This window comes from Thermococcus sp. LS2, from assembly GCF_012027375.1.
GTDB lineage: Archaea > Methanobacteriota_B > Thermococci > Thermococcales > Thermococcaceae > Thermococcus_B.
Window position 1 is genome coordinate 112,522 of record NZ_SNUI01000005.1, and the last position, 57,184, is coordinate 169,705.

Here is a 57,184-nt window from a genome sequence, read left to right on the forward strand (position 1 = left end):
GCTGGAACCAGGTGCGGCAGAAAAAGGACTGTCCACTCTTCGAGGGCATAAAGGATGGAGCTTACTTCTACTTTGTCCACTCCTACTACGCAGATCCCCAAGACGAGAGCATAGTCGTAGGGGTTACTGACTATCAGTCGAAGGGCAACGAAGTGATTTTTACATCCGCAGTATGCAGGGACAACGTTTACGCGGTTCAGTTCCATCCAGAAAAGTCGAGCAGAAACGGGTTAAAGCTCTTAGCGAACTTCAGGAGGTTATGAAGATGAAAATTTATCCCGCTATCGATTTAATGAACGGAAAAGCCGTTCGCCTCTACAAAGGAAGAAAGGATAAAGTGAAAGTTTATGGTGAGCCGGTGGAGATAGCTAAGGGTTTCGCCGAATACGTTGACAAAATCCACATAGTGGACTTAGATGGAGCTTTTAGCGGAAAGCCTCAAAATTTTGATGTTGTTAAGCAAATAATAGAGGAGACAGGACTGAGGATTCAGCTTGGAGGTGGCTTCAGAGATTACGAGAGCATAGCAAAGGCTTATGAAATCGGCGTCGAAAACGTCATAATTAGCACGAAAGCCTTTGACTTGGAGTTTTTAGAAAAAGTAACACAAGATTTTGAAGGAATTACTGTTAGCTTAGATGCCAAGGGCGGAAAGATAGCAGTGAAAGGCTGGCTTGAGGAGAGCTCAATAAGTGTTGAGGAAGCCTACGAAATGCTTAGAAAATACGTTAAAAGGTTTATTTACACGGCAATCGAAAGAGATGGCACTTTGATGGGAATTGAAAAGATTAACCGCTTTTGGGATAGAGAAGAGTTCATCTATGCTGGCGGCGTCTCAAGCGTAAGCGATGTACTAAAGCTTAGAGAGATTGGATTTTCCGGCGCTATTGTGGGAAAAGCCCTCTATGAAGGTAAGGTTACTTTAGAAGAGCTGTTAAATGTCTTAGGTGATTGAGATGTTAGCTAAGAGAATTATCGCGGCTTTAGATATAAAGGAAGGCAGAGTGGTCAAAGGGATAAAGTTTCAAAACATTCGCGACGCTGGAGACCCAATAGAATTAGCGAAGCGCTATGAGGAAGAAGGAATAGACGAGATAGTTTTCTTAGATATTACCGCATCTTACGAAAAAAGAAAAATCCTCCTCGATTTGGTTAAGAGAATAGCTGAAGAAATCTACGTCCCATTTACAGTTGGTGGAGGAATTAGGAGCGTCGAAGAGATAAGAGAGATAATCAAAAGCGGTGCCGATAAGGTTTTCCTAAATACAGCGGCCGTTGACAATCCCAAGCTCGTAAGCGAAGCGGCAAAAGTTGTTGGGAGTGCGAATTTAGTCATAGCAATTGATGCAAAGTGGAACGGCGAATACTGGGAGGTTTATACTCACGGGGGAAGAAAAGCAAGGGGAATTGATGCTATAGAGTGGGCAAAGGAAGTTGAGCGCTTAGGTGCTGGAGAAATACTCTTGACGTCAATGGACACAGATGGAACTCAGCAAGGCTTTGATATTCCGCTGACTAAAGCGATTGTTGAAGCTGTGGATATTCCAGTTATAGCCTCTGGAGGTGCTGGAAGTCCAGAGCACTTTTATGAAGCGTTTAAAATAGGTGCTGAAGCAGCTTTGGCAGCTTCGATATTCCACTATGGAAAGTACACGGTTAGAGAGCTGAAAGAATACCTAGCTAAGAAAGGTGTTCCTATAAGACTGGAGTGATGAAAATGAAGGAGCTTATTGAAAAAGTCAACTGGGAGAAGAACAATGGAATTGTCCCAGTAATTGTCCAAGATACAAAAGGAGAGGTGCTGACCTTAGCTTACATGAACAAAGAAGCTTTAGTGAAGACGCTTGAAACGGGTTACGCCCACTACTATTCAAGGAGTCAAAAGAGAATTAGGATGAAGGGTGAGGTTAGTGGGAACGTTCAAAGAGTAAAGGAGATTAGGATAGACTGCGACAACGACGCTTTGCTTTTAATTGTTGAGCAAGTTGGTGTTGCGTGCCACACGGGGAACTACTCATGCTTTTACAGAAAGCTAGGAGAACCCGAGAAAGCCGTTGGCGGAATAGACTACTCGCTCACAATCCTGAGAGAGCTTGAAGAGTTGATAAAGCAGCGAAAGGAGAATCCAAAGGAAGGTTCCTATACGTCGAAGCTGTTCAAAGAGGGGAAGGAGAAAATCTACAAGAAGTTTGGAGAGGAGGCAATTGAGGTTTTAGTCGCTGAAGGAAGGGAGAGAATAATTTACGAGACTGCTGATTTGCTTTATCATTTGCTGGTTTTGCTTGCCTACAATGAAATAAGCTTAGGGGAAGTTATGGAAGAGTTGAGGAGGCGGAGGAAGTGAAAATTCAAGAATTAGTCAAAAGCTTTGAGCCTTACAGGGTTTTGGAGGGGGATTACAAAATTTGGCTCGACAAGAATGAGAGTCCCTTCGACTTGCCGGATGAGATTAAGAAGGAAATCTTCGAGGAGCTTAAGAGAATTCCCCTGAACAGGTACCCACACATAACAGCAGACTCATTAAGGGAGAGGTTAGCAGAGTTTTTGGGCTTTGAGAAGGAAAACATAATCGTTGGAAACGGAAGCGATGAGCTAATAAGCCTAATTTTAAAGCTCTTTGAAGGAGAACACATTGTCATAAGTTCCCCAACTTTTGCTATGTACTCCTTCTACGCTAAACTTGAAGGGGTCAAAGTTGTTGATGTTCCCTTGGATGAGAACTTTAAGCTGAGAAACATTGAGGACTACGCAGAGAATGCTAGGGCTATATTTATCTGCTCACCAAACAATCCTACGGGAAATATGCAAGAGAGGGAGAGGATAATAAGCGTTCTCGAGACTGGGGCACCTGTAATACTGGACGAGGCTTACGTTGAATTTGCAAAAAAGAGCAACCTTGATTTGGTAAACGAATACGAGAACTTAATCGTTTTAAGAACCTTTTCAAAGGCCTTTGGATTAGCTGGGGTTAGAGTGGGTTATGCTGTTGCCAATGAAAAGATCATCGACTATCTTTTAAGAATTAAAGCGCCTTTCAGCTTAAATGTCATTTCAATGAGGATAGCAGAGCTTATGCTTGACCACTATGATTTAGTTAAACAAAACATCAATTACATAATTAAAGAACGCGAGCGCATCTATAAAGAATTCAAAGATTACGCGTATCCAAGCGAGGCAAACTTTCTGCTTATGCGCTTAAATGCCTATGAGTTCCTTCTTGAGAGGGGCATCGTGGTGAGAAAGCTCGGCGGAAGGTTGGAAGGACACATAAGAGTTACCATCGGCAAGAAAGAGGAAAACGACGAGTTTATTAAAGCATTAAAGGAGTTTTTGGAAGAAGAATACTGATTGCCTGCATGAGCTATAATTTAGGGGGTTAACTAATGAAGGAGCTGAAATGGCTAATCTTTGATATTGACGGTGTTTTAATTGACGTGAGCGAGAGCTATGACTTGGCAACAAAGCTAACCGTTGAGTACTTCCTAAAAAAGCTCGGCAAAAGCATTGAAGTCGAATTAGATCTAATAAGGGATTTACGAAGGAAAGGAGCATTTGGAGATGACTTCAAAGTTAGCGAAGCTTTGATAATTGGAGCCTTGACTGGAGACTTAAGGAACTTTGTGCAAGACTTCCCAGCTGGAGAAGGAATAGGTTGGGTTAGGAAGCAGTTTGGAATAGTAATAGATCCTAAGAGCATTGAGAGGATTTTCAACACATTCTACCTAGGTGAGTACTATAAAGAGAGAGCTTTCGACTTTGAGGGTCTTTGGAAGAAGGAAAAGCCAATAGTGAAAAGAGAGCTTTTAGAAAAGGCCAATGAAAGATTCAAGCTTGGGGTTGTAACAGGGAGGAGTGCCTTGGAGCTTGAGTTAGCAGAGAAAATACTTGGTTTTCACTTCGAAAACGCTGTAACAAGAGAGCTTTACGTTAAGCCAGATCCAAAAGCTCTTTGGCATCTCACAAAAGGTGAGGAAGGAATTTACATTGGGGATACAATAAACGATGGTCTTTTGGTAGAGAATTACAAAAAAGCCTATGGGAAAGACTTTGGCTTCCTCATGGTGGGAGGAGATGTCAAAGATGTGAATGAAGCTATAGAAAAGCTTTTAGATGCTTTTTAGCTCCTCTAAAGCCGTTTTTAACACTTCTATCGCTTTCAAATATTCCTCTAAGTTTAAGCGTTCGTAAGGAGTATGGTCAAGCCTTGAATCGCCAGGGCCATAAGCAACGGCATCGACTCCAAACTTAGGAGCTAGGATGTTCATATCTGCTGTGCCCGATTTTTTCTTCAACCTTGGCTTTATTCCGTTCTTCCTTATAGCCCTAACAAAAGCCCTAACCAACGGACTCCTTGGCGAAACTTCGTAAGCAGGAACAAAATCTAAAATTTCTCCTTTAATTGCTGGTTCATAATTGAGAGGTGTTCTAATATTCACAATCATCTCCCCATAAAAATCAAACTCCCTCTCATAGGCTTCAAACCTCAAAATTCTCCCGCTTGGCTTATCAAAGCCTTCACCAAAATCCCTGCTTAACTCGAGCCATTTTTCAATTAAAAGCTCTGCAGCGCCCTTTGAGCTTAAACTTCCATGGAACTTCTCAACTTTTTCCACAAACTTCATCGTTAAGCTTCCCTTATAGCCAATTGTAACGCTATCAAAGCCGCTTGGCTCTCCAACGATTATAAAGTCTGGTCTTGGAACATCTAAGTTTTTAGCTCCAATGGAATATCTTTCTTCATCAACTAAGCCAGCGAAAATTAAATTTGCTTTACTTTCAAGGAAAGCGAAAAAGAAAGTCGCCAAAGGCCCTTTGGCATCAACGCTTCCCCTTCCCCATAAGTACTTGTCCTCGATTCTAACTGGGATGTAGCCTTTAACGGTATCTATATGCCCAGCTAAGAGTACTCTCTTCCCATCTCCTCTTTTCTCAGCTATCACATTCCCTACTCCATCAATGTAAGCCTCGACACCAAAGCTCTCAAAGCTCTCAAAGCTCTCAACCAAAAATTTTGCAACCTTCTCTTCTTCTCCGCTTGGGCTGTAAATGCTCACAAGCTCCTTCAGAAATTCAATTTTCTCTTCTTCACTGATTTTCATTTAGGACACCTTCAATGGTCTCTTTGACCCAAAGCATTTGTTCCTTTGTTATTATGAGCGGCGGTAGTAGTCTAATCACTCTATTTCCTGCGGTTCCAACTAAGAGACCCTTATCTTGCAGTGCTTGGACGTACTTTCCAGCGCTTTCTTTCAAGACGATTCCAATCATCAATCCCTTGCCTCTTGTCATCACGACCTTTTCTCCCTCGACGGTTATGGACTTCTCGGGGGCTTTTTCTATTAGCCTTTCCCTTCTCAAAATTCTAAGCGTTGTAGCTGCAGCTTTACAAGCGAGGGGATTTCCTCCAAAGGTTGAGCCGTGCTTGCCCCTCGGAACATCAAAGTTCGTTAATGTTAATCCGATTGGGACTCCATTGGCCAACCCTTTTCCCATCGTAACTATATCCGGCTCAACACCATAGTGCTCTATAGCCAAGAACTTTCCAGTTCTAAAGGCGCTTTGGACCTCATCCACTATGAGCAAAGCCCCAACATCCTCAGTTAAATCCCTCAATGTTTTCACGAACTCTTCTTTAGCTGGAACAATGCCACCTTCTCCTTGAATTGGCTCAAGTATTACAGCGGCAGTTTCTTTTGTTATAGCCTCTTTTGCCGCTTCAACATTGTTGAATGGGATATGCTTAAACCCAGGAACTAAAGGCTCAAACCCCTGCCTATACTTTGGCTTCCAAGTTGCACTTAGAGAGCCAAATGTTCTTCCGTGGAAAGCATTTGTCATAGCTATTATCTCTTTCCTTCCAGTATAAAGGCGGGCAAACTTTAAAGCCGCTTCAACAGCTTCAGTTCCAGAGTTTCCCATGAAGGCGTATTCAAAATTGACAAAGTGAGATAGCTCCTCGAAAAATTCTTCCTTTTCCTCATGCTCGAACATTGGTCCAGCGACTACCAGCTTTCTCATCTGTTCATTTATTGCCTCCGCAAGCTCTTCGTTTGCATGTCCTAAGATTGCAACGCCTATCCCAGCTATTGCATCGAGGTATTTGTTCCCTTTATCATCCCAGACGTAAACGCCCTTTCCTTTGACGAGCGTGAGCCTCTTTTTGTAAACGCTTACCTCTCTCATTCAATCACCGTCCTGCCGTTAAATCCTTGGATGATCACCTTTTTAACACCGCTTTCAACGGATTTTTTAGCCATAAGCAGCTTCCTCTTCATTCCTCCTTTTGCAAAGGGCAAGAACTCTTCCATTTCATTAACCTTAATTTTTTCAACTATTTCACCATCAACCAAAAAAGCTGTGTCCGTTAAAAAGACAAGCTCATCTGCTTTCAAACTTAGAGCTATTGCATGGGCTAGCTTATCCCCATCAATATTCAAAGGTTCATAGGCTTCGCTCATTGCTATTGGCGCTATAACAGGAACTCCTACCTTGCTGAGTTCCCTTAAGGCTTTAACGTTGATTTCCCTTATAATACCAGAGTAGTCATCCCTTATTGCAACTTTTTTTCCATTGATTATGGCTTTGATGAGCTTTTTCCTCTCAGCTTTTATGAGGCCTAAATCAAGCCCGCTCAATCCTATGGCGTTAATTCCTCTGCTCTGGAGGAGGGAAACTATCCTCTTGTTGGCCTTCATTATAGCCATTAAATAAATCTCAAGCACTTCTTTTGGAGTGTACCTAAACTCCACACCGGAGGGGCTTTTAAGTCTTTTAACCTCTATTCCTAACCTTTTGGAAAGCTCATCAACGTAATCTGAGCCACCGTGAGTTATTATATCCCCCTCTAAAATTCCATCAAACTCTTCCAGCCTATCTAAAACTGCTCCTCCAATTTTAACGACCCTCATCTCCCTCACCTTCAAATTGGATACACTGGCAAGTAGTTCAGTCCTAGAGTCTCATCTAAACCAAAAGCTATGTTCATGTTTTGCACCGCTTGTCCAGCGCCGCCTTTAATTAAATTGTCCAATGCGGAAAAGAGTATAACCCTTTGATTCTCCTCATCGTAGGCAAAGCCTATATCAACGAAGTTGCTTCCTATTACGTACTTTGGATCGGGAAGTTTTTGGATTCCACCTTTCTCTTTGACGATTCTTATGAATGGCTCTTTTAGGTAGCGGAAAAATCTCTTATAGAGCTCTTTCTCACTCGTTTCCATCTTGAAGTAAATTGTAGCCAAAAGCCCTCTCACCAAGTCAACAGAATGAACTGTGAACTGAGCCTTTACATTGGTCTCTTGAATTACCTCAGCTTCGTGCCTGTGGTGGAATGCTTTATAGACCCTAACCACATGGGACCTCTCGGGATGAATACTTGCCACGTTTTCTCTTCTTCCACCAGCACTTGAGCTAACCTTTAAATCCACTATTGCTTCGCTAACATCTCCTTTGAAGGGATACAAAGCTAAAATGACTGCTGTGGCATTACAACCGGGATTCGCTATTAGCTCGGCTTTTTTAATCTCCTCTCTGTGAATTTCTGGCAATCCATAGACGAACTCATCAATGAGCTCTGGCTTTACATGCTCTCCATAATATCTCTCGTAGAGGTCTAAGCTTACCCTGAAATCAGCGCTGAGGTCGATTATTTTTGCACTGCCAAGGAATTCGTCGATAATTTTCATTGACTCTCCATGAGGGACTGCTAAAAATATAACATCAGCGTCAAAGTCATAATCATTTGTAAAGCGCAAATTTAGCCCTCTCAAGTTTGGATGAACCTTGTGAACTTTTTTTCCAGCGTATCTTCTTGATGTTATTGCCGTTATCTCAACCTCGGGATGCATCGCTAAGAGTCTAACCAACTCTCCCCCAATATAACCGCTTGCACCAACAACAGCTGCTTTAATCATCTTTTAGCCACCTCAACTGCATACTCAACGATTTTCCTAGCTATATCAACTCCAGTAGCTTTAGCTGTGTTTTTGAACTCCATAGTTGGGTTAACCTCATTAACCAGCAGTCCTTCCTCACTCTCGAAGATATCTATAGCCAAAGCACCTTCCCCAAATGCTTCCCAAGCCTTAATGGAAATCTCCCTCACTTCTTCATCAGTACAAGGGACGGCCTTTCCGCCCCTAGCGGTATTTGTTATCCAATGCTCAGAATATCTGTAAATAGCAGTAACAAATTCTCCTCCAATAACATAGCTCCTAATGTCCCTTCCTGGCTTTTTGACAAATTCTTGGAAGTAGTAGATTTTGTAAAGTGGATTGCTCAGCCACTTTTTGTGCTCTATTATTCCTTCCAATGCATCATCATCGTTTATTTTCGTTATCAGCCTTCCCCAACTTCCAAAGACTGGTTTTGAAACTATAGGATAGCCAAGAGTTTCAGCGACTTTTTTGACGCTTTTCTCATCAAAGGCAACACTCCATCTCGGAATATTGACCTTTTTACTAAGCTTTAAGGTTGCTAGGAGTTTATCTCCCGCTTCAAGTATTATATGGAAGGGATTCACAGTTGGAATGCCTTCATTCTCGAAGAGCTTTGCTAAATATAGGGCCTTAAAGTGACTGACATTCCTTATTATCACAACATCTACGTCGTAGCTTTGGGGGAAAACAACGTCGCTATCGTGAAGCATAACCACTTCTCCGTAATCTTTCGCTCTCTCCTTGAGCATCATCTCTTCCTTGCGCATTATTGTGTAAGTTATGCCGATTTTCATTGCCTGGCCTCCAAAAAAGAAGGTTAAAGGGCTACTCGCCCCAGTCTTCTTCTACCTCTGGGATCTCTTCCAAGACTATTGGGTCTAAGCCAACCACCTCAAGCTCAGCTCCACAGACTGGGCACTCAATTATTTGGTGTAACTCTAACTCTCCGACCTCAATATCCGCTCCGCAAACTGGACACTCCACCATTTCGTTCACCTCCTTCCGCTTAACATTTGGAAAGCTTTAAATCTTTTTTGTAGCATTTATTTCTAAGTTTTTAGCTTTTGTTACAAATGAAACATTACTTTATGAAAAGCGTTGGGATAAAGTTGATCCTAATCTCATCAACCCAAACTTCATCCCACTCCAAGGGGTCAATTCGATATTCTATCTCCCTAATAATTCCTTCAACGACATCCTTCGTCATTGCAGTCCCTCCCAAATCGGGAGTTAGATTGCCTTTCCTGACGTAAGATTTGACTGCTTCCCAGATAATTTGACCGTTTAAGTTGAGATAATCCAAAAGCATAGCACCGCTCAAAATGGCCCCAATTGGATTAGCTATTCCTTTTCCAGCTATGTCAGGTGCAGTTCCGTGAATAGGCTCAAATAGAGCGATATCATCACCATAGTTCCCAGAGGGAACAATTCCAATACTCTTTGCGTGAATAGCTGCTAAGTCCGAGAGAATGTCACCAAAGAGATTTTCCGTTAAAATAATCCCCTGACTCCATGGATTCCTAACGAGTTCTATTGTGAAGGAATCTATAATTTTCTCTCTAACCTCGACTCCTTCCTTTTCAGCTAAACTCAAGACAATTTTCCTAAAGAACTTGTCACCCATTAGAACGTTTGCTTTATGGACAAAAGTAATCTTCTCCCCTTTCTCTTTTGCCAAATTTATGGCAAATCTTGCTATTCTTTCAGCTCCTTCCCTTGTTATTACTCTGAAATCTATTGTCCTTTCATCTGTAGATCTATAAACACCAGAGTAAAGGCCTTCACTATTCTCCCTAACGATGTAGATTTCTCTATCATTCCATAAGTCTGGAATTATCCTTAGGTTAGCATAAAGGTCGAGTTCCTTTCTAAGTGTTATAATTAAGCTTTTGTAATTTGGAACGTCAAAAGGTGTTGATGTTGCCCCAAATAAAACTGCATCCATTTTCTTTATCTCTTCCAAGTCCTCCTCTCTTATTGGGACCCCATATCTTTTGAATACTTCAAAGCCGCCCTCAAACTCAACGAACTCTATTTTATCGGTTACAGCTCTTATGACCTCCATCGCGGCTTCCGTAACTTCAATACCAATGCCATCTCCCTTAATGACCGCTACTCTATACATAAGTCTCCCCTCCTTCTCACGTATTCAATTATCCCACCGCTCTCAACTATCTCGAAGAGGAAGCCATCCAATGGCTTAAACTTCCTTACTTCATCACCTTTTCTCACAATTCCCCGTTTCCAATCGACTTCAATCTCATCTCCATCGTTCAGCCAGTCCGTGTCGCCAATTAAGAGAGGAATGCCCAAGTTAATGCAATTCCTGTAAAATATCCTTCCAAATGACTTTGCGATAATTCCGCTTATTCCAGAGGCTTTCAATGCCAAAGCGGCTGACTCCCTCGATGAACCAATTCCAAAGTTCCTTCCACCGACTATTACATCCCCTGGTTTTACATTTTGAGAGAACTCTGGTCTAACTTCTATGAACGCTATTTTGGCTAATTCTTGTGGGTCTTTAGTTAAGTTGTATCTTCCGGGAGTTATTTCATCAGTTGAAACATTATCCCAAAATTTCCACACCCTCATAGCACATCCTCCGGATTCGTTATCTCTCCATAAATTGCACTCACCGCTGCAGTAACAGGGCTAGCAAGATAGATTTCAGCGTTTGGAGAGCCCATCCTTCCTTTAAAGTTCCTGTTGGTTGTGCTCAGAATTACCTCTCCATCTCCAGCTACTCCCATGTGCCTTCCTAAGCAAGGCCCACATCCGGGAGGAAGAACAGTGACTCCTGCGTCAATTAGCCTTTGCATAATTCCTTCTTTTATCATTTGGAGGTAAATCTTTCTTGATGCTGGCCCTATAAAAGTTCTCACACTAACCTGTTCGCCTTCGAGGATTTCTGCTACTTTCCTAAGTTGCTCAAGCCTTCCGTTTGTACATGAGCCTATGAAAACTTGGTCAATCTTTCTTTTAACCTTCTCAACTCTCTCAACATTGCTTGGGTGGTGTGGTAAAGCTACTAGAGGCTCAATTTGGCCAAGCTCTATTGTAATCTCCCTCAAGTAATCTCCATCTCCGCTGAATGTTCCGTTGTCTAAAACAGCTGTCTTTGCATTTGTCTCAACGCTGAAGTTTGCTATTGTCATTTTTTCGTCAATTGAAAGGTCAAGGCCCCCAAAGAACTCTAGGGTCTTGTAGTTCATATCAAAATCTTTCAGTAATCCGATCAAGTGAAGCATTAAGTCCATTGCCATAACATTTTTGCCTAATCTTCCTTCGAGGTTTACTCTAACGCTTTCCGGAACTCTGAACCAAGTTTTGCCTAATCCTAAAGCTATGGCGGTGTCAGTTGCTCCCATTCCAACGGCAAACACTCCAAAGGCACCTAATGTTGGCGTGTGTGAATCCGCCCCAATGATTATTTTTGCCCCCTCTAATAGGCCTTCCTCTGGAACGACTTGGTGGGAGATACCGTAGCCTTCGAATATTCTAATTCCCTGTTCCCTTGCGAATTCCCTGATTTCTCTCTGCAGATTTGCTATTTTCACCGTTGGTGCTGGATAAACGTGGTCAAAGAAAATGAAAGCTCTATCGGGTTTTCTTACTCTTGTGAATGTCTTTCTAAAAGATTCAATGATTAGGGGCATCGTTCCGTCATGGGTGTAAATTAAATCAACTTCCCTTATCACGGCCTCTCCGGCTTTTGCATTCAACAGCTCTTCAACAATTGTCATTCTACTCCCCCCATTTTTCTTGCCTCTTCAAGAAGCCTTTCTGGGGTGAAGACTTCCTGAGAGTTCTTCACAATGCTGAGCAGTTTTTCGGTAATTTCTTCATCTCTGATTCCTATTTTTTCCAAGTAGAATCTTATCGAGTCCCTTCCTGCATATTTGTCCAAATAAATCGCCCTCTCTCTTCCAAAGATCTCTGCTGGTAAAAACTCGTAAAACCTGGGGTCTTTTACCACGGCGGAAACATGCAAGCCAGCTTTGTGTATAAAGGCGTTTTCCCCAACTATTGGATAATTCCTCTGCACTCTAATTCCAGTTATTTCTTGGATTATCTGGCTTAACTCGTAGAGCTTTTCAAGCTTGTAGTGCTTGATTCCGTAGTGGTAGTAGAGAATCGTTGAAATTTGAGCCAAGTCCACTATTCCCACTCTCTCTCCTATGCCATTTATCGTTGCATCCACTAACGTTGCTCCAGCTTCAATGCCCATTATTGCATTTGCCAAAGCTAAGCCCAAATCGTTGTGGCAGTGAACGTTGGTTGGAATGCCGAAGCCAACTACTCTTCTAACGAGCTCGTAGAAGTAGAGCGGATGAGCACTTCCTGTTGTATCTGCTATGCTTACTCTGTCGACTTTAAGTTCTTTTGCTAAGCTTAAGGCCCTCTCGAGGTTTTCCCACTCCGTTCTTGTTGCGTCTTCTGGTGTAAAGCGCACTTTTAAGCCATGATCTTTGGCATAAAGGATAGCATTTTCAATTCTGTCTAAAGCTTGCTCAAGGGTTATGTTGAAGCGCTTTTGAAGGCAGGCATTTGAGAGACAGAAGAATATTCCTATCCAGTTTACATTTGTGTCCAAAACTAAGTCTATGTCCCTTCTCAAAGCCCTTGAGTGTGCTAAGAGGTTCGCTTTCAATCCTTGGTTGGCTATTAGTTTTATGCCTTCCATTACGTCTTGGCTCACTGCTGGGTGTCCTACTTCTATGAACTCAACTCCAAATTCATCTAGCTCTATTGCTATCCTCAATCTCTGCTCAGGAGTAAAATTAACCCCTGGTGATTGTTCTCCTTCTCTCAATGTCGAATCCAGCAGTTGTATGACTCTTAATAGTACCACCCCCTATCTGATTTGACACTCCCAACATTCATGAATGGGTATATAAATATTTCGGAAAACTTTGATAATTCTCGAAGAGATTTTTAGACTATTCGAATTTTTATTAAAATTTTTCGATTTTTTTCAATATTATCGAAGAAATTTTTGAGCATTGGAGAAAGAAATTGAGAAATGAAAAGAAAAAGCTTGGCAAATATAAGGTGAGAAAATATAGTCTTTCGGATGTCTTAACTCCCTCGAGAGGTGCCTCAGTAACGTCTAGAATCCTGTACTCAATAGTTAGATGGGCTCCCAAAAGCTTTTCTTAGGAATATCCCTCTCAGCTGTGGTGGAGCTTTTAGCAGGGCTTCAACTAATTGTTTTTGAAAGTTGATTTGCTGGGGAATTCCAGTTTTTTCAAACTCTTCTTTGAAAGACTTTCCATCTTTTATGGACTTTGACAGTGCATAAGCGGAAATTACTGAAGGTCTTATCCCCTCGCCAGTTAGTGGGTATACTGCTCCCAGCGCCTCTCCTATAGCGGGATGCTTAAGGTTGTACATCTTCTCTTTTATACCTCCAGCGTAGATATATGCACCTTCTTTTCTTTCAATTTTTGCATCTCTAAAACGCTCGTCATTTTTAATGAAGGAATTAAGTCTCGCTTTTAATTCGCCATAACTTAAAAATCCTCCAATACCAACATTTGCCTTATTTCCTCGTGGGAATACCCAAATATAGCCGACGAAATCAGTGTAAAACCAAATTTCTAAAACATCATCTTCGATTTTAGCATCTTCCAGTATATATTGATATGTCAAAAACCTCCACTTGCTTTCATTGTAGAACATGCTTCCTGTAGCAATCACAATAACATCTTTGTCTTTTGTTTTTATCATGGGTTCCTGCCCTTCGAATTTGATGTGCTTACCTAGTTTAACTTCTATGTCATTCACAAGCCATTTAATGAATGCAGGTTTGTCGAGTATATACCCTCTAGATACACTTTGATAATTTTCACTCAACAACTCATTGTTGAGATACGTCCTTTGCCCACGTATTTCATTTAAAATAGACTCTTCTGGAATTTCAATGTATTTTCCTAAACTTTTTGGAACTGCCCAAGCACATGGTTTTGTTCCTAGAGATTTCCTCATTTCGTAACCTCTTACACCCTAGTTCCCATCAGATCGTTAGAGTTATAAGTTCTTAAAGTTTTTTGACTGATTGGTGGTTGTATTGAGCTTTCATAGGGAAATCCTGATCATAAAATCCGAAATCTATCCGATAGTCAGCAAACACTATCCGAAAAACACCCGCAGAGAAGTAATCAGCCTCTATGACCTGATAACCTTCGCCATACTGACACACTTACACTTTAACGGAGTTTACAAGCACGCTTTCAGGGTTTTAATCGAGGAAATGAAACTGTTCCCCAAAATCAGGTACAACAAACTAACAGAACGCTTGAACAGGCACGAAAAACTTCTGCTCCTAGCGCAGGAAGAATTATTCAAAAAACACGCTAGAGAATACGTTAGAATACTGGACTCGAAGCCCATTCAGACCAAGGAGTTAGCCAGAAAAAACAGGAAGGAGAAGAAGGGTTCTTCAGAGATCATAACTGGAAAACCTGCGGTTGGTTTTGTCCCGTCTAAAAAAAGCACTACTACGGTTACAAGCTGACCTGTTATTCTGATGGGAATCTCTTGGCCTTACTGTCCATTGATCCAGCGAATAAGCATGATGTGAGTGTTGTCAGGGAGAAGTTCTGGGGAATTGTTGAGAAGTTCACTGGTTGTTTTCTGTTTTTGGATAAGGGGTATGTCAGCAGGGAGCTTGAGGAGGAATTCCTGCGGTTTGGCGTTGTTTATGTTCCAGTAAAGCGGGAGAATCAGATTAGTAGTCTGGGGGAGAAGAAGTTTTACAGGTTCCTGTCTGATTTCAGGAGGAGGATTGAAACGCTGTTTTCGAAGCTAGATGCTTTTCTGTTAAGACCCAGCTGGACTGTTAGTTTGAAGGGCTTGGCTGTCAGGATTTTAGGGGCGATTCTGGCCGTGAATCTGGATAGATTATACAACTTCACAGGTGGTGGGAACTAGGGTTTACTTTTTATTTTTTCTTTTTAAAATTATTAAAGTATTACTACAAAGGTGATGAAAATGATAAAACAGAGAAGGTTGAGAATTGATTGGCACTTAACATACAACTGTAATCTAAACTGTCTTCACTGTGGTGTGGTAGAGTATAGGGATAGAGATTTCATTGAAGATCTCTACCTTAACAATAATAAAAGTAGAATAATAGACACCCTTAGGCAACAAGACTTAGATTTGTTTATAAATCTCCTTGAGAATGATAGTAAATACTTGTTTTCAATACATTTTTCACCGAATATTGGGGAATCAACTACCCATCCAGATTTTGTAAATATCTGGAATAATGTCTCTTCGGTTGACAGAGTATATATGCTTGCGATTACAACTAATGGAATGACACTTTATAAATACCTACCTAGGATGAATGTAGAAAAACTTAGAACCTCAATATTTAGTTTAGATGGTGATGAGAATACACATGACAAAATAAGGGGTAATGGTACTTTTAAAAAGACATATAGATCAATTCAAAAGATCGATGAGCTAAAGCAAGAAGACAGTTCTTTCTATCTCCAGATTAACTTTGTAATTAATAAAATAAATGCTGTTTCACTTAAAGAATTGCCATTGTTACTAAATGAACTGAACAGCAAAAATATTGTAATAAATGTCATACCTATAGACACAACTTTTGGGAATGCTAGAATAAATCGGAAACTACTTGAGATTCAGATTAGTGAAATAGCAAATAGCATAAATGATGCATATAAACAACTTAAAACAATTAATGCTGAAAGAATAAAAAATGGAAAATCCATCATAAAGATTCGTTTGATGGCATTTACAAGTAAACAAGCACTCCAAATTGTTAGCAAAATTCAAAATTTAAGTTTCTCTGATTTTATAATTCCTCATAAAGGATGGAAGGAATCATGTTCGGCATATAATCAGAAGGGAATATACTTGGATCCTTACGGAAATTTGTTTCCATGTGAATCATTCACTATACCTCATGTACTTGCTAGGTTCTATTCAACGAATGGTTATATGCCTATTCCGAATATTTATGATGGGTTTAGCTCTATAGAGGAGATAGTACATTCACAGTTTTTTTTAGCTGCAAAAAAGTGGATAAATGAACTTTATGACTTTAGTATTTGCAATTCGTGCCCAATGAAAAAATCTTGTACAGTATGTCCTATATATAGCTCCATATGGGGGGTCCCACATGACTGTTCAGCATATTAAACTAAATGATGGGTGGATAATTACCGAAGATGGATTCATAGTACATTTAGTGAAAGGAGAGGTATATAAGCTTAATCATGTTGGCAAGAAGATATTACAACTGATAATGGAAGGCAAAAGCGAAAATGAGATATGCGACATAATTTCAAAAGAATACTCTGTTGATTCTAAACGAGTAAAGAGCGAATTTAGAAAATTCATAACCTCTCTAGAAGATATCGGGATAGTAAAGGTGGAGAAAGATGAATAATAAAAAGTTTATTGGGTTAGATATAGGCGCGTCACATATAAAAGCTACATCCATAGATGAAGACTTGAATGTGAATGTAGAGATTTATCCAATTTGGAAAAGTTCACTAAAAGGGAACATAAATAGGATTAATCTAATGAATGCAGTAGTAAAGCATATTATAAAGGAGAAAATTAAGAAATATGGGAAAGTTGATGTTAATATAGTGACTTCAATTGAGATGGCGTATCCATCGTTCAATTATTTAGATTTCTTTAATAGGCTCTCACAAAACTTGTCACAAGTTAATATTTATACGATAAATGAAAAGTTTGTTGTGACTCCTCTCCATGAATTGGAATCTTGGGCGAATTTATCCGTTTCTCACGCTCTTGGATATATCGGAGGTAAATTAATAGATACAGGAATACTTATTCATATGAATTCCTCTTCGACTATATTTGTTCCAGTGCTAGTTGGAAATGCTGTATCCCAAGAAGTTCATTACTCTTCTGGTTTAGGAATGTGGATAGGGGCATTATATACGGATATTCATATGATTAGTAATGAATCTTTCATCTTTGGGAAAAAATCACTTATATCCCCTTCTTCAGTTACAATCCTCGATATCCTACTTGAATTAGACGAACTATCATTAAAAAACATTATGTCAGATTATAAATCACCTGTTTCGATCACAGAAGAGTACAAAAAAGACTCCTTTTATAGATTATTAAAACTCCTTGGATGTTTTCCTACGAGAAAATACAAAAACTCACGCAGTGATAAGGAATACGACCTTAAAAATCAAGTAAAAATTTCCTCTTTATATATTTACTATAAGTTGTTAAATATTGTTTTTGAAAACGTTATTAAGATACTGTCTGATTTGGATATCCCATTAAATAATTTGAAACTTCTTCTTAGCGGTATAGGAAAAGATTTTATTCTCCCCGATGCTTTGTATTTATTCAATGATAAACTCATTGATGTTGAGAGTTATATTCCAAAGCCATATTGCATCTTTCTAGAATCTTTTAGTGCCGCTCTTTCCCTCTACGAATACATTACCAACTCAAAAATAAGTTTACATGAAATTAAATGGGGGAGCGATAAATGAGGCAGATAAAACAGGCATGGATTATAACTAAAACAACGTTTAAGAATTGGATACGCTATCCCGAGAACATCTTTGGAATGTTTTTATATTTGGGTATCGTGGCTGTGGTTGGTTATGCTTTTTCATTATCTAAAGGAATATTAAGTATCAATGCCGTTCCTTATTATACGGTGGGGCTTTTGATATATTCCATACTCAGCCAGCAAAATGGTGTTTATATCCAGTTTGGAATCTGGAAAGAGGATATTTTATCAAAACCAATAAAACCGGATATATTTTTATTTGGCACTTTCTTTGGAGGATTGCTGACAACATCCTTGCCATCAATTATGCTCTTTATGTTTGTGTTCATCATTTATAAGAATGCGTTTGTAATAATAAACCCTGTAATATTAGGGTTAGCACTAATTTTAGGGATTCTGAGTGCTGTTGGGGTAAGCTATATCTTTGCGTCCCTTGGTTTGAGATTTCGTCCAGAAGGGATGGTGGTGACAATAGTGACATTTCTAATTTCAATCCTCTCTGGCATAATGATCCCCATTTATGCTCTTCCCGAAAAAGTGAGAGTACTCTCCTATCTGATTCCCTATACCTGGGCGATAGATTTGTTTAGATACTCTCTCTTAGGCACAGAAACAATTCTACCCACTAATGACGAACTCAAGTACTTACTCTTGAGTGTGCTGGTAACTATAGTTCTCGGAAAGCTCTATCTTCATTACACAATAAATGCAATAAGGAAGAAGAAGGTGATAATAAGATGATAGCCTTTGAGGATGTTCACATTTCCTATGGGAAAAATGAGGTCATCAAGGGCATAAGCTTTGAGATTAATGAAGGGGAAATCTTCGGCATCATAGGACATAACGGCGCTGGTAAAACGACACTCTTAAGGGCAATGGTTGGGATAATAGCTCCAGATAAAGGAAAAGTACTTGTTAACGACGTTAATCCACTTAAAGAAAAGCCAAAAGTGGCAATGCTCTTTGAAACTACAAAAGGGCAGAGCTTTCTTCGCTTAACTCCAGTTGAGGACTTGGAGTTTTACTCTGCACTCTATGGCGTTGAGGTTGACAAAGAGAGAATTCACGAGATACTAAAAATCGTCGGATTATACAGTGCTAAAGATAAGAAGCTTTACACTTTCAGCAGAGGAATGTGGCAGCGACAATTTCTTGCGAGAGTTTTGCTTCCAGACTTTCCAATAATAGTCTTGGATGAGCCTTGGCTTGGCTTAGATGTTTCGGCACAAAGAGAAACGGTGGAACTTCTCAAAAAGCTCAAGAAGATGGGAAAAACGATAGTCTTGACGGCTCACGAGATGCCACTCATTGAGAGAGTCTGCGACAGAATAATGCTCATCAACAAAGGAAAGAAAGTCATTGAAGGAAGTGTTAAAGAGCTTTTAGATAGACTGGAATGGAAGTATGAAGTTTCCATAGTTGGGGACGTTGAGAGTTTAAATCCAATCAAAAGGGATGGAAAGCTTATATTCTATGTTAAAGATTTAAAAGAGTTCCTTCAAAAGTTAAATTTTTCAAGAATTGATGAGATTGATGTTAAACCAATTTCACTAGAAGAAGCTTATTTAAAGCTCTTAGGTGATAAAAATGATTGAGGCTCAAAACGTTGAGAAGTTTTATGAGTTTGGTAAGGTCAAAGCTCTTAAGGGTATCAACTTAACCTTTGAGGATAGCAAGTTTTACATAGTCGCTGGAGCTTCTGGGAGTGGAAAAACGACTTTGCTTAATATTTTGACGGGCATTGACAAGCCTACAAAGGGCAGAATTCTTGTGGATGGAAGGGACATCACGGAGATGAAAGAAAAAGATCTCAGACGCTACCGTCTTGAGAACTTCGGCATAATCTTCCAGTTCTTTTACTTAGTGCCATATTTAACGGGCTTGGAGAATGTTTTACTGCCGATGAAGTACTCCAAGAAGATCAAAAATCCAGAAGAGAGAGCGTTAAGATTGCTGAAGCTTGTAAACGCCGAGCATTTGAGGGACAAGACACCGTCTCAAATGAGCGGTGGCGAAATGCAGAGGATTGCGATAGCAAGGGCTTTAGCAAATAAGCCTAAATACCTCTTTGCAGATGAGCCAACGGCAAACTTGGACTGGGAGAACAAAGTGAGAATCTGGCATTTATTGAGGAAAATAAACGAGGAAGAGGGTGTTACAGTTATAGCTTCAACCCACGAGAGGGAGTTTTTTGAGTTTGCGGACGTTCTGATAATCCTTAAGGATGGTGAAGTGCATGAAATTAAGAGCAACTCTAAGAAAGCTTAAGCATGAAAATAAAAAAGCAGTGATTGTATTTCTGGCATTTCTCTTTGTAAGCCTCGGCTTTAACTTTGCCCTTTCGGGAATTGGTAGCATAAGCAGGGCTGTTGAGGATTTTGCCAAGCTGGGGAATGTGGAGCTCGAAGTTGAAGGGGTCAGCGTTGAGGACTTAAGTAAATTTGGTGAGGTTATAAACTATGTCTACTTCAATGATACAAAAATTGAGTTTAACGGGAAGAAATACAGAGCGGTAGTAGGTTACGGTGAGTTTAAGTCCCTCCACGTAAAAACGCCCGAAGATGGTGTCGTTGTCTTGGCGTTTCCAGAGGTGAAGAAAGGTGACAAAATTAAAATCAACGGTAAAGAATATGGGGTTAAAGGTTCGTACTACTACTTTTCGGGCATTCCGTTCGTGCTGGTAAATGAAAAAGGCCAATATCTTTATGTTCTCATGCGTTGCAATGACACGGAAGCTTTGGCAAGTTTCTTAATGAAGAATGCGAGGGTTAGGTACTTCTTCATCTATAATGAGGGTGAGATGCCATATATGGACGCTTTAAAGAACATTAAAAAATTTGTCATGAGCTTTTTCTACCTCCTCCTCGGCGCTTCTCTGGCTGTGATTGTGTTGGTCACGATAACCCATGTCAAAGGGAGCGTTAGAGAAGTCGGAGTTCTAAAAGCGCTCGGCATTCCAGATTCGTTCATATCTACCCTTTTCGTTGGTGATTTTCTCCTCATTGCTTTGGTTGCTTATTTGATTGGAATTCCACTCGGAATAAATCTCGGCTGTTTCTACATAGCCTCAAGGTTCCCAATCCCAACGAGTCCGGACTACATTTATCCGCTGAAGTTCGACATCTTCATTCTGCTCGGCATAACTCTAATTCTCTCACTTCCCTATCTCTACGTTTCAAGGTTAAAAATCATCGAAGCCCTTCGCTTTACGCCAAGGAAGAGCCATCCGCTTAGGTTCTTTGCGACCTTCTTCATTATCTTCCTCGCCACTTCCTCTGCATACTTTGGCATTAAGGGTGTTGAGAACCTAATCAGTTTCAACTATTCCTACAACCTCATGGTCTGGGGTGATCCCGCAAAAATCACCCAACTTCCTGGCGAAAAAGCTGGCTATTTGAGTGGGCAAAAAGTCGATAGAATGACCACAGAAGTTTACTTCTTCGACTACAAAAGCATCTTCGAGAAAACGCTCATCGCCGGCAGATGGTTTGAGAAGCCAGATGAGGCTGTTATCGAAAAGGGCTTAGCCAAAAAGCTGGACCTAAAGGTCGGTGATACAATTAAAGTTCAGATCCTTGGAGAGTGGAGGGAATATAAGATTGTTGGCATAAGCAACATGAACTTCTACGACTTCAAGGCAGTGTTCCTGCCGAAAGTTCCCTTCGTTCCCGATAAAGTTGCCTTCTTAAACGTGGAGAACCCAGAAGGGCTGAAGGAGAAATATGAGAAGCTCGGCCTGAGTGCTGTCACAATGGAAGATTTAAAGAGGCGGATGGAGAGCAATCTAATGATTTTCAAGACCGCAGTCTATGGAGTAATTGGAATAATTTTATTTATAAGCGTCTTTGCTCTCTTTGCTTTAATTTACCTTGAAATCGAGAGCAACGAGAAGGTTTACGCAACGCTCAAAGCTGTTGGGATTCCAAACTCTCACGTTTGGAAGGAGTTCCTCAAGAATGCTCTGCCTTCCCTAATTGCCAGTTCACTCCTAGCTCTGCCAATAAGCCTCAAGATTGGAGGATATATTGGTAACTTAGTTTTGCCAGTAGAATTCAGCATAAATGATTTAGCCAAAGTGGTACCGCTGTTGTTGGTGCTCTACTTACTCTATGGGATTTTCATAGTTTTGCTGACAAACAGAGCATTGAACAAGCTCGACGTTGTTAAAGCATTGAGGAGTTAAGTTTTTGATCTTATGGTTTTTTTCTCTACACTATCAAAAATCAAAAAAAGATAAGTGAAGGTATTAGAGGTTGGGACTTTTGATAGGCTCCTTTAAGAAAGAAGTATTTACTAGGACTTTTATCCCATAATACTCGCTTAGCTCTTTAATTTCAAACTCGTTCTCTTTGGCCCAAGCAAGAGCTTTTGAAAGCTCATAAGCCAAGTTTGCATCTAAAACAATTGGGACGTTTAAATCAACAGCAGTTCTCCTTACCTTGTAATCTCTGTCTTTTGCATAGTCAGAGGTCATCACCAAGTCAATCTTACTGTTTTTCATTAACGCTACTGCCTTTTCTTTGCTTATGGGGTTTCCGATGCTTAGAGCATCTTCAAGCGTAAATACTTCGTAGCCGAGAGATTCAAGAATCTTAGCTGTTTCGCTTAGCTTATCTTTTTCTCTTCCGTAACCATAAATCAATACACTCTTTTCGGGCATTCTGTTCGGCTTCACTGAGAGCCAGCTCTTAAGCAGTGCATCCTCGAATTCGCTACCGAGAGCGGCAACTTCTCCCGTGGAGCGCATTTCCGGGCCTAAGAATGGATAAGCGTTTTGAAGCTGAGACCACGAGAACTGTGGACTTTTCACAGCGAAAGCCTTTGGAGGTATCTCATAGTATTTGTATTCCTCACCAATTGAGAGCTTTCCATCAAATACTGCCTGAGCCGCTAGCTCCATTAAATTTACGCCTCTTGCCTTGCTTGAGAATGGCATTGATCTGCTCGTTCTTAAGTTTAGCTCAAGGACATAGACGTCATCGTTTACCAAGAACTGTATGTTGAACGGCCCTCTAATTCCTAAAGCCAAAGCAAGCTCTAAAGCGATTTCCTGCATCTTTTTAACTTGCTTGGATTTTAGATAGCGGTAAGGTGTCACCATCGTAGCGTCTCCACTGTGAACACCAGCTTTTTCTACGTGCTCCAGAGTAACGCCGACAACCCTCCTTCCATCTGACACAGCATCTATCTCAGCTTCCATAGCATCTAAGAATTTTGAAACCACTACTGGGTGCTCCGGAGATACCTTTGCCGCTAAGGAGAGGTATTCTCTCAGCTCTTTCTCATTGTAGGCGACTTTCATTGCAGTTCCGCTCAAAACGTAGCTTGGCCTTATCATAACCGGATACCCAACTTCCTCAGCGAACTTTAAAACCTCTCTAAGGCTTTTCGCAGCTGTCCAGGGAGGCTGCTTTATTCCCAAATCTTCAAGGAGTTTGGAGAACTTCACCCTGTTTTCAGCTACATCAACACTCGTTCCTCTCGTTCCCAAAAGCCTAACTCCATTCTGCTCAAGCTTTTTAGCCAAGGAATTAGCCAACTGTCCGCCAGCAAAGGCAATGACACCTTCAGGCTTCTCAAACTTGTAGATGTCCAAAACTCTCTCAAGGGTTATCTCCTCGAAATAGAGCTTATCATTAATGTCCCAGTCTGTTGAAACTGTTTCGGGGTTATAATTAAGCACGATAACCTCATAGCCCCTCTTCTTTGCTGAATTTGCGAAATTCACAACTGCCCAATCAAACTCAACGCTAACACCTATCCTAAAGACTCCGGCACCCAAAACCAAAACTTTCGGATTTTCCGTGTGAGGGATGTCGTTTTCTTGAGCATCATAGGTCATGTACAGATAATTTGTCTTTGCAGGGAATTCTCCAGCCAGAGTGTCAATCTGCTTCACGAATATTTTTGGTTTCTTCTTGGATTCCTTTAACCTCTTACCCACTAACCTCTCTATTTGCTTATCGCTGAAGCCGAGCTTCTTCGCTTCACTTATAAGCTCTTCAGTTGGGTTCTTCTTCAGTTCTTCCGCCACTCTAACAAGGTCTTCGATTATATAGAGATAAAAGCGGTCTATTCCAGTGATTTCATAAATCTCATCAACACTTGCCCCAAGCTTTAATGCTTTAGCTATGTGCATTGGCATATAAGGTTCATAGTTCCTTATTCTCTTCATGACCTCTTCCAAGGGCTCATCCCTTTCGTAATATTCACCAATCAGTTCATCCCCGATATCAACCATTCTAATTGCCTTTTGGAATGCCTCATGCAAGTTTCGTCCTATTGCCATAACTTCTCCAATGCTCTTCATCTCTGAATTTATCCTCTTGTTTGCGTTCTCAAACTTCTCTAAGTCCCATCTCGGGACTTTAACGACAACATAGTCTAGGCTTGGCTCAAAAGCCGCTGTGGTAACTCCAGTTACACCATTCAAGAGCTCATCTAAGGTATAGCCCAAAGCAAGCTTTGCCGCTATGTAGGCTAAAGGATAACCCGTTACCTTGCTCGCTAACGCAGATGAGCGGCTCATCCTTGGATTTGTCTCAATAACATAGAATTCCTCTGATTTTGGATTTAAGGCTAGCTGAACATTACACTCGCCAACTAAACCTATTGCTTCAGCGACCTTTATTGCCGCGCTCCTTAGGATTTGATACTCCCTATTGGTGAGAGTTTGAGAAGGAGCAACAACTATGGAATCTCCAGTATGAACTCCCATCGGGTCAAAGTTCTCTAAGCATGCAACGGCAACAGCATTTCCGTTTTTATCCCTCACAACTTCAAACTCTATCTCCTTCCAATGATAGAGATATTTCTCGACCAAAACCTCGCCGATCTCACTCTGAGCGAAAGCCCTAATTATATAGTTTTCAAACTCTTCCTTATTCCACGCAACGAAAGAACCTCTACCGCCGAGGTTGAAGCTCACCCTAACGATGACGGGGAAGCCAATCTTCTCCGCTATTTCAATTGCTTCTTCAACGCTTTTAGCCGCTCCGCTTGGTGGTATTGGGAGACCGGCTTTTATCATTGTCTCTCTAAACTTTTCTCTATCCAGGGCTTTCTTTATGCCCTCTATGGGTGTGCCAAGGACTTTAACACCGTATTTATCCAAAATTCCGCTTTCATGTAATGCCACACCCAAAGATAAGGCACTTTGCCCACCAAAACCTAACAAAATTCCATCTGGCCTCTCTTTCTTTATAACTTCCTCAACAAATTTGACATCTAGAGGAAGGAGGTAAACTTTGTCAGCCATCTCATGGCTAGTCTGGATTGTAGCAACGTTTGGGTTTACTAAGATAGTTTCAATGCCTTCTTCCTTTAGGGCTTTTAGTGCTTGACTTCCGCTGTAGTCGAATTCAGCAGCCTCTCCAATCTTTATTGCACCAGAACCCAAAATTAAGACTTTAGAAACCATGAGCATCACCTTTGATTAGTTTTGCAAAAAGATCAAAGACCCAAGTTGAATCTAAAGGTCCGGGAGAAGCCTCGGGATGGAATTGGGTCGCTATAATCGGTTTATTTGGATGATAAATCCCCTCAACGCTCTTATCGTCGAGATTAATCATCCAGACTCTAAATTCGTTCAAGCTTTCGGGCTTTACCGCGTAGCCATGGTTTTGTGTCGTTACAAAGGCTTTTCCTGTCTTTAAGTCTTTTACGGGCTTGTTAATTCCTCTGTGGCCGTATTTAAGCTTGTAAATCTCTGCACCGTCAGCTAAAGCTAGTATTTGACTGCCTAAGCATATTCCCATTGTCGGGACATTGTACTCAATTATGGCTTTGGTATTCTCTATCAGTGTTTTCAGCAAAGCCGGGTTCCCTGGACCGTTGCTTAGGAATATCCCATCGGCGTTAAATTCCTCAAAGGCCTTTATTGGGTCGTAGGTGTAAGGTATCCTTATGACATTAAAGCCTCTCTTTAAGAATTCTCGCAGAATGCCATACTTAACCCCACAATCAACCACAACAACGGTCTTATCTGCTTTTTTAGGTTCATGAATTATTATTTCTTTTGGAGTCACCTTATCGACAAAATTTGCTTCATCATAACTCAACTTTCTGACCTTCTCAATGATCTTTTCAAGCTCTTCCTTCTCATAATCACCAACGGCTAAAGCTCCCATCATAACTCCTTTTTCCCTTATCTTCTTAACTAATGTCCTTGTATCAACGCCTTCTATCCCTGGAATTCCTTCTTTTTTGAGCCACTCGTCTAAGCTCATTTCGCTTGCCCAGTGGCTTGGTCGCATGAGTTTTGAAATCACGTAACCTTCAACTTGAATTTTATCCGACTCATAGTGGAGAGGGATTCCATTTTCCCTAATTTCTTTACTTGGCACGCCGTAGTTTCCAATTAGTGGATAAGTCATGACTAGAATTTGTCCCTTGTATGATGGATCCGTTAATGACTCTGGATAACCGACCATTGCTGTTGTAAAGACCACCTCTCCGAACTTGACTCCCTCGGCCCCGAACCCTTTTCCCTCCACAATGGTTCCATCTTCTAATAAGAGATAAGCTTTCACTTAGACCACCCACTAATTTTTGCTCTCATATTTTATAGACGTAAATCCGTCTAATTATTCATTTTTGCAATACTTGGATTAACATTTTAATGTCAAAAACTTGAGCTTGCTGAAGTCTTCTTCAAGAGCTTTTTCTGCCGTTTCAATGTATTCTTTGACTTTTTCTGGATTTGGAGAGCCTATAATGGGCTTTTTAATTCTCTCCTCTAGACTAACTTTAATTCCATATTTCTCCCTAACCTTGGCGTAGAATTCTTCAACACTTTCAGATTCTTTTACGAGCTTGGCTATCTCGCCGTAAACTTCTCTGTATGGTCTTCCACTTATCAAAGCGACTTTCTCAGCAATGTCCGTTGCTAAAATGGGGAAAATTTTTGCATCTCTCAGCAAGTTCTCTTCATTGACCTCAATTTTGGCAAAGAGGTCAGCAAAAATCTTAAGCGTTTCAAGTGTCCCCTTCAATATTTTGAAAGCGTGCTTGTTGGCTTCTTGCATATCCAAGTTGTAGCCCGTTGGAAGGCCCTTCAAAATTGTCAGCAATGCAACGAGATGCCCTATGCTCTCAGCACCCCAAGCTCTAGCTATTTCCATTGTTGCTGGATTCCTCTTTTGGGGCATCATGCTACTCGTTGCTAAATGCTCATTTGGAAGCTTAAGGTAGTTGAACTGTGGTGTTGAAAAAACCACTATATCTTCGGCTATCCTTGAGAGGAAGATGGATAGGTTTACATCGATTGAACAGGCTATTCCTAGGAAGTCCCTATTGCTCGTTGCATTTATAGAGTTAAAGATTATCCCGCCGAAGAGCTCTCCAGCGAGCTTTTTCCTATTCAATGGGACACTAGTTCCTCCTACGGCTCCAGCACCTAGGGGGGAGTTATCAACTATCTCAAGAGCAAAGAATAAGGCTTTCGTGTATGTAGCTAATGTTTCCTCTATGTAGCATAAATAGTGGGCGAAGGTTGAAGGTTGTGCCGGCTGTAAATGAGTAAATGCCGGCATTATTGTATTGAGGTGATTTCTAGCCTTCTCTAGGAGAATTCCCCTAAAAGTCAACACTTCCTTTATCTGCTCGATTAAAAGTTTCTTTGCTTTTAGCCTTAAAGCAGAGGCAACATGGTCGTTTCTGCTTTTTCCCAAAGCTAAGTATCCCTCATCTTTGCCAAGCTTGTCTTTTAGGTAAATCTCAATCGCCTCGTGAACATCTTCAGCCTCAATTTTAAATAGCGGAGAAGGGTCTTTGAGGAGGTTTTTTAACTCCCCTAGTATTTTCTCTCCCTTCTCCTTAGGGATAAGATTTTGAGATGTTAGGACTTTTACATGAGCTATTAAGCTCTCAATAACCTCCTCAACAAGCTCTTTATCTTCTTCCATTGAAGAAATATAGGAGAGGATTTCAGAGTTTATATCACCGAGCAGATTCTTCCTGTACATAACACCACCTAACTGATAACCTTCTCTGCCTCCAGCTCTTTGCTTCCAAACGCTTCCATTGGTTTGGACTTATTAGCTATGCTATAAGCCAAAACACTCTGCATTCCAAAGAGCTCGATGAAACCTATGGCAAGTTTTTGGTCGTAGTCAGATTTTTCGAATGTCGCTAAGTTTATGTCATAGAGCGCATTTTCGGACTTCCTTCCAACAACAATGGCGTTTCCTTTGTAGAGCTTTACTTTGACAGTCCCGCTGACCTTTTCTTCAACTTTATCTATGAATGCATCTAATGCTTCCCTAAGTGGCTCGAACCAGAGGCCATTATAAACGAGCCATGACCACTTAGAATCAACTATTTCCTTAAACTCAAGAGCCCATTTTGTGAGAACAAACTTTTCAAGGTCTTTGTGGGCTTTGATTAGAGTTATTGCTGCTGGCGCTTCATAGACTTCCCTGCTCTTTATTCCAACGGTCCTATCTTCAATGTGGTCTATCCTTCCAACTCCGTGCTTTCCAGCTATAAAGTTCAGCGTCTCTATAAGCTCAACTAAGTCCATTTCCTTTCCATTCAAGGCAACTGGAACTCCTTCCTCAAATTCAATTGTTACGTACTCAGGCTTTTCTGGTGTTTTCTCTGGTGAAAGTGTCCACTCAAAAACTTCCTCTGGTGGTTCTTCAAAGGGGTCTTCTAAAATTCCCCCTTCTATGCTCCTCCCCCAAAGGTTCTCGTCAATGCTGTAGATTTTTTCCTTAACGGGAATGCCGTTTTTCTTTGCGTATTCCATCTCCCAATCCCTTGTTAGACCCCACTCCCTTACTGGAGCGATTATCTTAATTTCTGGATAGAGTGCTTTAACTGCTAAATCGAACCTCACTTGGTCATTCCCTTTTCCAGTACATCCATGAGCTATTGCATCGGCGTTTTCTTTTTTAGCAATCTCCACTATCTTCTTTGCTATCAAAGGCCTTGCCAAGGCAGTGGCTAAGGGGTAAGCTCCTTCATAAAGGGCATTGGCTTTAATAGCTTTAGCTAAGTATTCCTTCGCAAACTCTTCCTTTGCGTCAATCGTATAATGCTTTACTGCCCCAAACTTCAAAGCCTTCTCTTCAATTTTCTTGAAGTCATCTTTTTGCCCAACATCCACTGTGACTGTTATCACTTCCGCGTTCAGCTTCTCTTGCATCATCTTCAATATAACTGAAGTATCCAATCCTCCCGAATACGCTAAAACTACCTTCACCTAAACCACCTAGGCCAAAATAAAAGGAACACTTTTTATATCTTTTGTAACTAATGTGTCAAAATTGAAAAATTTTGTTATAAATGCAACAATAATGAGAATTGATATTAGATTTATAGTTTTCAAAAATATCCCAACTTTTTGAACAGTTGTCTAAATAATTACTAGATTTTCTGAACAAATTTGACAAAATCTCAATAATTTTTGCAAAAATGTCTTATACTTGAAGTGCTGCAAGGATGGGAACGTTAATTCAAGGGGGTGCTAAAAAGTGAGGAGCGCAAGTATTTTGTTTGCCATATTTGTGGCAATGTTAATTAGCGGAAGCTTTGTCTTAGCAGAAGATCCAACGGGAGCAGAAACACTAAAAGAAAGTCCAGAGGCACCAGTGGACTTCGTTTGGGTCTTAATCTGTGGATTCCTAGTGATGTTCATGCAGGCAGGATTCGCTTTGCTTGAGGCAGGATTCACAAGGGCTAAAAACGTTGCAAACGTAATGATGAAAAACCTGATGGACTTTGCAGTTGGAAGCATAGCCTTCTTTGCGGTTGGTTTTGCTCTAATGATGGGCAACGACTGGCACGGTTTAATAGGAAAGAGCGGATGGTTTTTGCTTGGCGATGCCTACGATGTTTCAACAATCGAGATTTGGTTCTTCATGCTAGTATTCTGTGCTACTGCAGCGACAATAGTCAGTGGAGCAATAGCGGAGAGGCCAAAGTTCTCAACATACCTCATCTACAGTGCGGTTGTAAGTGCAATCATTTACCCAATCTATGGCCACTGGCTCTGGGGCGGTGGTTGGCTGAGCTCAAGCGATTTCATGACAAAGCTTGGTGGAGGCTATGGGGCTTTGGATTTCGCTGGAAGCGGAGTTGTTCATGCCTTAGGTGGTTATGTGGCTTTAGCAGCATGTATGCTTTTAGGGCCGAGGATTGGAAAATATGATAGGCATGGAAACCCAAGACCAATTCCTGGACACAACATAGCTTATGCAGTAATCGGAACCTTAATCCTATGGTTTGGATGGTTTGGCTTTAACCCAGGTTCAACACTCTCAGCTCACGAGCTTAGGATTTCAATCATCGCTGCTAATACTAACTTAGCCGCAGCTGCAGGTGCCATAACAGCAATGCTGATAACATGGAAGAAGCTTGGAAAGCCGGATGTTGGAATGACTTGCAACGGTGCCATTGGAGGATTGGTTGCCATAACAGCCCCATGTGCGTGGGTTACCCCTTGGGCTGCAATAATCATTGGAATAGTCGCTGGATTCATAGCAGTTTATGGCTACTGGTTCCTTGAGAAGAGAGGAATCGACGACGTCGTTGGTGCTGTTCCCGTTCACGGGTTCAACGGAACTTGGGGGCTAATAGCCTTAGGTCTGTTCGCTGATGGAACTTATGGTGTTTACACAACCGAACCGCCCTATGTAGCAGGTTTACTTTACGGAAACGCCGGATTTTTCATTGCTCAGCTAATTTCAGCGGTGGTTAACTTCATCTGGGCCTTTGGAACAGGTTACATATTGTTCTACATTCTCAAGAAGACAGTCGGAATAAGGGTAAGTCCAGAGGAAGAGAGGGTTGGACTGGACATAGTGGAGCATGCAACGATAGCATATCCAAACTTTGTGTCAACTGAAGCTATATTGCTCCCAACAGTTAAGAACGGAGGTGAGGAAGAATGAAGAAAGTTGAGGCGATAATAAGGGAGGACAAGCTTAAGGACGTCATAAAAGCACTAGAAGATGAGGGATTTTTTGGAATGACAGTAACTGCAGTGATGGGAAGAGGACGAGAGGGAGGAACGACGATACAATTCAGAGGTAGGCTGATGAAAGTTGAGCTCCTAACGAAAGTAAAAATTGAGGTAGTTGTTGACGACAAAGATGTGGACAGGGTTGTCAAGGCAATAATAGGTGCCGCAAAGACTGGCGAAGTTGGAGACGGAAAGATATTCATAATACCCATCGAGGAAGCTATAAGGATTAGAACTGAAGAAAAGGGAACAAAGGCTTTGTAGTTTTTGCTTTTCTCTGCTTTTAATTTTTGAGTCAAAAAGAGAAGAGTTTATTAAGAAATTTTCGGCACCCCTTCATCCCACACAACACAAAGATGACAGTGGTAGAACTTCACGAGATAGGAAACTTAAAAACCAGCAATAAGCTCCGCTAATTTCTTTACTCCTTCCCTTATCCGTTCAACACTTTCGAATGTGAAGTTCAGTCTCATTTGATTTTCTCCGCCTTTTAAAGCGTAAAACACTTTTCCGGGCACATAAGCAACTCCTCTCTTAACAGCCTCCTCAAGTATCTCTTTTGTATCAACGTTGCCATCAATGGTTAGCCAGATGAACATTCCCCCTTCTGGTCTTGTCCAGTTGACGTTTTCAGGCATGAACTCATCTAAGGCTTCAAGCATTGCATCTCTCTTTGGCTTGTAGAACTCTATCAATCTTTGGATGTGCTTCTTTAATAGTCCTTTCCTCATGAATGTCCAAGTAACGTACTGTCCAACGGTGTTTGAACAAACATCAGTGGTCAGCTTTCCAACTTCAAGCTTTTCCATGAGTTCCTCGCTCGCTATTAGCCATGCCAACCTAAAGCCTGGAACGAAAATCTTTGAGAACGTTCCCAAGTTTATTACTCTCCCGCTCTTATCAAAGTGCTTTATTGCTTTTACAGGGCTTCCTGAATAGCGAAGCTCTCCATATGGGTTGTCCTCAACTATTATGAAGTCAAAATCCTCCGCAAGCTCCACTAAGTGTTTCCTTCTCTCTTCGCTCATAGTGACTCCAGAAGGATTTTGGAACGTTGGAATTGTATAGAGGAGTTTTATCTTTTTGCCATCTGCTCTCAATTTCCTTAAGAGAGTCTCAAGCTCTTCAGTCTTCAGACCCTCTTCGTCAAGTCCAACTTGAAGAAATCTCGATCCATATATTTGGAAAGTGTTTAAAGCAACGAAATATGTTGGTGCCTCAACTACAATCATATCTCTTGGATCAACAAAGGCTCTGCCAACGATGTCAATCCCCTGCTGAGAGCCATGTGTTATCATTATCTCTTCAAGCTTTGCGTGGATTCCTTGGCTTTCCTTTAGGTGTTTTAATAATTCCTCCCTGAGACCTTCAAATCCCAGAGTTGAACCATATTGAAAAGCATCGGGTATTTCTGCAACTTCTAAGAAGGCATCTTTTAACTCTTTAAGAGGAAAAACCTCCTTACTGGGCACTCCACCAGCAAATGAAATTACATCTCCTCCCTTTATTAGAGCAAGCACCCTTTTGACTTCACTCATATCGACGTCAAGTATCCTATGAGAGAACATTCCATCACCTGAGCCCACACTTATGTTCATCAATGAATATAAATTTTTTCCCGTATGCTTTAGCTTTATGACAATAATAACACTACCAAAGAAGATGCAAATACTGAAAATATGATGAGGCAATAAGAGATTTAGCCTCTTTTTCTCATCTTCAAAATCAAATCTTCAAGAATTTGGTAGGCTTTTGGAGCGACCCTTCTGTCAAGGACAAATATTGTGTCTTTATGACACGAGATTACTTGGGTTATGTTTATTCCACTGAAGGAAAGGGCTGATGTAATGAAGGCAACAATTCCAGGTGTTTCAATTATATCTCCAGGGCTTATTAAAACTATTGCTGTCTGCTCTTCAATGAGGTCAACTATATTCTCCTTCCCCAAAATCTTGACTATTTCGTCCTTTTCTTCACTTGAAACGACAATTGTGAACGTCTCAACACCTTGAGTGAGCTGGAAAAACCTTGCCTTTTCCATTACCTTTGAAAGCCTTTCAATTCTACTTAAAACAGCTCTTTTTTCGGCTGTTACAACGGTCAAATCAGATTGAAGCTCAATAACAGTTTTTGCAACTACATTTTTAATTTTCTCCTCAAAAGATGCTCTCTCTTTCTTCAGCTCCTCCCCAATTCTTATCAGAGCCATCTTTACTGCTCCGGCTGAAGTTTTAATGCCCTTTCTTTCCAACTCCTCCAATAGGACTCTTGCCAAAGCACTGTAATTTATAATATCCAAAACCAAGCATTCTCTAATTGCTGGTCTGGACAGAACGAGTTCTTTAACAGCCTTTGCAATGCTCACTTTTCCTTCAGGCATAATCTCACCAAAAGGAATACTCACTCTAAATATATAACTTTTTGTGATGTATGGCACTTAGTTTAAATGAATGCAAAAGTTAAATCATTTCCATTTTCGACTTTGAGATTTTTTGAATGTTTTGAAAAGGTGTTGTAAAAATGAAAAGAAAAGATTTAATACTAGCAGCTTTTACTATAATTACGTAAAAGGCCGTGCTTAAGCGTTCCTAATGACATCTCCTAACTGTATAAATCCGATTTTTGATTTTCTCCGAATTCAAACCTTTTTTATCAATCTAAAAAGCTCTAGATTTCTCTAACAAACAAAATAAGAAATAAGCATCGAGATTTTTATATTACTACTTCGAGTTCTATAACCAATAGGAATATTTAATACTAAGAAACATGTCGAAAAATATATAAAGCCTTCTCAGTGTACATGAGACGTCAAAATACAGACATGGGGGGAGGGTCGTGAAGAAAGTATTGGCACTTTTGATAGTCAGTTTAATAGCCTTCTCCCTTGGATGCATAGGGGGAGGAGAAAAGACAGCAACACCCAGCAGTACAGAGAGCACAAAAAGTGCAGAGGTTCAAGTTATAAGGATAGGTCTCCTAACTGACCTCTCAGGGCCTGCCGCATCAAAAGGACAGATTGTCAAAAACACAGTTGAGTTAGCTGAGGAAGACATAAACACATACTTTAAGGAGAAAGGACTGCCATACAAGGTGGAGATACTCGTTGAGGACACAAGAGCAGACCCAAAAGTTGCACTCGAAAAGCTTCAAATACTCAAGGCACAGGACGTTAACGTTGCAGTTGGTCTATACTCAAACGAAGTCAGGAATGTTCAGAAATATGCGACTTCAAATAAGATTATAGTGATATCACCATCATCAACTGCACCTCCAAAGCTTATAGGATTCACAAAGCCAGAGGACAAGAAGTTCATCTTCAGGTTTGTTCCAACAGACCTCTTCCAGAGCAAGGTAATTGCCGCAGAGATTGAGGAATTAGGACTCAAGGGAATAGCAATCGTTTACAGGGGAGATGCTTGGGGTAGGGGACTTCATGATGCACTTGTAGAAGAAATTGAGGGCAAAGTAGAAATAGGGGCCGATGTTGAGTATCCAAGCAGCCCAACACCAGCAGACTGGTCACCCTACATAGCCAAGCTCGAAGACGGAGTTAAGGATCTCATCAGTAAATATGGAAAAGACAAGGTTGGAGTCTGGGCAGTTGGATTTGACGAAGTTGCAACGCTATTAACCCAAATTCCAGATGATTCAGTCCTCCTCCAAGTTAAGTGGATTGGCACAGATGCAATGGTTGGGAACCAAAAGATAATTGAAGAGGCTAAGGACAAAGCAGTAAAAGTTGGATTGTTCTCAACCCAGTTCTATTCAGAAAGTGATGAAACTGCAAAGTTGAAGGAGAAGTTTAAGGCAAAGTTCGGTGGAGAACCGGACCAATACGGATTGAATGCTTATGATGCTACATGGGTGGTTGCATTAGCCTATGTTGAGGTACTTAAGGAGAAAGGAAGCTATGACCCAGACTTGATGGTTCAAAAGATTAAGGAAGTCCTTGAGAAGTACAACAGCGGTGCCTATGGCGTTAAGCCAGTAACTGGAACTATAGAGCTTGACGAGTGGAATGACAGATCAAGCGGTGACTATGCAATCTACAAGGTTACAGAAAGCGGATGGGAAATGATTGGAATATGGAAGTCAGACACTGGTAAAATCGAGTGGTCTGAGAAGCCCTGATTTTTCTTCCTTCCTTTTAAAATATTTTGTTGGGGGTGTTTCCTATGGCGTTGCTGCAAGAAGAATCCAATTATCCTCCAAAGCATGGTGATTTGTTGCGTGGAAGGAATCCTTTCGGGACTTTAAGGACATATGAAAAGTCCGGTACGGTGGGGATTTCTTACATAGCAGAGCCAAAATACTTCAAGGAGGGGCTTTGAGCTTTTTAGAAAGATCTGCTCGGAAACAGAGTTGCAGTTGGCTTTGGAATCTCAAAGGGAGAGCACGTTAAAGCCCTTGTAAATGCTGGGGCAGATAAGTATAGAGAAAGTGCTGAAAAAGTGCTTGAAGAAAACTCAGGGAACTAATGGATAGATTAGAGCATTGCTGAATTCGAATGATGACAAATGTATTTTAAAGATAGTTATCAAAATGTATTTCAAAGATAGTTATCACATTGTCAGAAATTTTTCCGAAAAATATTTAATGAAAAAGCTAGTTGAAATGGAGGAAATTCTAATAAGGGGTGATAAAATTGAAAAAAGTTTTAGCATTTTTGGTGGTGTGTCTAGTTGTCCTCTCCCTTGGATGCATAGGGGGAGGAGAAAAAACAGCAACACCAAGTAGCACAGAGAGCACAAAAAGTGCAGAGGTTCAAGTTATAAAAATCGGTCTCCTAACAGACCTTTCAGGGCCTCTCTCTTCAGATGGACAAAACGTCAAGAACTGTGTTGAGTTAGCTAAAGAGGAAATAAACGAATACTTCAAGGAAAAAGGCCTGCCATACGAAGTGGAGATACTCGTTGAGGACACAAGGACAGATCCAAAAGTAGCTCTTGAAAAGCTACAAACACTTAAGGCACAGGACGTTAACGTTGTTGTTGGTCCGCTCTCAAGTGGTGAAGTCAGGAACCTCAGGAGCTACGCCACATCAAATAAGATTGTAATAATATCACCATCAACTGCACCACCACAAAAGATTGGAGCTATGAAGCCAGAGGACAAGAAGTTCATTTTCAGGTTTGTTCCAACAGACCTCTTCCAGAGCAAGGCAATTGCCGCAGAAATTGAGGACTTGGGATTCAAGGGAGTAGTCATAATATACAGAGGAGACGCATGGGGTAAGGGACTTCACGATGCACTTGTTGAGAAGATCAAGGACAAGGTAGAGATTGGAGCCGACGTTGAGTACCCAAGCAACCCAGCACCAACAGACTGGTCACCGTATATAGCCAAGCTCGAAGATGGTGTCAAGCAACTCATTGACAAGTACGGAAAGGACAAGGTTGCAGTTTGGGTAGCTGGATTTGACGAAGTTGCAACACTATTGACACAAATACCAGACGATTCACCTCTCCTTCAAGTTAAGTGGATTGGCTCAGATGGAACGGTTGGAAGCCAGAAGATAGTTGAAGAAGCCAAAGGCAAGGCGGTAAAAGTTGGACTGCTCTCAACACAGTTCTACTCAGAGAGCGATGAGGCTAAGAAGTTGAAGGAGAAGTTCAAGGCAAAGTTCGGTGGGGAGCCGGAGCAGTACGGATTGATTGCCTACGATGCAACATGGGTAGCTGCATTGGCATATGCTGAGGTTCTCAAGGAGAAGGGAAGCTATGACCCAGACTTAATGGTTCAGAAGATTAAGGAAGTCCTTGAGAAGTACAACAGCGGTGCCCTTGGAGTTAAGCCAGTAACGGGAACAATAACCCTCAACGAGTGGAACGACAGGGCAAGTGGTGACTATGCAATCTACAAGGTTACAGAAAGCGGATGGAAAATGATTGGAATATGGCACTCAGACACCAATAAAGTCGAGTGGCTTGAGAAGCCTTGATTCTCTTTCTCCCTTTAAATATTTTGTTGGGGGTGTTTTCTATGGCGTTGCTCAGGACTGAGAGCATTTCAAAATCATTTGGTGGGGTAAAGGCTTTGGATAATGTTAGTATAACGGTCGATGAACACACCCTCACGCTCATCATAGGTCCAAATGGTAGTGGAAAGTCGACTTTAATCAATGTTATCTCGGGTTTTCTAAAGGCTGACAGTGGAAAGGTGATATTCGAAGAGAAGGACATAACGAACAAGCCCCCAAACGAAATTTACAGCTATGGTATCGTTAGGACTTTCCAGACGCCACAGCCGCTCAAAGAGATGACTGTTTTAGAGAACTTATTGATAGCAGAGAGGCACATAGGAGAGAACATCAGAACAGCCCTAAACTACAAGAAGTGGCTGAAGCAGGATGAAGAGCTCGTTGAAAGGGCATATGAGCTGTTGAAGTTCCTTAAGCTTGACCATCTTTGGGATCACAAAGCTGGCTCTCTAAGTGGTGGACAGATGAAGCTCCTTGAGATAGGGAGAGCATTGATGACAAACCCAAAGCTAATAGTTATGGACGAGCCAATTGCGGGTGTTGCTCCTGGTTTAGCCCACGAAATATTCAACAAGCTCGTAGAGCTGAAGAAGCAGGGAATCACGCTCTTAATAATTGAACACAGGCTGGATATAGTTCTCAAGTACATTGACCACCTCTACGTCATGTTCAATGGTCGCGTTATAGCGGAAGGTAGGGGCGAGAAAGAGATAGAAAAAGTTTTGAACGATCCAAAGGTCGTGGAGGTGTACATAGGTGATTGAAACAAAAAACCTCAGTGCTGGTTATGGAAAGCTACAAATTTTGTTTGAGGTTAATGTGAAAGCAAAAAAGGGAGAGATTACAACAATCGTGGGACCTAACGGAAGTGGAAAATCAACATTCTTAAAGACCCTCTTTGGTTTAACGACAATCTATTCAGGCAAAATATACTACAAGGGTGAAGACATTACCAACGTTCCACCATATCAGAAGACTCGTCTTGGAATAGCATATCTCCCTCAGACAAACAACGTTTTTGCAAACTTAACTGTAGAGGAGAACCTCAAGATGGCCGGATACACAGTTCCAGATGAAGAGCTCAAGGACAGGATAGATTTGGCATTAAGTGTCTTCCCAGAAATAAAAGAATTGCTCAAGAGAAAAGCGGGGACTTTGAGTGGTGGACAGAGGCAATTCTTAGCCATGGCTACAGCTTTAGTTAGGAAGAGCGAGCTTTTGATGCTTGATGAGCCAACTGCACAGTTATCTCCTAAGCTAGCTGAGACAATATTCAGCAAGATAGTCGAGCTTAGGGATGATTATGGACTAACGATTCTCTTAGTCGAGCAGAATGCAAAGAGGGCTTTGGAGATAAGCGACAAGGGATACATGCTCATAAGCGGAAGGGTCGCATTTGAGGGCAAAGCGAGAGACCTACTTGAGCATGAGAAGTTCCAAAGCTACTTCTTAGGATTAGTGGAGGAGGTGGAGTAGATGGGAGTGCTTGAAGGTGCCATAACATATGCAAACCTCTTGGTACTCTTAAGCTTGGGTTTAACACTCACCTACATAACTACTGGAGTGCCAAACTTCGCTCATGGCTCATTCGCGGCCATTGGTGCATATTTTGCATTTACCGTGTTTAAATTGCTCGGCATTAACCCTTACTTTGCAGTTCCCCTATCTTTCATCTTGGGAGGAATAATTGGAGTTATAACCTACACATTCATACTTAAGCCACTCATAAAAAGAAACGCCTCACTTGAAATGCTGATGATAGCAACACTTGCTTGGGACATAATACTCTTTGGAGTCATAGGAGCCTTTGCTGAAAGCATAAGCACTGTGGTCAAGAGCCCTGCGACACAATTCGTCTTCACGTACCTTGATTTCACTATTGGAGGAATTCCCGGAAGGCTAATAGTGTCATCTCTGCTAATCCTACTGACGCTCTTTGGATTGTACATACTACTCTACAAAACGAAGTTCGGAATAGCGTTGAGGGCTTCAATGGAAAATCCAGCACTTGCAGAGGCGATGGGTATCAACGTTGAGAGCACAAGGTTGTTCTCATGGTTCTTGGCGGGAGCATTGGCAAGCATGGCCGGTTCAGTTTTACCCTTCCTCCAAGAGATAGTTCCAGCAACGGGAGGTCTCATAATAGTGTCAATCTTTGCCGCGAGTATAGTAGGTGGTCTACACCACATCGCAGGTGCACTAGTTGGGGGTTACGTCATTGGGCTCTCTGAATCATTAATAACCTATGGACTTTCCTCAATCTTTGGTACTGGAGTGTTAGTTTACGGGAAGGTTGTTTCACTCCTCATAATGATAGCCACCTTGCTGATGACGCCTGAGGGAATAACAGGAACAAAGCTTTGGGGGAGGTTGGTAAAGTGATAGGCGAGTTGATTCAGCTGATACTCGTGTGGTTCGGCATATACTTAATTGTCAACTTAAGCCTTAACATGGAGTTCGGTAATGGAGGAATACCAAACTTTGGAAGGCACTTCGCTGTCATCATTGGTGCAATAACTTTGGGAGGAATAGTGAACAGGTTATTAATGCTCGTCTTTGGAGTTCATGGAAATATAATAGACGCAAGCACCGAAGTGAGTGCAAAGGCAAATGAAGTCATAGCACAGCATCCAATTTATGGTCTTGGATTGCTAATCTTTACATTAGCTTTAGCATTCATAGTTGGATTCCTTACTGGGTTAGTGTTTATATTGCCAAGTGCAAAGCTCAAGGAGGACTACTTAGGTGTTACGCTGTTGGCAATTGGTGAAGTCATGTTCTTTGTGACATACTACACACCTTCACTGATAGGAGGCTACTACGGTGCTTCAGTACCAGACATCTTAGCATTCATCCCAGGAGAACAGAGAAACTTAGTCTTTGTAGCCATAATCTTAGCTATAGCACTTCTGGTGTATTTCTTCGTTGAGAGGCTCATCAACACCCCCTATGGAAGGCTGATAAGAGCCATGAGGGAAAACGAAAACGTTGTGATAGCATTTGGAAGAGACATCATGAAAGTCAGAATGAAAACTGTGGCATTAGGGTCAGGAATAGCAGCAATGGCAGGTGCTTTGTTTGGATTTTATTCAGCAAACATAATATCAAGTGCATTTACAAGGGTCGAGTGGACATTCTACCCGTTCCTCATGATACTCTTAGGTGGAAAAGGAAACAACAGGGGAGTTGTCCTTGGGACATTTGCCTTCATTCTCATGAAAGTGCTCATAGAAGCCTACAAGTTCCAAATAAAAGCATTCCTCCACTTACCGTTTGAGGCAGTGTGGCTTGAATACATTCTCTTCGGAATATTGGCATTAATAGTTATCTACTACAAACCAGAAGGAATCCTCAGAGAAGAACCCATAGTGACAGAACCCATAAAGAAGCTGAAGAAAGCAAAGGCTTGACTTATCTTCTTTCTTTTTTTGGTGGCGTAAATGCTAATTTATCACAAAACACTGGGCTTTAAGCGAGTTTGTTATAGCCAGTGCTGGAAACCTCACTATGGTCTCAAGGTGTCTCCAGAGTCCCTTCTTGAGGAAGAGTATATCCCTTTCTGATTTCCTCATCATTTTCAAGCACTTCACTGACTATTCTTATAACATCATCAAGGTTTTTAGCATTGAAGTTGGCACTTTCAATGGCCTTTTTGTTGTTTCCAACTGCTATGCTCACGTTAGCCCTTTCGAACATTGGAACGTCGTTGCTTCCGTCTCCAATAGCTAAAACAAAGCTTCTTTCTGCTAAAAATCTATCCAAGATTTCGCCTTTGCTTTTAAAGGACAGATAAACCCCACAAACTTTTCCATCTTTGAAGAGCAACTTATTTGCAATAAGCATATTTGCGTTGGTGTAGGTTAGGGCTTTTTTGATAACTTCCTTAAAACTTCCGCTTACTAAAACCACGTAAAAGCCTTCACTCTTCAAGAGCTCGACCAATCTCCTCGCTTGGGGCTGAAGCTTAAGCTTTTGAGAGGCTTTTAAAATTATTCTTTTATCAACTCCTTTTATGAGCTCTACCCTTTTCATAAAGCCTTCAAACCAGTCAATTTCTCCCCTAAGCCCTTTGTAAAGTAGCTCCCGTATTTCATATCCTCTTTCGACATAGTTCGCTATCTCATCCCAAAACTCAAAATCTGTTAACGTTCCTTCAACGTCTATGAATGCTATTCTTTCCATTTTTGACACTCCCTTTTTTGAAATCCTTTGGTGATAAAAAGGTTTTCAAAGAGAAAATGTCATTTAGACGAAATTCGTCAATTCCAATCATTCCTTGTTTAACACCATGTAAAATCTTTTGTAGTTATCCCCAATTTCATGTTCAAACTTCTCTCTAAGCTCCTCAACGTTAAATTCTCCTTTTTCAATGAATCTGAGGAATTCCTTGATTTTGTCCTTTGAGAACTCCAAGACCTCTTTAATGAACTCTGGTGAGTCATTTAACACAGCTTTTGCGTAAGTAGTCAAATACTCAAAAGATGTGCCTCCGAAGTTTTCAACTCCTTCAAATTTCGAGACAAAGCTTAGGAATGAGATGCCAATGAAGTATGGAATTCCAATGACAACTTTCATCATTTCATCGTGAATTTTTGCATCTGCAACGAAAACCTCAGCTTTAAATTCCTTGAAAAGATTTATCACTGGATTTGCATCTTCCTCTCTTCCCTCAACTGGAATTACTATGAACCTTCTCCCTTCGAAGCTCTTAGCTCCAGCACCAAACATCGGATGAACGCTGCAGACCTTAACGCTCTCCGGAAATCTTTTGTAAACCTCTATCACGTCTTTCTTGAATGTTGAGATGTCAAAAATAACCTTTCCTTCGCTTTTTTCACTCAATTTTGCAAGCGTTTCTAAAACTTGAGGCGTCTCTTCAAGAGACTTAGCAACAATAATCACATCTGCCCATTTAAAAAGCTCCTCTATTGAGCTAAACAGCTTAAACTCAATCTCCTTTGCATGCCTTGAATAAATCCCAACTTCATGGTTTGTGCTGAACTCTTTAGCAAACAGCCTCCCCATTTTTCCATAGCCGATTATTCCGATGCGCATAGCTTAACCTCCTTAATTATTTTGAGTCCTTCTTCAAGCCTCGAACTTACCAATGAAATTCTGATAAAATCTCTATAACCCCCAAAAGCTATTCCTGGAAAAACGGAAACACCCTTTTCTAAAAGCTTCTCGGCAAAGCTAAGCCCATCAATCCCTGTTTTAACGAAGAGGTAAAACGCTCCATCGGGCTCGTAAAATTCAAATGTCCCCTTCAGTATTCTTGAAGCAAGTTTTACCCTCTCTTCGTAGATTTTAACAACCTCCTTTTTGACCTCTTCTCTAATTTCCAATGCTTCAACTCCAGCCCTTTGAATAAAGATTGGAACACAAGTTGTTGTTACCTCTAAAAACTTCTGCATAGCTTTAATATCTTCTCTTTGCGCTATTGCATAGCCTAATCTAAATCCTGTCATGGAGAAGAGCTTTGAGAAGCCCTTAATAGTCACAACGTTGTCGTAAATCTCTCTCGCTGGTGTGAAGGGTTTAAAAGCTATGTCAGCGTAAATTTCATCGGCTAAAACTTTTACATTTTCATCCTCAGCAATCTCAAGGATTTCTTTGAGCTTTTCTCTTGGCAGAATTTTTCCCGTTGGATTGTTTGGATAGTTTAAGATGAGTAAGTCAACATTTAATCTTTCTATTTTTGGCTCCCATTCCTCTTCAAGGGAAGTTTTAAAAATTTTGACCTCTTTTCCGAACGCCCTAGCTATGCTCTCATAAGCCTGCCAGTGAGGAGAAATTATGCCAATCCGCTTAGCTCTTAAAATCTGCGAAGCAATTAAAATCTTTGAACCGTTGCCGACTATTACGTTCTCTTTTTCAACACCCTCAACCTCTGCTATCTTCTCCCTAAGCTCATCTAAGCCGGGAGTTTTAGTATATCCTGTTTCGCCTCTTTTTAAAGAGCTCACGGCCTCTTCTATTATCCTTTCATCCACCTTTATATCTGGCTGTCCAGCATCTAATCTTATCTTGGGGTTGAGTGAAGAGATTTTGTTAAAAAATTCATAAACGTTGAACATCCCTACAAACCTCCACTATCTTCTCGAAGACTTCCCTAAACTTGCCAGCTCTCCTGAGGACCTCTTCCTCCCTCTTCTCATCCCTTATGGGCAAGTTTAACTCTCTCTTTATCGCTCCTATTTCCTTAGCAATCCTGGCCCTCTCCTCCAAGAGCTCAATTATTTGTTTATCAATCTCATCTATCTTTTTCCTAAGCTCATGAAGCTTTTCCAACTCAACCACCTCAGCAAATGGTCTGCCAAAACCAACGCCATCATTGCTTCAACAACTGGCAGAGCTTTTGGCACTATGCAAGAATCAAAGCGACCTCTGAGCTTTATCTCAGTCTCTTCCATCTTTTCCAAGTCAACCGTTCTTTGTGGCTTGTAAATTGAGGGTGCTGGTTTAAATGCAATTCTCGCAACTATTGGCATTCCGTTGCTTATTCCTCCTAAAACTCCCCCACAGTTGTTAGTCTTCGTCATAACTTTCCCATCTTTGACAACAAAGGGATCGTTTGCTTCACTTCCCCTAAGCTCAGCTATCTTAAAGCCTAAGCCAAATTCAACCCCTTTGACAGCTGGAATTGCAAAGAAGGCTTTAGCTAAATCCCCTTCCAAATCTTCGTCATAAGGCCCACCAAGGCCAGGAGGAACGTTTATAGCAACAACTTCCACAACGCCACCGACACTGTCTCCCTCTTCCCTTGCTCTCTCCATTTCTTCGAGCATTTTTTGAAACGCTTCCTCATCCGGGCAAAAGCTGTTTTTTGAGCTAAAGATTTCTTCAACGCTCAAATCCTTCGCTTTTACCTTTCCAATGGATTTTATGTAGGCTTTCACTTCTATTCCAGCTTTTGCCAAAATCTCCTTTGCAAAGTAGCCAGCTATTACTATCCCAGCTGTCAATCTGCCGGAGAAAAATCCACCACCTCTGTAATCGTTAAATTCAAAATACTTGATTTTAGCAGTGTAATCACTGTGTCCGGGCCTTGGAGTGTTTTTTATTTCCTCATAATACGATGAATCAACATCTTTGTTCTCAATGATTACAGCTATAGGGGAACCAGTCGTAAAGCCGTTGAAGACCCCTGAGAGGATTACTGGCTCGTCCTCCTCTCTTCTTTTAGAAGAAAACCTCTTAATACCCTTTCTCCTCTCAAGCTCAGCTTTCATCTTTTCTAGATTAACTTTAATTCCTGGTGGAACCCCCTCAATTAGAACTCCAACAACTCTTCCATGGCTCTCGCCGAAGAGCGAAAATCTAAGCATTTTTCCCATCATTGATTAATCAACCTCCTCAAATCTTCAAAGAAGTTTGGATAAGACTTTTCGACGCATCTCTCGTTTAAGATGACACTTTTCCCTCTTGCGCCTAAAGCGGCAATTGTTAATGCCATTGCAATCCTGTGGTCATTTTGCGGATTCAATACAGTGCCTCTAAGCTCGCTCTTGCTTATTATTAGACCGTCATCGAGCTCTTTTACTTTTGCACCCATCTTTGCCAAGTTCAAAGCCATAGCCTTTATCCTGTCGCTTTCTTTGTAGCGCAAATGCTTTGCTCTTAAAACAGTTCTTCCCTCTGAGTAAGCTCCTAAAACAGCTAAAATTGGGAAGAGATCAGGAAAATCCCTACAGTCAACTTCTTGACCCACTAATTCGTCCCTCTCAACTTCAACGTAGTCCTTGCTAACCTTTACGTTAGCCCCAAACTCCCTCAAAAGGTCAAGAATCGCTTTATCAGCTTGAACATCATCTTTATCCAATCCTTCAACTCTAACTTTACCGAATATCGCTCCAGCCACTAAAAAGAATGAAGCTGAGGAGTAATCACCGGGGATTGAGAAATGCTCAGCCTTTATACCTTGGTGAACGTGGAAAATGTCATCATATCTTTCAACCCTAACATTGGCCCACTTTAGCGTTCTAAGCGTTATCTCAAGGTAGGGCTTTGAAACTGGGTTCAGCACTTCCACGCTTAATCCAACTTTAGCTCCCAAGAGAAGCAGGGCAGTGATGAACTGCGATGAAATGCTTCCATCGACTCTTACGTAATTCTTCTTTATCTCCCCACCAAAAACTCGCACTGGCAAAAATCCATTTGATTGAGTTTTTACACCTAAATCACTTAAAGCTTTGAGCAGGGGCTCCATAGGACGTTTCCTTAAAGATTCTTTTCCGTCTATCACGCTTTCTCCATTTGCTAAGGCACTAATCCCTATGGCTAATCTCGCGGTTGTTCCTGATTCAAAAGCGTTAATTTTGGCTGGCTTAACTTCTCCAGAACTTTCGACAAAGTTCCAATCTGCTTTGGCTCCAAATGCTCTCACAGCGTTTAGCGTTGCAAGTGTATCGGTGCAGATTAGCGGATTCTCTATTTTTGTTTTCCCTTCCGAAAGTAATCCCAAAAATAGTGCTCTATGCGTGTAGCTCTTTGAGGGAGGAGCCCTAATTTTTCCATCTAAAGTTTTTATCGGCGTGATTTCTATCATCAGCTCACCTCAGTGTTGTTGTCAAAACTTCCCCATAGTCTCTCCAAGTCTCTACAATTTTTTCAGGCTCTTCAGTTATTGCAAACATCGCAGGACCTTTTCCAGAAAGTCCGGCAACTGCTTCAACCCTCAAAGCTTTAACAATTGGCTCGAGGTTGTACCCCAAGAAAGACCCATATATCAGCCCGTTCAAAACCAAAGCTTTTTTCCACTCTCCTCTTAATGCTAACTTAAAAGCTTCTTCAACGTATGGAGCGAGAACTTTGAAGTTCCTCCCCCTCAGACTTGACGTCAGGACAGTTTCTTGTGGGATTAGCAAAACCACTGGAATTTTTTCCACTTCCTCCCTCTTCAAGAGCTCAAGCTTCAAGTTGTCTGTTAAACACAAACCGCCAAAGTACGAGGCACAGGCATCATCAAATGCTCCCGTTAAAGTTACACCAGCTCTTTTCGAAGCCTCAACGCCGAGCTTAACAACTTCAATATCGGGCAACTCAATTTTAAGCTCTTTTAAGATTGCCTTTGTCAAAGCGTTAGCTACAGCTGAACTGCTCTTTAACCCCTTCCCAACTGGAATCTCTGAGTCTATCTCAACTTTAACTCCAAAATCTAAGCCGAATCTGTCTTTAATTGTCTCCACAACTGCTTCAACTAACGAAAAATCTTCAAATTTCTCTCCTCTGACAGAGATTCCACCGCTAACTCCTTCATCAGTCAGCTTAACCCTAACGCTAACCTTCAAATCTATTCCAATTGCTCCTCCTTTTCCAGTGGCAAAGGCATTGATTACCGTTATCGCGCTAAGTGCTTTGTCTCTCACTTTTAAGCGCCTCCAAGGCAACTTTACGCATGAACTCAACGTCTGGCTTGACTCCAGTCCACAGCTTAAAGCTCTCGGCTCCTTGGTAGATTAGCATCCACAAGCCGTCAATAGTCAAACAGCCAACTTCTCTGGCTTCCCTTAAGAGCTTGGTTTCCAAGGGAGAGTAAACGATATCAAAAACAACCAAATTTTCTCTCAAAAGCTCCTTTGGAATTGGACTCTTATCTTCGTTCATGCCAAGGGATGTGGCATTTATCACGATGTCAGCCCAGCTTAAGTAATACTCTAAACTCTCTTTGCTCAGCTTCTCCCCTTTGACGCCAAATTTTTCAAGCTCTTTTGCTTTTCTCTCAGTTCTGTTAAGCACGACAACTTTGGCTAACCTGGAGAGGGTGTAGGCTATTGCCTTCCCGGCACCTCCAGCCCCTAAAACTAAGATGTTTTTGTTCTCAACTTCCGTAAAGCGCTTTAGAGCTTTTAACACGCCAATGCCATCAGTGTTGTGCCCAATGAGTTTCCCTTCTTTGTTTACTATTGTATTCACGCTTCCAATCGCTCTGGCTTCTTTGGAAAGCTCATCTAAAAACTCCAAAATTCGCTCCTTGTGTGGCATCGTAACATTCAATCCAGAAATCCCGAAAACTCTAACCCCTTTAACCGCTGAATCTAAATCATCAACTTCAAAGGCTAAATAAACTGCGTTGATGTTGTATTTTTTGAATAGGGCATTGTGAATAACTGGACTTAGCGAATGTTCAACGGGCTTCCCGATTAACCCATAGAGTCTCGTTTTGGCGTTAATCATTTCTACCACCAACGAGAGCCAAGAGCAACTTCATATCTTCAACGTTCAGCTGTCCAGGTGCAACTGCTTCGCCCAGAGAAGAGTAAGTAAATGGGCTTAAAATCAAGCTAAAAGCCCTTGAAATCTTCCCTTTTTCGCCCATGCAAAAAGCAATGAGATTTTTTTCGTATTCATAGAGCCTTACAATCCTCACGTTGTCGAGGTAGTGCTTAGCGAAGGTGGCTATTTTTATGACATCAGCTTTGAGCTTTTTCATTTCCTCCAAGAGTGCTTTGAGTTCTTCAAAGCTCGGCGTTTTCTCAAAATCGTGATATGAAACGATAATCCTAACTCCCCTCCCTCTTGCCAATCTTATTACATCTTCAGCAATCTTTGATTTGAACTCAACATCAACAAACGCTGGCTTAACCCTCATGAACTCTTCGAAGAGTTTTAGTCTCTCTTCATCGCTAATCTCTCTAAATCCTCCCTCTTCCTTAGAACGCACAGTGATTATCAGCTTATTCCGAAAGCTCTTCAATTTCTCAATTCCCTCAAAGCTTTCCATAGCATCAACTCTGAGCTCATAGAGATCAGCTTTACCCTTTTCAATTATTTTTATAGCCTCATCAACGGTTTTAGCTTTAATTGTCCCTGCTATCATCTCTCATCGCCTCGAGAATAGCTAAAACTATTTTTTCGTCAACTTCCCTTATGACAACTTTCCCAATCTCCTCTGGAAGTATGAAAACCAATCTCCCGTACCAAGCTTTTTTATCTATTTTCATGGCTTTCAAAAGCTCCTTTGGTTCAAAGTTGTGCCTCTTTGGGAGGCCGAACCTATCTAATAACTCCTCGACTTTTCCAGAATCGAAACCGTTGATCTTTTCCGCTATTAGTGCGCTTGCCATCAAGCCGATAGCAACGGCAAAGCCATGCTTTACTCTGTAATTTGAAACTTTCTCTATTGCATGCCCAACAGTGTGACCTAAATTTAAAATCCTCCTCTTTCCGCTTTCCCTTAAGTCCTCTTCAACAATTCTGAGCTTTACGTTTACGCATTCTCTAATTAGCTCTTCATTGATTTCCTTGAAAGACTTGAGCTTCTCATAAACTCTCGAATCAAGAATCCCATACTTAACGACCTCACCAAAGCCATTCAATATTTCAACCTTAGGGAGCGTTTTTAGGGTTTCTGGATCGATTAGAACAAAGTTGGGCAAGTAAAAAGTTCCAATAATGTTTTTACCTTCAAGATTTACCCCTGTCTTCCCCCCTATAGCGGCATCAACTTGAGCTAAAAGGGTCGTTGGAATTAAGCCCAAATAGGTTCCCCTCATAAAAGTAGAGGCGACAAAAGCTGAGAGATCAGTTATAACCCCACCGCCAAGCCCAATTATCAAGGATTTCCTTGTGAAACTAATCTCAATTAGCTCTTTCCATATCTGCTGAGCCGTCTCGAGGCTTTTGAACTCCTCCCCATCGGGGATAATTATTGGAATAGCACTTATTTGATCTAAAATCTTATCTAACCAAAGTTTTTCGAGAGTTGTGTTGGTTATTACGACAGTTTTGTAGGGAGAAAGCTCATCAACAATGCTTTTTAGCTTTTTAATGCTGCCTTTCTCGATTATAATCCCCATTTTCTCAAGTCCTCCAAGAGTTCTTTGAACTCATCGAAGTTCAGTTGCTGCTTTGAATCTGATAGTGCCTTCTCTGGCTCTGGATGAACCTCAACCATAATTCCGTCCGCTCCGACGGCAAATGCCGCTTTGGCTAGGGGTTTAACTAAGCTCTTCTTTCCAGCCGCGTGGGAAGGGTCAACTATTATTGGAAGATGAGACAGCTCTTTAGCCACTGGAACCGCTGAGATGTCGAGGGTAAAGCGCGTTGATGTTTCAAATGTTCTAATGCCCCTCTCGCAGAGAATAACATTTTCATTTCCCTCAGCTAAGATGTATTCTGCCGAATAGAGCCACTCTTGAATCGTATTGGCAAAGCCTCTCTTTAAAATGACTGGCTTATCTGTTTTGCCGACCTCTTTCAGAAGGTCAAAGTTTTGGGCATTTCTTGTCCCGATTTGCAGAATATCAACGTATTTAGACACGAGTTTAACTTCCCTTGTGTCCATAACTTCGCTGACCGTAACTAAGCCAAACTCTTCTCCCGCTTTTTTGAGCCATCTCAAGGCTTTTTCTCCATGCCCTTGGAAGGAGTAGGGGGAAGTTCTGGGCTTAAACGCCCCTCCTCTTAGGACTTTAACTCCAAGCTCGCTCAAAAATTCTGCAGTTTTCATTATCTGCTCCTCTGTTTCAACGGAACACGGTCCAGCGATTATGGTAAATCCTTCTCCAAATTTAGCTTCCTTAACTTTGACAACAGTCTTAGCTTTGTATTCTTTGCTGAATTTAAACATCAAATCACCTCCCAGCATTTTACAAGCTCTCAACTGCCTCAGCTATTCTCTTTGCAACTTTTTCTGCACTTAAGCCGTAGAAATCCAATAACGCTAAGTAGTCCCTCGAGCTTTTGCCAAACTCTGTTGTTCCAATCCTAATGACCCTCTTTGGCATCTTTTCGCTCAAAACTTCTGCCACAGCTCCTCCAAGTCCTCCAAAAATGCTGTGCTCTTCTAGGGTGACTATTAAGTTGGCTTTTTTAGCTATTTTGAGCAAGGTGTCCTCATCAAGGGGCTTTATTGTGTGAAAATCTGCTACTCCAACGCTCAGGTCTTTAAGCTTTTCAGCAACTTCTAAAGCCACTGGAACCATGAATCCACAGGTAATCAAAAAAACATCCTCCCCTTCCCTTAAGATTTCTGCTTTCCCAATTTCGAGCTCTTCTCCATCGTAAACCTTTATCGTGTAATCCCTTCCCAAACGCATGTAAAAGGGCCCTTCGCTTTCAACCATCCGTTTAAGGAGAACTTTGGTTGCATAAGCATCTGCTGGCACAAGGACTTTCATATTTGGCAAAACCCTCATCAAAGCTATGTCCTCTAAACATTGATGTGATGAACCATCCATGAAATCGGAAAAACCTGAATGAGTCGTAACAATTTTGACGTTTAAGTTATCCCTCGCCACTGTATTTCGTATCTGCTCCCAAGCCCTCATCATAAAAGCTGCAAAAGCAGAAGCTATTGGAATTTTGCCGGCTATCGCGAAGCCTGCGGCCGTTGAAATTAAATCCTGCTCGCTTATGCCGATTTGGAAGAATCTATCGGGGAAAACTTTTTCAAAGTAAATCGTTTTCGTTGAACCCTTTACATCTGCATCGAGGACTACAACGTTTTCGTTCTCCTTTCCTATCTCAACTAAAGCTCTTCCAAAGGCTTCCCTAAAGCTTTCGATGATTTTATCTGGCATCGCTTTTCACCTCCCTTTGCGGACTGGAAGCCTCAAGGCGGGGAGGAAAGCCCGCTTTTTAATGCATTCAAAACTTTTCTTGCAATATTTATTGAGGCATTATAATCTCTATCAATTTCAAAACCGCATTTGGGACACTTAAACACTCTTTCATCCTTGAAGTTTCTAACGTAATAACCGCAGTTTGAGCACGTTTTCGAAGTCCCCCTTGGGCTTACAAAAATTACTGGCACCCCATATAATTTTGCCTTATAGGTTATTTTCGCTATAAGGTCAGCATAGCTCCAACGATGCAAGATTTTCCTTAATGGTTTTGGTCTTTTCTGCCTCTTTATTCCTTTTAGCTTTTCCAGAACAATCACCCTATTCAGTTGCCTTGCCTTTAGGACAAGTTCTTTAGCAATTTTGTGGTTTAAATCATTAACAAACTTCTTATCTTTGTGGTTTGTCTTAGCATGAATACCAAACTTTTTCATGAGCCTTTGTTGCCTTCTTGCAGTTAGTTTTTCCAAGTGCTCTTTGTGCTTTATCAATACGTCCCCTCGAACTCTCATGACTTCTCTTCCTTTCTCATCACTCGCCACCAGTAAGTTGTAATACCCTAAATCCACGCCAATCGTCCCAACTGGTTTTATTGGTTCTTTCTCTGGAACCTCAATTGAGACAAATGCATACCAGTCTCTACCAATGCGTTTTATGATAACTCTACCGTGTTTGTGTTGGAGGCATTTTTTGTATCTTTTAGGCACATAGAGTGGTAAATAAACCCTCTTACCCATCAGCGGAACGACTAATCCATTGTTCTCTACCTTGACATCAACACCTTTAAAGTAAATAACATTGGAGCGGAACTCTGGAAATTCTCCCCCGTTTTTAAGCCAAGAGCGGTAGATTTCGATTGCTAGGTTCATAGCATCCTGAACGATATTGCTATGTAGTTGAGGATATTTGCCCCTAATTTCCCTGTAGGCGAACCTATGTAAGTTGCCCCTATTGGGCTTTATCCCAAGTTGAACAATGGCACTAAGCCAATCATTAACGCAAGATTTAAATGCCTCTATAGATTGTTCTAGCATCCATTCTTTGCTCCTTGTTAATGGTCTCATTTTCATCTTTAGCGTGAACTTCATCTCACGCACCTATCATATTTTTGCGTAAAGTTTTTAAATACTTTTTTGCTTATCTTATGGTGAGGGTGCTTCTGACCGTGCCCGATGACACCAACCGACCCCGTGAAGCCGTCGCGAGGCGGTGGAGTGGGGGGTTCCCTGTGGGAACCCTCGCCGTTCACGGCGGGGAGGAGGTCAGTCCCACTTTGCTATTATCACTTTCGGCTTTCCCCTTACTTTGTCGAGCTCAAAGAGCAACTCGAGGATTTTCTCGGCTTTGTTTTCAACCTCAAACACTTCCCAGCCAAAGGAATTCCATTTCTTTGCTAAGGGTTCTTTTGACATGATCTCCTCTGTTTTTCCTGTTAATTGCTTGAAGTTCCTATCAACAATAGCTATGACATTATCAAGCTTGTAATGCGAAGAAGTCATTGCTGCTTCCCAAATTTGGCCCTCATCCAATTCCCCATCGCCTAAAATTACGTAAACGTTCTTTTCTTCGCCTTCAAGCCTTGAGGCTAGTGCTATTCCGTTGGCAACTGATAATCCCTGTCCCAACGAACCGCTTGAGACTTCAATGAAAGGCAAACCTCTGATAACGTGGCTTGGCAGTCCATCTAAATTGGCAAAGCTTTTCAGTTCTTCTTCACTTAAAAGCCCAAGCTCTGAGAGGATTACATAAAATGCCGGCGCTGAGTGTCCTTTGCTTAAGATTATTACGTCGTTTTCTCTTTTCTTTGCTATCACTGCCTTTAAAATCTCAAGGCACGTTATAGAGGAGTTGAGATGGAAGTTGTTCACTTCCGAGAGCATTTCTTTGAGCTTGTAATTTAGATCTGAGTGAACCAAGTTCCCGCTCATTCTATCACCCCAAGAATTTTTAGAACAAACTTACCATGTTTTGTCAATTCAACAGGCTTTGGATTGTTCTTTTCGCCGTAGTCAATTAAGCCGAGCTCCTTCAGGATCTTGGCATTGAGTTTTAATGTTGAGATAGGCTTCTTGGTTTCCCTGCTTATTTCCTCTAAAAGGGCATTTAGGGATCGGTGCTTTCCGTTTATGCTCCTTAGAATCAGAAGTTGGTTTTCGTTCAGAGCCCTTAAAAAGAGCTTTCTAAATACGACTAACTCGTCTCTTTTAATTTCCGGGTTTTGGGTTATAGATATTGGCGGGGCATCACCATCACCACCCTAAGGAGGGATTTACCTTATTTAAACTCTTGGGCAGGACGAGCTGTCCAAATATTAGGCGATATAACAAATGGTGACTATATGGTGCTCGGCTACAAGGATTATGGAGTAAGGTGGGTGTACTTTGTAGGTCTAAGCTTGCCTTACCATGCTATTTACAACAATAATTCCTATGAAGCAGGGTTCAAAAGCTTGACAAAAGTTCTCCCAACCAAACCCGTCGCACCAAGAACCGCAACCCTAAGCTTACCCATTATTTCACCCCCGCCGAGCTCCTTCTCCAACCTTCGTTACAAAATACTCAGCCCCGATTCCAAACCCAGCTAAAACCTCTGCAACGGCTTTTCCCACGTCATTCAGGTTTTCCCCAATGGCAAACATTGCTGGGCCTGATCCTGAAACGCTCACTCCATATGCTCCCGCATTTAGAGCAACCTCCCTAACCTTGTCAAACCACGGCATGAGCTTTTTGCGGTATGGAATTGCGAGGTAATCGTCAAGCAACCTTCCAGCCTTTTCCAAGTCTCCTTCCTTTAAGGCGAGCACGAGGGAACTGGCTAATGCAACATTCTTTACGGCATCCCTGAGCGGAACCCTTTTCGGCAGAACCTCCCTCGCAAGCCTCGTTGGAATATCAACATCAGGCATTATTACGAGCACTGGAAACTCAACGTCAAGCCTCTCAACCTCAATTGGATTGAGCGACCTTATTTAGGGTAAACCCTCCAAAGTATGCTGGAATAACATTGTCCCCATGAGCACAACCTGACGCTGCTCTTTTGCCTTCAAGGGATGCTTTGAGTATAATCTCATCCTCCTCCACTCCAAGTATCCTTGCGGCAGCTAAGGCCCCAGCAAGCGATGAAGCTCCAGACGAACCCAGACCTCCTTTTGGCTTTATTCCCTTTCTAAGCTTTATCCTGACACCTCCCTCAGCATTAACAAGCCTGAACAGTTGCTTAGCCGCTACAAGTGCAACGTTACTTCCATCGGATGGAACCTCGTAACCAGACACCTCAATCGAAAATTCATCACTTGGTTTTGCTTTAACTTCATCATAAGGCTCAGCTATGCAGAGCCCAAAAACGTCAAACCCCGGTTCGAAGTTTGCTATTGTAGCGGTAACCCTAACTTTAAGTGTTCTCACCCCCAAACCGCTATTGAAAGAGGGTCAGCCCGGTATTTGCTAAGCACAATCCTGTGAGCTGTTCTAACGGCTGATGAAGCTTTATTGGTAGGAACCTTGTAGAGTATCCACATCTCACCCTCTTCAACAACCTCATACGGTAAAGCTAGCTTTTCATTTATTATCAACAGCTTTCCCCCGCTGTGAGTTATTATGGGCATCCCTGAGCTGCTCTCCCCAATAAGAGTTCCCATGCGCCAGTTTTCTGTGCTTCCAAAGAGAATCAGAAGCTTCTCTTCTCTGGCGAGCTTCACTGCTTTGTGGTGGATAGCCTTCAGTCCGTAAAGCGAAGCTAGGAGCGCTTCTTCGTAGGAAACGAAAGGTATAAGCTTTGCATCAAGCACAATCCTTGGATCGGCTGTAAAGATGCCTTCAACGTCGCTCATTATCAGGACAAAGTGAGCTCTCAATGCCGCACCTGCTATGACAGCTGTGTAATCGCTCCCTCCCCTTCCGAGTGTCGTGATGAACCCGTTGAAACCTCCGATAAAGCCAGGAATAACTGGAATTTCGCCTTCTTCAATGAGCTCCCTAACAGGTTTGAAGAGAGCTTTTGTTTTGCCCATGTCAGCGTTTGCATCTCCGAATTTGCCGTCAGTCGCTATCACCTCCCATGGGTTTACAACAACTCCTCCAACCGCTTCAGCGAAGAGCACTGCTGACATGAGCTCCCCAAACGAGAGTATGTAGTCTCTCCTTGCCTCTTCGCTCGGAAAAGATTTGGAAAAAGCGGAGAACAGATTATCTGCAAGGTTCCTTATGCTTTCTGGACTCAATCCATACTTCTCTGCAAATATAATGTAATCCCCAACGACACCGCGGGCAATCTCAGAATTTCCGCTTCTTGCATACGAATCAAGAATATCCGTGACTCCCTTCAGCGCTGAAACTACAACAGCAACTTCCTTTTCATCGGCTAACCGTTTGGTAAAGTTCACAGCTTCCCAAAACATCTTCCTGACTGAGCTCCCACCGAACTTGACTACAAGCATGACATCACCTCAAATCCTTGAGCGTTCTGAAGGGAATCTCCGTCTTTCCTTCCCTCTCCAGCTCTCTCCTGACAATTCCAACTCCTTTAACCATGTTCACGAGCTTTTGGTAGGCTATTTTTCTGTCAAGCAGCTTTAACCCACAATCGGGGTTTATGTAGAGCCACTCAGGCTCGACGTAGCTGAAAACTTTCTTTATAGCCTTTGCAACCTCCTCAGGAGTTTCTATCCTTGGATTGTGAACGTCAACGACTCCAAACCCCAACTCTTTCCCTGAGAGCTTCTTGAGGAAATCCATATCCCTGAACTGCCTGTTTGCAAACTCAAGAGCAAACTGGGTAACATTTAAATCGTCAAAGTAGTCCGCGAGCAGGTGGTAGTTGGAGTAGCAGACGTGAAGACCAACCTTAATCTTAATCCCCTTGACGGAGCGGTTTATTGCATCAACGGCTAACTCGACCTCATCAGGGTGATTGAGCATTGCGGGTTCGTCAATCTGGATGAACTTCGCACCGGCTTCCTCGAGGAACTTGAACTCCTTGTTGAGTATCTTAGCCAAATCCATGGCAAAGCTCTCTTTGTCTGGATAATACTCGTTGAAGCTCCACTCTGCTATGGTGTATGGTCCCGTAATCGGAACCTTGACGATTTTCCTCGTTGTAACTTGACTGATGAACTTGAACTCATCCAAGACGAGATGTTGGGAATATTCAAGCTTCGATACAGCTGCTACTTTGTTGAAGTAGGCGTTTCCCCAGACTCTAACGGGTCCGTAGAAGCGGAATCCCTTGATTTTTGCCGTGAAGTGCTCTGTCATCTCAGTCCTCCACATCTCCCCGTCCCAGGGGATGTCAACGCCAGCCCTCTCGTGCTCCCTCAGCGTTGCGACGCTTGCATCTTTAACCGCCTCGAGGAAGTCCTCCTCGGGAATCCTTCCGAGCTCCCTCAGCCTGTAAACCCTCAGGAGCCACCTTGGCTTGGGATAGCTTCCTATAACGCTTGTCGGGAGTATTGGGAGTGTAACCTCCATGAGCGACCACCCCCGGTTCACTCAGCAAGCCTCTCAAGCAGCTTGAGCTTCCTCCAAGCCACGCTTTCAGGGAGGAAGTCAAGCAGAGTGTTTGGGGTTACGTAAATCGTGTCAAATCCCCTCGCAACCCTGACAAGCTTATCCTTGAGCTCATTCCTGCGCTCCATTTTCGTCTCCCTTGCATTCACAATTCCAATCCCAATTTCACCCCTAACACCGTCGGGAATTGATCCCTCAACGAGGTCAACGTTCAGAATGGCACCTTCAGGAACAACCTGAGGTGTTCCAAAGTACGTAACAACCCAGAGTCTCTTCTCCTTAGCTAAATCCTCAATTATCCTCTTAGCAACCTCCCTGCTTACCTCATCAGCTTTCTCCTTCGTAGCCCTGCTGAGCTCAGCGGCCAATGCTGGCTCTTGTAGCTCGACAATCTCAACGTCAAGCTCTCTTATAAGAGGCTTTAGAACGCTCTCGGCGTAAGCCTCAGCAAGCTCGTTTAAGCTCTTGTAGTGCTCGTTTATTGAGTGATAAGCTAAGGTAACGGGTCCCGGAAGGACGGCTTTGAGAGTGGCTTCCGGATAAACTTCCTCTTGGATTCCCTTCGCTATATTAATCCATTCCGGAATTGGATTTTCTCTGAGTGAGAGCTCACCTTTAACGATGGGGGAGCGATAGAAGAAGTTGTTCTCGTAGAACTTGAAGAGCCCGTTCACCTCAATGCCGTCAATGAACTTTATCAGCGGATTGAATATGTCATCCCAGCGGTAAAGTCCGTCGGTGATGATTTTTATACCTGCATCCGCAAGCTTTTTAAAAGCCCTCCTTGTGTGCTCCCTGTAAGCTTTTTCAATCTCTTCCTCGCTGAGTCTTCCTATATAATACTGCTCGAGCTTCTTGGCTAAGCTTACGGGTCTTGGAAGGCTCCCTATTAGAGCGGGAACAACCTTCATCTCAGCACCTCCTCAACTTTTTTATAGGCCTCTTTCCAAAGGGTGAGCCATTCATCCAAGCTATGGGAGAGAACGATTAGATTGACACCTCCAAAATCGAGCGATTTAACTTCCTCAAGGACATCCTCAAAGGAATCCCCTGTCTCAATTCCCATCCTCTCCAAGACTGGAATCAAATCCTCCTTCAGCGGATAGAGCAGGGAAACATCAACATCAGCTTCAAGCTTTGTATATTTCTTTGCTTCGCTCAATATCTCTTCTATTCTCCTCACGGCTTTCCTCGTAGCAACAACCTGCGTGAAGAAAAGTTCGGCTCCAGCTATGAGCTTTCTTGCAGCTCTCTTGCTCTCAAGCTTAACTGGGTAATTGGGGTTGAGCGTAGCTGTTATTACTGGTCTCTCGCTGAGATTAGCGTCGAGGACTTCCTTTGTAGGAAGAACTCCCGAAAAGATTAGCTTTGCCAATCGAATTAGATTTGATGAATCAAGGTCAAACACAGCTTTGCTCGGCAACATTAAGCTCGGCCAGTCTCCCGTGGTTAAGAGAACCGCTTCAAATCTGAAGAGCAGAGCTGTCTTGAGCTCTGCCGTCAGCGCTGATAAATTTCTGTCCTTAGTAGTTATGTGAGGCATCACCTCCGCGCCAAGGGCTTTGAGATGAGTTGCCAATGCTGTTGACGAAAAGTGCGGATAGCCAAGGGGATTGTCCGGAATCGTGTAGAGCGTCGCTGGAACTTCCGAGAGAATCTTGATAATATCTTCCTCTTTCATT

Annotated in this window: 59 protein-coding genes and 1 pseudogene (2 of these 60 running past the window's edge); 23 read left to right on the forward strand and 37 right to left on the reverse strand. The window is 41.8% G+C overall.

Annotated features, from left to right (window positions below):
• The 6 genes in view from hisH to E3E24_RS08145 are tightly spaced (at most 35 nt apart) and all read left to right on the forward strand, a layout consistent with a single transcriptional unit that may run on beyond the window.
• Positions 1-263, forward strand: the 3' end of a protein-coding gene (gene hisH, locus E3E24_RS08120) for an imidazole glycerol phosphate synthase subunit HisH (RefSeq protein ID WP_167886714.1). 328 nt of this gene lie to the left of the window's left edge; only the last 263 of its 591 coding nucleotides appear in the window; the start codon falls outside the window, past its left edge; its stop codon occupies positions 261-263.
• Entirely contained in the window at positions 260-955 is a 696-nt protein-coding gene (gene hisA, locus E3E24_RS08125) for a 1-(5-phosphoribosyl)-5-((5-phosphoribosylamino)methylideneamino)imidazole-4-carboxamide isomerase (RefSeq protein WP_167886713.1), read from the forward strand. Before hisH ends, hisA begins: the two co-directional genes overlap by 4 nt.
• Before the next feature lies 1 nt (position 956).
• Positions 957-1,712, forward strand: a complete 756-nt coding sequence (gene hisF, locus E3E24_RS08130; RefSeq protein WP_167886712.1) for an imidazole glycerol phosphate synthase subunit HisF — start codon at positions 957-959, stop codon at positions 1,710-1,712.
• 5 nt (positions 1,713-1,717) lie between these two features.
• The gene (hisIE, locus tag E3E24_RS08135; protein WP_370520477.1) at positions 1,718-2,344 is read left to right on the forward strand and encodes a bifunctional phosphoribosyl-AMP cyclohydrolase/phosphoribosyl-ATP diphosphatase HisIE; all 627 of its coding nucleotides are present in this window, start codon (positions 1,718-1,720) and stop codon (positions 2,342-2,344) included.
• Positions 2,341-3,348, forward strand: coding sequence for a histidinol-phosphate transaminase (gene hisC, locus E3E24_RS08140; RefSeq protein ID WP_167886710.1), 1,008 nt, complete (start codon positions 2,341-2,343; stop codon positions 3,346-3,348). Before hisIE ends, hisC begins: the two co-directional genes overlap by 4 nt.
• A gap of 35 nt (positions 3,349-3,383) precedes the next feature.
• Entirely contained in the window at positions 3,384-4,121 is a 738-nt protein-coding gene (locus E3E24_RS08145; protein ID WP_167886709.1) for an HAD family hydrolase, read from the forward strand.
• Here E3E24_RS08145 and E3E24_RS08150 read toward each other — a convergent pair.
• The 11 genes from E3E24_RS08150 to E3E24_RS08200 form a co-directional block, all read right to left on the reverse strand.
• Entirely contained in the window at positions 4,107-5,099 is a 993-nt protein-coding gene (locus tag E3E24_RS08150; protein WP_167915851.1) for a [LysW]-lysine hydrolase, read from the reverse strand. The genes E3E24_RS08145 and E3E24_RS08150 overlap by 15 nt on opposite strands.
• Positions 5,086-6,183 carry an acetylornithine/succinylornithine family transaminase gene (locus E3E24_RS08155; protein WP_167886707.1) on the reverse strand — a complete coding sequence of 366 codons (1,098 nt, stop codon included), beginning with the start codon at positions 6,181-6,183 and terminating at the stop codon, positions 5,086-5,088. Before E3E24_RS08155 ends, E3E24_RS08150 begins: the two co-directional genes overlap by 14 nt.
• Positions 6,180-6,908, reverse strand: a complete 729-nt coding sequence (locus E3E24_RS08160) for a [LysW]-aminoadipate/[LysW]-glutamate kinase (protein ID WP_167915852.1) — start codon at positions 6,906-6,908, stop codon at positions 6,180-6,182. The genes E3E24_RS08155 and E3E24_RS08160 overlap by 4 nt, the downstream gene beginning before the upstream one ends.
• 11 nt (positions 6,909-6,919) lie before the next feature.
• Positions 6,920-7,912, reverse strand: a complete 993-nt coding sequence (argC, locus tag E3E24_RS08165; protein ID WP_167886705.1) for an N-acetyl-gamma-glutamyl-phosphate reductase — start codon at positions 7,910-7,912, stop codon at positions 6,920-6,922.
• Positions 7,909-8,730 (reverse strand): lysine biosynthesis protein LysX, encoded by an 822-nt coding sequence (gene lysX, locus E3E24_RS08170; RefSeq protein WP_167886704.1) that lies wholly within the window; start codon positions 8,728-8,730, stop codon positions 7,909-7,911. Before lysX ends, argC begins: the two co-directional genes overlap by 4 nt.
• A 31-nt stretch (positions 8,731-8,761) precedes the next feature.
• Complete coding sequence (lysW, locus tag E3E24_RS08175) at positions 8,762-8,923, reverse strand: lysine biosynthesis protein LysW (protein ID WP_167886703.1); 162 nt, start codon at positions 8,921-8,923, stop codon at positions 8,762-8,764.
• Positions 8,924-9,017: 94 nt separating this feature from the next.
• Positions 9,018-10,061, reverse strand: a complete 1,044-nt coding sequence (locus E3E24_RS08180) for an isocitrate/isopropylmalate family dehydrogenase (protein WP_167886702.1) — start codon at positions 10,059-10,061, stop codon at positions 9,018-9,020.
• Complete coding sequence (locus tag E3E24_RS08185) at positions 10,049-10,528, reverse strand: 3-isopropylmalate dehydratase small subunit (RefSeq protein ID WP_042679937.1); 480 nt, start codon at positions 10,526-10,528, stop codon at positions 10,049-10,051. The genes E3E24_RS08180 and E3E24_RS08185 overlap by 13 nt, the downstream gene beginning before the upstream one ends.
• Complete coding sequence (locus E3E24_RS08190; RefSeq protein ID WP_167886701.1) at positions 10,525-11,679, reverse strand: 3-isopropylmalate dehydratase large subunit; 1,155 nt, start codon at positions 11,677-11,679, stop codon at positions 10,525-10,527. The genes E3E24_RS08185 and E3E24_RS08190 overlap by 4 nt, the downstream gene beginning before the upstream one ends.
• Positions 11,676-12,788 (reverse strand): homocitrate synthase, encoded by a 1,113-nt coding sequence (gene lysS / locus E3E24_RS08195; protein WP_346766027.1) that lies wholly within the window; start codon positions 12,786-12,788, stop codon positions 11,676-11,678. The genes E3E24_RS08190 and lysS overlap by 4 nt, the downstream gene beginning before the upstream one ends.
• A 272-nt stretch (positions 12,789-13,060) precedes the next feature.
• A complete protein-coding gene (locus E3E24_RS08200; protein WP_167886700.1) occupies positions 13,061-13,924 on the reverse strand; it encodes an NAD(P)/FAD-dependent oxidoreductase in 864 nt (287 codons plus the stop codon).
• A gap of 73 nt (positions 13,925-13,997) precedes the next feature.
• Here E3E24_RS08200 and E3E24_RS08205 point away from each other — a divergent pair.
• From E3E24_RS08205 to E3E24_RS08240, 8 genes are all read left to right on the forward strand, one after another.
• Positions 13,998-14,869, forward strand: a protein-coding gene (locus E3E24_RS08205; RefSeq protein ID WP_167887338.1) for an IS982 family transposase whose coding sequence is annotated in 2 segments (ribosomal slippage) — positions 13,998-14,433 and positions 14,433-14,869 — 873 coding nt in all. Because the reading frame shifts where the segments join, the coding sequence is not laid out codon by codon here.
• A gap of 54 nt (positions 14,870-14,923) precedes the next feature.
• Entirely contained in the window at positions 14,924-16,114 is a 1,191-nt protein-coding gene (locus E3E24_RS08210; RefSeq protein ID WP_167915853.1) for a radical SAM protein, read from the forward strand.
• Complete coding sequence (locus E3E24_RS08215; protein WP_167887194.1) at positions 16,095-16,364, forward strand: PqqD family protein; 270 nt, start codon at positions 16,095-16,097, stop codon at positions 16,362-16,364. The genes E3E24_RS08210 and E3E24_RS08215 overlap by 20 nt, the downstream gene beginning before the upstream one ends.
• Complete coding sequence (locus E3E24_RS08220; RefSeq protein ID WP_167887195.1) at positions 16,357-17,463, forward strand: hypothetical protein; 1,107 nt, start codon at positions 16,357-16,359, stop codon at positions 17,461-17,463. Before E3E24_RS08215 ends, E3E24_RS08220 begins: the two co-directional genes overlap by 8 nt.
• Positions 17,460-18,227 (forward strand): ABC transporter permease, encoded by a 768-nt coding sequence (locus tag E3E24_RS08225; protein ID WP_167887196.1) that lies wholly within the window; start codon positions 17,460-17,462, stop codon positions 18,225-18,227. The genes E3E24_RS08220 and E3E24_RS08225 overlap by 4 nt, the downstream gene beginning before the upstream one ends.
• Complete coding sequence (locus E3E24_RS08230) at positions 18,224-19,081, forward strand: ABC transporter ATP-binding protein (RefSeq protein ID WP_167887197.1); 858 nt, start codon at positions 18,224-18,226, stop codon at positions 19,079-19,081. The genes E3E24_RS08225 and E3E24_RS08230 overlap by 4 nt, the downstream gene beginning before the upstream one ends.
• Positions 19,074-19,754, forward strand: a complete 681-nt coding sequence (locus E3E24_RS08235) for an ABC transporter ATP-binding protein (protein WP_167887198.1) — start codon at positions 19,074-19,076, stop codon at positions 19,752-19,754. The genes E3E24_RS08230 and E3E24_RS08235 overlap by 8 nt, the downstream gene beginning before the upstream one ends.
• A complete protein-coding gene (locus E3E24_RS08240) occupies positions 19,723-21,669 on the forward strand; it encodes an ABC transporter permease (protein WP_167887199.1) in 1,947 nt (648 codons plus the stop codon). The genes E3E24_RS08235 and E3E24_RS08240 overlap by 32 nt, the downstream gene beginning before the upstream one ends.
• Before the next feature lie 63 nt (positions 21,670-21,732).
• Here E3E24_RS08240 and carB read toward each other — a convergent pair whose 3' ends face one another.
• The 4 genes from carB to E3E24_RS08260 form a co-directional block, all read right to left on the reverse strand.
• Positions 21,733-24,915, reverse strand: coding sequence for a carbamoyl-phosphate synthase (glutamine-hydrolyzing) large subunit (gene carB, locus E3E24_RS08245; protein WP_167887200.1), 3,183 nt, complete (start codon positions 24,913-24,915; stop codon positions 21,733-21,735).
• The gene (gene carA / locus E3E24_RS08250; protein ID WP_167887201.1) at positions 24,896-26,017 is read right to left on the reverse strand and encodes a glutamine-hydrolyzing carbamoyl-phosphate synthase small subunit; all 1,122 of its coding nucleotides are present in this window, start codon (positions 26,015-26,017) and stop codon (positions 24,896-24,898) included. The genes carB and carA overlap by 20 nt, the downstream gene beginning before the upstream one ends.
• A gap of 78 nt (positions 26,018-26,095) precedes the next feature.
• On the reverse strand, positions 26,096-27,451 hold the full coding sequence (gene argH, locus E3E24_RS08255) for an argininosuccinate lyase (protein ID WP_167887202.1): 1,356 nt from the start codon (positions 27,449-27,451) through the stop codon (positions 26,096-26,098).
• A gap of 8 nt (positions 27,452-27,459) precedes the next feature.
• Positions 27,460-28,692, reverse strand: a complete 1,233-nt coding sequence (locus tag E3E24_RS08260) for an argininosuccinate synthase (RefSeq protein ID WP_167887203.1) — start codon at positions 28,690-28,692, stop codon at positions 27,460-27,462.
• Positions 28,693-28,963: 271 nt separating this feature from the next.
• Here E3E24_RS08260 and E3E24_RS08265 point away from each other — a divergent pair, with 271 nt between their 5' ends.
• Positions 28,964-30,382: an ammonium transporter gene (locus tag E3E24_RS08265; RefSeq protein WP_206205034.1), complete on the forward strand. Its 1,419-nt coding sequence runs from the start codon at positions 28,964-28,966 to the stop codon at positions 30,380-30,382.
• A complete protein-coding gene (locus E3E24_RS08270) occupies positions 30,379-30,717 on the forward strand; it encodes a P-II family nitrogen regulator (RefSeq protein WP_167887204.1) in 339 nt (112 codons plus the stop codon). The genes E3E24_RS08265 and E3E24_RS08270 overlap by 4 nt, the downstream gene beginning before the upstream one ends.
• A 125-nt stretch (positions 30,718-30,842) precedes the next feature.
• Here E3E24_RS08270 and E3E24_RS08275 read toward each other — a convergent pair whose 3' ends face one another.
• Positions 30,843-32,051, reverse strand: coding sequence for a PLP-dependent aminotransferase family protein (locus E3E24_RS08275; protein ID WP_240912218.1), 1,209 nt, complete (start codon positions 32,049-32,051; stop codon positions 30,843-30,845).
• Between the two features lie 101 nt (positions 32,052-32,152).
• Positions 32,153-32,833, reverse strand: a complete 681-nt coding sequence (locus E3E24_RS08280) for an ACT domain-containing protein (protein WP_167887205.1) — start codon at positions 32,831-32,833, stop codon at positions 32,153-32,155.
• 455 nt (positions 32,834-33,288) lie between these two features.
• On the opposite strand from E3E24_RS08280, the gene E3E24_RS08285 reads away from it, so the two are divergent.
• The 7 genes from E3E24_RS08285 to E3E24_RS08315 all read left to right on the forward strand — a co-directional run bounded on the left by E3E24_RS08285 (position 33,289) and on the right by E3E24_RS08315 (position 39,843).
• Positions 33,289-34,584 (forward strand): ABC transporter substrate-binding protein, encoded by a 1,296-nt coding sequence (locus E3E24_RS08285; protein WP_167887206.1) that lies wholly within the window; start codon positions 33,289-33,291, stop codon positions 34,582-34,584.
• Between the two features lie 44 nt (positions 34,585-34,628).
• On the forward strand, positions 34,629-34,784 hold the full coding sequence (locus E3E24_RS08290; protein ID WP_167887207.1) for a hypothetical protein: 156 nt from the start codon (positions 34,629-34,631) through the stop codon (positions 34,782-34,784).
• A gap of 314 nt (positions 34,785-35,098) precedes the next feature.
• On the forward strand, positions 35,099-36,394 hold the full coding sequence (locus E3E24_RS08295) for an ABC transporter substrate-binding protein (RefSeq protein WP_167887208.1): 1,296 nt from the start codon (positions 35,099-35,101) through the stop codon (positions 36,392-36,394).
• 41 nt (positions 36,395-36,435) lie between these two features.
• Entirely contained in the window at positions 36,436-37,197 is a 762-nt protein-coding gene (locus E3E24_RS08300; RefSeq protein ID WP_167887209.1) for an ABC transporter ATP-binding protein, read from the forward strand.
• The gene (locus E3E24_RS08305) at positions 37,190-37,909 is read left to right on the forward strand and encodes an ABC transporter ATP-binding protein (protein WP_346766036.1); all 720 of its coding nucleotides are present in this window, start codon (positions 37,190-37,192) and stop codon (positions 37,907-37,909) included. The genes E3E24_RS08300 and E3E24_RS08305 overlap by 8 nt, the downstream gene beginning before the upstream one ends.
• Positions 37,910-38,815: a branched-chain amino acid ABC transporter permease gene (locus E3E24_RS08310; protein ID WP_167887210.1), complete on the forward strand. Its 906-nt coding sequence runs from the start codon at positions 37,910-37,912 to the stop codon at positions 38,813-38,815.
• Complete coding sequence (locus tag E3E24_RS08315; protein WP_167887211.1) at positions 38,812-39,843, forward strand: branched-chain amino acid ABC transporter permease; 1,032 nt, start codon at positions 38,812-38,814, stop codon at positions 39,841-39,843. Before E3E24_RS08310 ends, E3E24_RS08315 begins: the two co-directional genes overlap by 4 nt.
• Before the next feature lie 103 nt (positions 39,844-39,946).
• Here the strand turns inward: E3E24_RS08315 and E3E24_RS08320 are convergent, their stop codons facing one another.
• The 20 genes and pseudogenes from E3E24_RS08320 to E3E24_RS08415 all read right to left on the reverse strand — a co-directional run.
• A complete protein-coding gene (locus E3E24_RS08320) occupies positions 39,947-40,615 on the reverse strand; it encodes an HAD family phosphatase (protein ID WP_206205327.1) in 669 nt (222 codons plus the stop codon).
• Positions 40,616-40,702: 87 nt separating this feature from the next.
• Positions 40,703-41,488 carry a prephenate dehydrogenase gene (locus E3E24_RS08325; protein ID WP_167887213.1) on the reverse strand — a complete coding sequence of 262 codons (786 nt, stop codon included), beginning with the start codon at positions 41,486-41,488 and terminating at the stop codon, positions 40,703-40,705.
• Positions 41,473-42,510: a pyridoxal phosphate-dependent aminotransferase gene (locus E3E24_RS08330; RefSeq protein WP_167887214.1), complete on the reverse strand. Its 1,038-nt coding sequence runs from the start codon at positions 42,508-42,510 to the stop codon at positions 41,473-41,475. The genes E3E24_RS08325 and E3E24_RS08330 overlap by 16 nt, the downstream gene beginning before the upstream one ends.
• Entirely contained in the window at positions 42,494-42,724 is a 231-nt protein-coding gene (locus tag E3E24_RS08335; protein ID WP_167887215.1) for a chorismate mutase, read from the reverse strand. Before E3E24_RS08335 ends, E3E24_RS08330 begins: the two co-directional genes overlap by 17 nt.
• Positions 42,691-43,773: a chorismate synthase gene (aroC, locus tag E3E24_RS08340; protein WP_167887216.1), complete on the reverse strand. Its 1,083-nt coding sequence runs from the start codon at positions 43,771-43,773 to the stop codon at positions 42,691-42,693. The genes E3E24_RS08335 and aroC overlap by 34 nt, the downstream gene beginning before the upstream one ends.
• The gene (gene aroA, locus E3E24_RS08345; protein WP_167887217.1) at positions 43,770-44,981 is read right to left on the reverse strand and encodes a 3-phosphoshikimate 1-carboxyvinyltransferase; all 1,212 of its coding nucleotides are present in this window, start codon (positions 44,979-44,981) and stop codon (positions 43,770-43,772) included. Before aroA ends, aroC begins: the two co-directional genes overlap by 4 nt.
• Before the next feature lie 4 nt (positions 44,982-44,985).
• Entirely contained in the window at positions 44,986-45,801 is an 816-nt protein-coding gene (locus E3E24_RS08350; RefSeq protein ID WP_167887218.1) for a shikimate kinase, read from the reverse strand.
• Positions 45,782-46,609 carry a shikimate dehydrogenase gene (locus E3E24_RS08355; protein ID WP_167887219.1) on the reverse strand — a complete coding sequence of 276 codons (828 nt, stop codon included), beginning with the start codon at positions 46,607-46,609 and terminating at the stop codon, positions 45,782-45,784. The genes E3E24_RS08350 and E3E24_RS08355 overlap by 20 nt, the downstream gene beginning before the upstream one ends.
• Positions 46,602-47,252 carry a type I 3-dehydroquinate dehydratase gene (gene aroD, locus E3E24_RS08360; protein ID WP_167887220.1) on the reverse strand — a complete coding sequence of 217 codons (651 nt, stop codon included), beginning with the start codon at positions 47,250-47,252 and terminating at the stop codon, positions 46,602-46,604. Before aroD ends, E3E24_RS08355 begins: the two co-directional genes overlap by 8 nt.
• Positions 47,233-48,231: a 3-dehydroquinate synthase gene (gene aroB / locus E3E24_RS08365; RefSeq protein ID WP_167887221.1), complete on the reverse strand. Its 999-nt coding sequence runs from the start codon at positions 48,229-48,231 to the stop codon at positions 47,233-47,235. Before aroB ends, aroD begins: the two co-directional genes overlap by 20 nt.
• A complete protein-coding gene (aroF, locus tag E3E24_RS08370) occupies positions 48,219-49,004 on the reverse strand; it encodes a 3-deoxy-7-phosphoheptulonate synthase (protein ID WP_167887222.1) in 786 nt (261 codons plus the stop codon). Before aroF ends, aroB begins: the two co-directional genes overlap by 13 nt.
• Before the next feature lie 19 nt (positions 49,005-49,023).
• Complete coding sequence (locus tag E3E24_RS08375; protein WP_206205036.1) at positions 49,024-49,956, reverse strand: transketolase family protein; 933 nt, start codon at positions 49,954-49,956, stop codon at positions 49,024-49,026.
• Positions 49,957-49,988: 32 nt separating this feature from the next.
• Positions 49,989-51,086: a transposase gene (locus tag E3E24_RS08380; RefSeq protein ID WP_240912224.1), complete on the reverse strand. Its 1,098-nt coding sequence runs from the start codon at positions 51,084-51,086 to the stop codon at positions 49,989-49,991.
• 174 nt (positions 51,087-51,260) lie between these two features.
• Positions 51,261-51,926 carry a 1-deoxy-D-xylulose-5-phosphate synthase N-terminal domain-containing protein gene (locus E3E24_RS08385; RefSeq protein ID WP_167887223.1) on the reverse strand — a complete coding sequence of 222 codons (666 nt, stop codon included), beginning with the start codon at positions 51,924-51,926 and terminating at the stop codon, positions 51,261-51,263.
• Positions 51,923-52,231 carry a hypothetical protein gene (locus tag E3E24_RS12890; protein ID WP_167887241.1) on the reverse strand — a complete coding sequence of 103 codons (309 nt, stop codon included), beginning with the start codon at positions 52,229-52,231 and terminating at the stop codon, positions 51,923-51,925. Before E3E24_RS12890 ends, E3E24_RS08385 begins: the two co-directional genes overlap by 4 nt.
• 282 nt (positions 52,232-52,513) lie before the next feature.
• A pseudogene (locus E3E24_RS08395) lies at positions 52,514-53,402 on the reverse strand (homoserine kinase).
• Positions 53,399-54,433, reverse strand: coding sequence for an aspartate kinase (locus tag E3E24_RS08400; RefSeq protein WP_167887224.1), 1,035 nt, complete (start codon positions 54,431-54,433; stop codon positions 53,399-53,401). Before E3E24_RS08400 ends, E3E24_RS08395 begins: the two are co-directional and overlap by 4 nt.
• 4 nt (positions 54,434-54,437) lie before the next feature.
• Positions 54,438-55,463 carry a methionine synthase gene (locus E3E24_RS08405; RefSeq protein WP_167887225.1) on the reverse strand — a complete coding sequence of 342 codons (1,026 nt, stop codon included), beginning with the start codon at positions 55,461-55,463 and terminating at the stop codon, positions 54,438-54,440.
• A 17-nt stretch (positions 55,464-55,480) separates the two neighbouring features.
• Positions 55,481-56,413, reverse strand: a complete 933-nt coding sequence (locus E3E24_RS08410; protein ID WP_167887226.1) for a 5-methyltetrahydropteroyltriglutamate--homocysteine methyltransferase — start codon at positions 56,411-56,413, stop codon at positions 55,481-55,483.
• Positions 56,410-57,184, reverse strand: the 3' portion of a protein-coding gene (locus E3E24_RS08415; protein ID WP_167887227.1) for a 5,10-methylenetetrahydrofolate reductase. It continues 215 nt past the right edge of the window; the window shows 775 of its 990 coding nt (coding positions 216-990); the start codon falls outside the window, past its right edge; its stop codon occupies positions 56,410-56,412. The genes E3E24_RS08410 and E3E24_RS08415 overlap by 4 nt, the downstream gene beginning before the upstream one ends.

Bases quoted from the DNA above. Each gene is read 5' to 3' on its own strand.
- hisA (WP_167886713.1), top strand. From the start codon at position 260: ATGAAGATGAAAATTTATCCCGCTATCGATTTAATGAACGGAAAAGCC.
- hisF (WP_167886712.1), top strand. From the start codon at position 957: ATGTTAGCTAAGAGAATTATCGCGGCTTTAGATATAAAGGAAGGCAGA.
- hisIE (WP_370520477.1), top strand. From the start codon at position 1,718: ATGAAGGAGCTTATTGAAAAAGTCAACTGGGAGAAGAACAATGGAATT.
- E3E24_RS08145 (WP_167886709.1), top strand. From the start codon at position 3,384: ATGAAGGAGCTGAAATGGCTAATCTTTGATATTGACGGTGTTTTAATT.
- E3E24_RS08150 (WP_167915851.1), bottom strand. From the start codon at position 5,099: ATGAAAATCAGTGAAGAAGAGAAAATTGAATTTCTGAAGGAGCTTGTG.
- E3E24_RS08155 (WP_167886707.1), bottom strand. From the start codon at position 6,183: ATGAGAGAGGTAAGCGTTTACAAAAAGAGGCTCACGCTCGTCAAAGGA.
- E3E24_RS08160 (WP_167915852.1), bottom strand. From the start codon at position 6,908: ATGAGGGTCGTTAAAATTGGAGGAGCAGTTTTAGATAGGCTGGAAGAG.
- argC (WP_167886705.1), bottom strand. From the start codon at position 7,912: ATGATTAAAGCAGCTGTTGTTGGTGCAAGCGGTTATATTGGGGGAGAG.
- lysX (WP_167886704.1), bottom strand. From the start codon at position 8,730: ATGAAAATCGGCATAACTTACACAATAATGCGCAAGGAAGAGATGATG.
- lysW (WP_167886703.1), bottom strand. From the start codon at position 8,923: ATGGTGGAGTGTCCAGTTTGCGGAGCGGATATTGAGGTCGGAGAGTTA.
- E3E24_RS08180 (WP_167886702.1), bottom strand. From the start codon at position 10,061: ATGTATAGAGTAGCGGTCATTAAGGGAGATGGCATTGGTATTGAAGTT.
- E3E24_RS08185 (WP_042679937.1), bottom strand. From the start codon at position 10,528: ATGAGGGTGTGGAAATTTTGGGATAATGTTTCAACTGATGAAATAACT.
- E3E24_RS08190 (WP_167886701.1), bottom strand. From the start codon at position 11,679: ATGACAATTGTTGAAGAGCTGTTGAATGCAAAAGCCGGAGAGGCCGTG.
- E3E24_RS08200 (WP_167886700.1), bottom strand. From the start codon at position 13,924: ATGAGGAAATCTCTAGGAACAAAACCATGTGCTTGGGCAGTTCCAAAA.
- E3E24_RS08210 (WP_167915853.1), top strand. From the start codon at position 14,924: ATGAAAATGATAAAACAGAGAAGGTTGAGAATTGATTGGCACTTAACA.
- E3E24_RS08215 (WP_167887194.1), top strand. From the start codon at position 16,095: ATGACTGTTCAGCATATTAAACTAAATGATGGGTGGATAATTACCGAA.
- E3E24_RS08220 (WP_167887195.1), top strand. From the start codon at position 16,357: ATGAATAATAAAAAGTTTATTGGGTTAGATATAGGCGCGTCACATATA.
- E3E24_RS08225 (WP_167887196.1), top strand. From the start codon at position 17,460: ATGAGGCAGATAAAACAGGCATGGATTATAACTAAAACAACGTTTAAG.
- E3E24_RS08230 (WP_167887197.1), top strand. From the start codon at position 18,224: ATGATAGCCTTTGAGGATGTTCACATTTCCTATGGGAAAAATGAGGTC.
- E3E24_RS08235 (WP_167887198.1), top strand. From the start codon at position 19,074: ATGATTGAGGCTCAAAACGTTGAGAAGTTTTATGAGTTTGGTAAGGTC.
- E3E24_RS08240 (WP_167887199.1), top strand. From the start codon at position 19,723: ATGAAATTAAGAGCAACTCTAAGAAAGCTTAAGCATGAAAATAAAAAA.
- argH (WP_167887202.1), bottom strand. From the start codon at position 27,451: ATGTACAGGAAGAATCTGCTCGGTGATATAAACTCTGAAATCCTCTCC.
- E3E24_RS08270 (WP_167887204.1), top strand. From the start codon at position 30,379: ATGAAGAAAGTTGAGGCGATAATAAGGGAGGACAAGCTTAAGGACGTC.
- E3E24_RS08275 (WP_240912218.1), bottom strand. From the start codon at position 32,051: ATGAACATAAGTGTGGGCTCAGGTGATGGAATGTTCTCTCATAGGATA.
- E3E24_RS08280 (WP_167887205.1), bottom strand. From the start codon at position 32,833: ATGCCTGAAGGAAAAGTGAGCATTGCAAAGGCTGTTAAAGAACTCGTT.
- E3E24_RS08290 (WP_167887207.1), top strand. From the start codon at position 34,629: ATGGCGTTGCTGCAAGAAGAATCCAATTATCCTCCAAAGCATGGTGAT.
- E3E24_RS08300 (WP_167887209.1), top strand. From the start codon at position 36,436: ATGGCGTTGCTCAGGACTGAGAGCATTTCAAAATCATTTGGTGGGGTA.
- E3E24_RS08310 (WP_167887210.1), top strand. From the start codon at position 37,910: ATGGGAGTGCTTGAAGGTGCCATAACATATGCAAACCTCTTGGTACTC.
- E3E24_RS08320 (WP_206205327.1), bottom strand. From the start codon at position 40,615: ATGGAAAGAATAGCATTCATAGACGTTGAAGGAACGTTAACAGATTTT.
- E3E24_RS08325 (WP_167887213.1), bottom strand. From the start codon at position 41,488: ATGCGCATCGGAATAATCGGCTATGGAAAAATGGGGAGGCTGTTTGCT.
- E3E24_RS08330 (WP_167887214.1), bottom strand. From the start codon at position 42,510: ATGTTCAACGTTTATGAATTTTTTAACAAAATCTCTTCACTCAACCCC.
- aroC (WP_167887216.1), bottom strand. From the start codon at position 43,773: ATGATGGGAAAAATGCTTAGATTTTCGCTCTTCGGCGAGAGCCATGGA.
- aroA (WP_167887217.1), bottom strand. From the start codon at position 44,981: ATGATAGAAATCACGCCGATAAAAACTTTAGATGGAAAAATTAGGGCT.
- E3E24_RS08355 (WP_167887219.1), bottom strand. From the start codon at position 46,609: ATGATTAACGCCAAAACGAGACTCTATGGGTTAATCGGGAAGCCCGTT.
- aroD (WP_167887220.1), bottom strand. From the start codon at position 47,252: ATGATAGCAGGGACAATTAAAGCTAAAACCGTTGATGAGGCTATAAAA.
- aroB (WP_167887221.1), bottom strand. From the start codon at position 48,231: ATGGGGATTATAATCGAGAAAGGCAGCATTAAAAAGCTAAAAAGCATT.
- aroF (WP_167887222.1), bottom strand. From the start codon at position 49,004: ATGTTTAAATTCAGCAAAGAATACAAAGCTAAGACTGTTGTCAAAGTT.
- E3E24_RS08375 (WP_206205036.1), bottom strand. From the start codon at position 49,956: ATGCCAGATAAAATCATCGAAAGCTTTAGGGAAGCCTTTGGAAGAGCT.
- E3E24_RS08380 (WP_240912224.1), bottom strand. From the start codon at position 51,086: ATGAAGTTCACGCTAAAGATGAAAATGAGACCATTAACAAGGAGCAAA.
- E3E24_RS08385 (WP_167887223.1), bottom strand. From the start codon at position 51,926: ATGAGCGGGAACTTGGTTCACTCAGATCTAAATTACAAGCTCAAAGAA.
- E3E24_RS08400 (WP_167887224.1), bottom strand. From the start codon at position 54,433: ATGCTTGTAGTCAAGTTCGGTGGGAGCTCAGTCAGGAAGATGTTTTGG.
- E3E24_RS08405 (WP_167887225.1), bottom strand. From the start codon at position 55,463: ATGGAGGTTACACTCCCAATACTCCCGACAAGCGTTATAGGAAGCTAT.
- E3E24_RS08410 (WP_167887226.1), bottom strand. From the start codon at position 56,413: ATGAAGGTTGTTCCCGCTCTAATAGGGAGCCTTCCAAGACCCGTAAGC.